The organism is Acinetobacter sp. AND/436 (assembly GCF_049546925.1).
GTDB classification, from domain to species: Bacteria; Pseudomonadota; Gammaproteobacteria; order Pseudomonadales; family Moraxellaceae; genus Acinetobacter; species Acinetobacter indicus.
The window spans coordinates 57,672-115,342 of sequence record NZ_JBMXBO010000005.1; the positions used below are offsets into that span (position 1 = coordinate 57,672).

Below are 57,671 nucleotides of genomic sequence, written 5' to 3' on the forward strand. Positions count from 1 at the left end.
GGGGGCAGCTGATTGCCACCTCACGCCATCTTGCCCGTGATTCCTATGTGTTGCCGCCCGCCGAACGTCAGGTGCTGATGTATCGGGTAATGCTGTTTAGCAATTTACTGAAAAACCGGCTGCGCACCCAGAATGAGCCGATTGATTTTTATCATAACAAGGTCAATTTAAGCCCGGCCGATTATCAGGCGCTGTTTGGGCATATTAATGCCGCCCAGTTTATTCTGGAACAGATTCAGAAAGATCTGGTCAAGGCCCTGCACAGCGGCGAACTGTCAGATATTGTCTATCACGGCCTGAACAAGCACATTATCAGCTTAGGGGATATTCAGGCCGGTTGTGACCGGATTCTGACCACGCCGTTACCTTTTTCGTATTCGGTATTGCTACACCGCACCGTGTACTGTTTCTGCTTTATTCTGCCTTTTAGTTTAGAGGCGAATTTAGGTATCTGGACCCCCATTCTGGTGGGATTGATTGCCTATCTGTTTTTGGGCTTGGATGCCTTAAGCGAACAGCTGGAAGAACCGTTTGGCCTGCAAGACAATGACCTGCCACTGAGTGCCATGGTCCGGCTAATCGAACGGGAAATGCTGAGTGCCTTGGGTGAAGAATTACCTCCGGCCATTCAGGCGATTAAAGGCAACCTGACTTAATCGCCGAGTTGGCCGATAGTCACCCGATCATTACCGCCATAATCCAGAATGGTGCGTACCGCAACAAAACCGGCATCGTTAAAGATATTTTGCACAGCTACTGCCTGATCATAACCATGCTCTACAGCAATCCAGCCTTGCGGTTTTAACCAGTGCTTGCCTTGCTGAATAATAATCTCAAGATCAGATAAGCCCTGCTTGGCCGCCACTAAGGCCCGTTCAGGTTCGGTGGCCAAATCTTTCATATGTACATCATCAGCCGCAATATACGGTGGATTCGACACAATCAGATCAAACCTCGGCTCGGCAGGAACGCCTAAAGCAGCAAACCAGGCGCCCAGCTTAAACTCTACCCGCTCCAAGTTATGCGTCTGCGCATTTTCTTTGGCAACCGCCAGAGTCGGCGGATAAATATCGGTTGCAGTCACCTGCCAATCCGGACGTTCCGATGCCAAGGCCAAGGCAATCGCACCGGTGCCGGTACCCAAGTCGATAATCGCCGCTTGTACCGGTAAATCCAGTTGCAAACAGCTTTCTACCAGTACTTCGGTATCTGGTCTTGGCACCAGGGTATCTGGTGTGACTTTTAAATTCAGTGTCCAGAATGGCTGTGAACCGGTGACATAGGCCAAGGGTTCACCTGCTTCAATCCGGGCAATACCCGCAAGATATTGCTGTTCCTGTTCTGGGCTTAGCTCACGATTGGCCTGATATTTCAGCGCCAAGGCAGATAAACCTAGAATATGCTCCAGTAGCCAGAGATTTTCCTGACGTTCGTAGCTGTCTGCTACGCCACGAATGGCCAGTGCATCGGCAATTTTCATTAGCCACCATTTTGCTGGGCAAGTAAAGCCAGCTGATCGGCCTGATATTCACGGTGCAGGCTGTCCAGCAATTCGGTTAAATCACCTTCCATCACTGCATCTAACTTATATAAAGTTAAGTTAATACGATGATCGGTCATCCGCCCTTGCGGATAGTTATAGGTGCGAATACGCTCGGAACGGTCACCGGAACCGACCAAGTCACGACGCATTTCCGAAGTGGCAGCATCTGCTGCAGCACGTTTGGCATTTTCCAGACGTGAGGCCAATAAGGCCATGGCTTTGGCTTTGTTCTTGTGCTGCGAACGTTCTTCCTGACATTCCACTACCGTTCCGGTTGGAATATGGGTAATACGCACCGCAGAGTCAGTTTTGTTGACGTGCTGACCACCGGCACCCGACGCGCGGTAGGTATCAATACGTAAATCTGCCGGGTTAATATCCACCGTGGTATCGACATCAATTTCAGGCAAAATAGCCACGGTACAGGCGGACGTATGTACACGGCCTTGCGATTCAGTTGCCGGAACACGCTGGACACGATGTGCGCCACTTTCAAATTTCAGGCGGCCATAGACCCCGTCACCATTAACCAGACAAATCACTTCTTTATAGCCGCCGTGTTCGCCTTCGTTTTCTGACAGCACTTCAATACGCCAGCCTTGAGATTCGGCATATTTGCTGTACATGCGGAATAAATCGCCGGAGAAAATTGCTGCTTCATCACCACCGGTGCCGGCACGAATTTCCAGATAGGCCGAGTTGGCATCATTCGGATCTTTAGGAATCATCAGGATGTTTAAATCCGCTTCCAGCTGTTCAATCAGTGCCTTGTTTTCCTTGATCTCTTCCTGCGCCATCTCTTTAAAGTCAGGATCGGACAGCATTGCTTCAGCCGTTTCAATATCGGCTTCGGCCTGGGTATATTTGCCCCAGACTTCGGTAATTTCGCTCAGGTCATTGTGTTCGCGCGACAGCTGGCGAAAGCGTTTGTTATCGGAAATGACTTCAGCATCGGCCAAGAGTGCTGTTAATTCTTCGTGACGGTCAGAAAGTTGATCTAATCGTAAACGTAACGATTCTTTCATTGTGCAAATTATCTCAATATACAGGCTGTCGCCCTAATTCAATAAGGCCAGCGAAATCAAAAAATTGCCATAGTTTAACGATTCTGGCCAGCAAATAACATCTTTATTCGTAGCAGAAACTGCGTGGTTGATGGCCAAATCCGGCAAATACGCTACAGCGTGCAAGAGATGCATCCTGCCTCTTTCAATTTAAAGTCTGGGCTGCCGATAAAATCGACAGTTTTAATACAACTTATACAAAGCCGAAACCAAAGCACTGAATTATGAAGGTGCCTCTCCATATTTGCAGGGAATCCTTTTGTTACATTTACTGCCATCAAATGACATTAAAAAGTCCGCTCTTGGACATGGAGTGAATATGAAACTCAATGCTGTTTTATTAAGTGCAACGCTTGCTGCCACTTCTTTCATGACGGTGAATGCACATGCTGACAATGCGACCCGTGTAGCTGCAGCCAGTGCCTTAGGTAGTGTCGCAGGTACAGCCTTAGGTAAAAACATGGGCGGTACCACGGGTGCAACCATTGGTGCGGCTTTAGGTGGTGCAGGTGGCGCAGCTGTAGCCAGTAACAAACGCCATCGTACTGAATCTGCCATTGGCGGTGCCTTAGGTGGCGGTGCGGGTTATACCGTGGGTCAGAACATGGGCGGTACGAATGGTGGTTATATTGGTGCAGCGCTCGGTGCAGCCGGTGGTGCAGCGCTGGGTAACAAGATTTCCAAAGATAAAGAATACGACCGTTACCAGGAACGTAAATGGAAGAAAAAACGTCGTCGTTAATTCTCCCCTTGTAAAAAAGCATCTTCAGGATGCTTTTTTTACGCCTGGGATTTCATTTTTTCAGTAGATGGATGAGGAGGCAATTATGAAGAGATTCGACAGAAAAATTACACAGCGTTGACCAAAATTAGCATTTTGACACCTGTGCCCTCCACGATCTTTTCTCAAAGTTTTTCTACATTAAAGTCAAGACAAATTGAATGTGCTCTTTGGAGTGTAACCATGAAGATCAACAAAATTTTATTGAGTACAGTACTGGCCAGCTCAGCGCTTATGATGGGTACAGCACACGCCGACAACAACACCCGTGTCGCAGTAGGTTCCGCTTTAGGTGGTGTGGTCGGTGCAGCCATTGGCCAGCAAATGGGCGGCTCAACCGGTGCGTTAATTGGTTCTGCCTTGGGTGGTGCCGGTGGTGCAGCAGTCTCTGCCGATAAACGTGACCGCAATGGTGCAGCCATTGGTGCCGCTTTAGGTAGCGCTGGTGGTTATAGTGTCGGTAAAAACATGGCCGGCAGCAATGGTGGTTATATTGGCGCAGCCTTAGGTGGTGGTGCCGGTGCAGTATTAGGCACCAAAGTCAGCGAAGATCGCCGTTATGATGACCGTTATGATCGTCGCTACGACAGCCGTGGCTACCGTTACAACGACTATCGTTATAATGACCGTTACCGCAGTGATAATGGCCTGCATCTGGGTCATTATAAAAACGGGAAACGCCGTTAATTTCAAAGTTCAAAATCTGAACCTATCACAAGCACCTTCGGGTGCTTGTGTTGTTTTACACGATGAAACCTTATATCGAAAAAAAACGATATACAAACATCGGGACACAACGTATGCTGTGAGCCATAGATATGTGAATAGAGAACGCCAATGCGCAGTTTAAAAGACACACAATTTTCCATTCTGGAACTGGCACCGGTTCGTGACGATAAAACCATTCAATTTTCCCTGCATCATGCGCTAGAGCTGGCGCAACGGGCAGAAAAACTGGGCTATGCCCGCTTCTGGCTGGCTGAACATCATAATATGGACGGCATTGCCAGCTCAGCCACAGCGGTGCTGCTCGGCTACATTCTGGCCAACACCCAGACTTTAAAAGTCGGCTCTGGCGGGATTATGTTGCCCAATCACGCCCCTTTAGTGGTGGCAGAACAGTTCGGTACACTGGCTACACTCTATCCGGACCGGATTGAGCTGGGTCTTGGTCGTGCGCCCGGCACTGATCAGACCACCATGCGTGCCTTGCGCCGTGGCCGTCAGGAAACTGAAGACCAGTTCCCGCAAGATGTGCTGGAAATTCTGCACTATTTCAAAGAACCTGAACCGCAGCAACGCATTGTAGCGACGCCGGGACAAGGCACCCATGTTCCGGTCTGGTTACTCGGTTCCAGCCTGTTTAGTGCCCAGCTGGCAGCTCGATTGGGTCTGCCCTACTCGTTTGCCTCACACTTTGCGCCGCGGATGCTCGGTCAGGCCATTCAGCTGTATCGGGATAACTTCCAGCCGTCTGAATATCTAGATCGGCCTTATGTCTCAATGGGCGTGCCAACGGTCGTGGCGGCCACCGATGAAGAAGCGCAGTTTTTGGCCACCAGTGCCTATCAGCGGGTTTTAGGTTTAATGCGTGGTCAGAGCCTGAAACTGAAAGCGCCAGTCGCCAGCATGGACGGTTTATGGTCACCGGCTGAAAAAATGTCGGTGGATAACTTCTATGCCATGGGTCAAATTGGCTCACCTTCGACTGTTAAAGCCGGCTTAGAACAGTTGTTGAGCCGTTATGAGGTCGATGAGTTTATCTTTACCTGTGATGTCTATGACACTGAAAAACGTCTGCAAAACTTTGACTACCTGATGCAGCTCAAATAAGTTTCATCGAGCTGTAATGGAGCCTGTAAACCGTGTGGATTTACAGGCTTTTTTTATTGTGACGGTGAATCTATTCTCGCCCCATCCTGCACTGATATTTTCGTCACCGTGACCGAAATGACTGGCCAGATAGTTAAAGCGCTTTACCTTCCAGCAAGAGCTGACTAAAAATAGAGTAAAACATCTAAACTGATAAAACCAAGAATGAAAGGATGCCCTCATGGTCGTTAAACAGCAGGATACCGGCAAAAGCGTTTTTGAAAATTGTGCAGCAGACTTTCATGCCTTTCAGGGGCTTTGCATCAGTGCCAAAGACAGCAAACAGCATGACTTCAGTCAACGCAGCGTGGCGATTATTGGTGCCAATCAGGACAGTGTCTCGCAGCTGGACAAAATTGCCCAGGTCGCCAGTCAGGTTAAAGTCTTTCAGATTGAACCGCATTTTGTATTACCGAGTACCGAACGCGGTATCCATCGTTTAATCAGCCATCCACTGGTATTTAAAAACCGCCGGCTGTTTAACAACCGGGTCAAGAATATTCTGGCCTTGCGCTTTTTAGATGCGCAGGTGGTAGATACCTGGCTAAAACGTCAGCTGACCCCGAATATTGCCGATACCCAGCACGCCTATTTTAAATCGGACAGTTATTATGCTGCGCTGCAACGTGACAACTGTCAGTTAATTACCTGGCCCATTGCCCGAATTGCAGAACACAGTATTTATACCATTGATGGCAGTGAATATAAGGTCGATGTGATTATTACGACTCACCGTAATCCGGAAAAGTAAATACAGGTACAAGTAAATTAAAAGAGCGGTAAATTAAGAGAAAAGTGTTATTAATTTTCAAGCCGATGAGAGCAATGGATGAAACAGGATTTTAGACCGTTTTTTTAGTTTTTTAATTTATTTTCAGTCTAATATCCACTGGAATACTGCAGCCTGCAGTATTCCAGCTTTAACAACAATTACTTAACCAATACGACGTTTTAGACCGGTCATTTGCAGGACACGGGTCGAAATTTCTTCAATCGACATTTCAGACACATTCAGGTATTTAATACCTTCAGAAATATAAATGCCTTCAATGGCACGTAATTCCATCTGGCACTGGTTAAAGCTGGCATAACGGCTATTGGCTTTACGTTCGGTACGAATTGCCACCAGACGCTCGGCATCAATCATCAACCCGAATAATTTATGTTTGTGTGGACGCAGCACAGCTGGCAAACGGTTATCATCCAGATCTTCTTCGGTCAGTGGATAGTTGGCCACACGTATACCAAACTGTAATGACAAATAAATCGAGGTTGGGGTTTTACCAGAACGGGATACGCCAATGAGAATCAGATCAGCTTTGTCATAGTGACGGGTACGTGCGCCATCATCATTGTCCAAAGCAAAATGCACCGCATCAATACGTGCCTTATATGACTCAGAATCTGTCACTGCGTGAGTTTGTCCAACCAAGGTGGTTGGTGGTGTACCCAATTCCTCTGAAAGCTTGCTAATTAAGCCTTCGAACACATCTAGGTTAATCGCTTTTGCAGTGTTAATAATGTCACGCACATATTGATCTACTAGCGTGTCAAAAACCAAAGGCAGTTGACCATCTTGCTGTGCACGCGCATTAATCTCAGTCACCACATTCATTGCCGCTTCTTCAGACGTAATATAAGGATGAATGTGAATATCAAAGTCTACATTTGGAAACTGCGCTAAAAGAGAGTGTCCCAAGGTTTCGGCTGTAATTGCGGTTCCATCGGAAATAAAGAACACACTCCGCTTAATTTGTTTACCTTCGGACATTAAAATTCTCCTTAAACATTTGTCTTAGTGCTATATAATCTTTATAGTAAACTGATCTTACATGACTGTCGCTTAGTTAAATCAAAAAGCTAAGCATATTCAATATAATTTCATGCCAAGATAGTGATTAATACTGCAAAAGTGGAGTAATAACTTTGGAAGCGCGCGTAATTGGTCTAGAAAAATTAGGGAAACACGACGTTGAGCTCGTAGGTGGGAAAAACTCATCTCTGGGCGAAATGATCAGCCATTTGTCTAATGCTGGCGTCTCTGTACCAGGTGGCTTTGCGACAACGGCTCAAGCTTATCGTGAATTTCTCGAGCAAAGTGGCCTAAACGCTAAAATTCAAGCCGAGCTTAAAACGTTAAATGTAGATGACGTCAATGCTCTTGCTGAGACAGGCGCAAAAATCCGTCAATGGATTGTCGACACTCCGCTTACGGCAGAACTTGAAAAAGAAATCCGCGATGCTTTCGCAGAACTTTCTAAGGGCAACCCTGACATCGCGGTTGCCGTTCGTTCATCTGCTACTGCAGAAGATTTGCCAGATGCTTCTTTCGCGGGTCAGCAGGAAACCTTCCTGAACATCCGTGGCATCGACAACGTCCTGATTGCCATTAAAGAAGTATTTGCCTCTTTGTACAACGACCGCGCAATTTCTTACCGTGTACACCAAAACTTTGACCATGATGTTGTTGCCCTGTCTGCTGGCGTACAACGCATGGTGCGCTCAGAAACAGGTGCCGCAGGTGTAATGTTCACCCTGGATACAGAATCTGGTTTCCGTGATGCAGTCTTTATTACGGCTTCTTACGGTCTGGGTGAAATGGTGGTACAAGGTGCGGTCAACCCGGACGAATTCTATATCTCTAAGCCACTGTTAAGAGCAGGTAAACACGCAGTTCTACGTCGTAACCTCGGTTCTAAACACCAGAAAATGATTTATGGTGAAGAAGGTGCGGCTGGTAAATCTGTGGTTGTGGTTGATGTTGAAAAAGCCGACCGTCAACAGTTCGCCTTAAACGATCACGAACTGCAAGAACTGGCAAAACAGGCGTTAATCATTGAAGAGCACTACGGTGCACCAATGGACATCGAATGGGCCAAAGATGGTGATGACGGTTTAATTTACATTGTTCAGGCGCGTCCGGAAACAGTGAAAAGTCGTCAAAACGTGGGCACCATGGAGCGTTACCTGCTGAAACAACGCGGCACGGTATTGTGTGAAGGCCGTTCAATTGGTCAGCGTATCGGGTCTGGTAAAGTTCGCATCGTAACCTCGATTAAAGAAATGGACAAAGTCCAAGACGGTGATGTACTGGTTTCTGACATGACCGACCCGGATTGGGAACCAGTGATGAAACGTGCCGCTGCCATTGTCACGAACCGTGGTGGTCGTACCTGTCACGCTGCGATTATTGCGCGTGAATTAGGTGTTCCTGCAATTGTGGGTTGTGGTAATGCCACTGAAGTCTTGACTGACGGTCAGGAAGTGACAGTATCTTGTGCTGAAGGTGATACCGGTTTCATTTACGAAGGTGCTTTAGATTTTGAAGTACAACGTAACTCAATCGAGTCGATGCCTGCGCTGCCGTTCAAGATCATGATGAACGTGGGTAACCCGGACCGTGCATTTGACTTCGCGCAAATTCCAAACGAAGGCATTGGCCTGGCACGTCTTGAGTTCATCATTAACCGTATGATTGGTGTGCATCCAAAAGCACTACTGAATATTGACAGCTTGCCACGTGAAACACGTGCAGCCGTAATGGCACGTACTGCGGGTTATACTTCTCCAGTTGAATTCTATGTGGAAAAACTGGTAGAAGGTATTTCAACGCTGGCAGCCGCGTTTGCAGACAAGCCAGTCATCGTGCGTATGTCTGACTTCAAATCAAACGAATATGCCAACCTGATTGGCGGTAAGTTATACGAGCCGGAAGAAGAAAACCCAATGCTGGGCTTCCGTGGTGCAAGCCGTTATGTATCAGACAACTTCCGTGACTGCTTCGAGCTTGAATGTCGCGCACTGAAAAAAGTCCGTGATGAAATGGGCTTAACCAACGTACAAATCATGATTCCATTTGTACGCACTGTGGCTGAAGCGAAACGTGTGATGGAACTGCTGGCACAAAATGGCCTGAAACGTGGTGAAAATGGTCTGAAAGTGATCATGATGTGTGAATTACCAACCAACGCCCTGTTGGCTGAGCAATTCCTTGAACACTTCGACGGTTTCTCAATCGGTTCAAACGACTTGACCCAGTTAACCCTTGGTTTAGACCGTGACTCAGGTATTGTTTCTCACCTGTTTGATGAACGTGATGCAGCGGTAAAAGCCCTGCTGTCGATGGCGATTCATGCTTGCCGTAAAGCGGGCAAATATGTCGGCATCTGTGGTCAAGGTCCATCTGACCACCCTGACCTGGCAAAATGGCTGATGGAACAAGGGATTGAATCTGTGTCGCTGAACCCAGACTCAGTATTAGACACCTGGTTCTTCCTTGCTGAAGAAAAAGCTCAACAAGCTTAATAAAACATGTTAAAAAAGACCCATTCATTGGGTCTTTTTTATTTATAGATTTGAGATTTAAACTTTATGCAGATTTACTTGGCACGAAATAATCAACAAGCCGGTCCATATACCCTGGAGCAAGTAAACCAGATGCTTGCCAGCCAGCAAGTGTTACTGACAGATCTTGCATGGCATCAAGGGATGACAGAATGGAAAGCTTTAGGTGAGCTCACCCAAGGTAAACTTGTATATCAACCTGAAGGCTACGAGCCTGCGCCGGCCGCACCGGAAGCATCACCGTTTCAGCAGCCGCAGAATACTGCCAGCTATAACAATTCAAGCCTGAACCAGCCGCAAGCAAAAGCCACTCAAACCGAACTGGCCTCTATCGGCACCCGTGCACTGGCGAAAATTATTGACCTGTTGCTGTGGTTACCGGCTGCCGCCATTCCATCTTTCTTTTTAACGCAGGACCAGTTTGGTCAACTGTCTGAACTGCAACAGAAAATGCAGTCAGCCACCAGCTCTGATCAGGCCGTGCAACTACAGTCAGAACTGTTTCGCCTGATTCCTGCCGATGCCTGGCAAATGATGGCTATTTACCTGCTGATTATGCTCGGGATTCAGGCGTTTCTGCTGGCCAAAAGTGGACAGAGTATTGGTAAACGTTTAACCAAAATCAAGATTGTTGATGCTGAAGACCATAGCAAAGTAGGCCTGACCCGCGTATTTGCCCTGCGTACCCTGGTTTTCATTATTTTGAATCTGTTATTCATGCCGTTTATTACAATTGCCGATTATATCTTCGCTTTGGGTGAAAAACGTCAGACTTTGCATGACAAACTGGCCAAAACCAAAGTCGTAAAGCAAGAAAAATAAAAGATCAAAAAAGGGATGAAATTTCATCCCTTTTTTATTCATTACATTGATATACAAATAAAAATATTTCGTAAAAAAGTTAATTCCGAGTGACAGAATCAGTTTTTATTACAGTCATTTAAAGCCGCTTTTTGAGTAGCTTAGTTTGTCGATATCAGGCATAATGCCCTACAACGTAGCGGTGTATCATGATTGACAAGGATTTTTGCGTCAAAAAAATACTTATCAATCATGCGACACTATAATCGCTATCCCATAATTAAATTAGGGAATGGGACTCTTCACCGAGGTTGTAAAATGAGACAAACGATTTTAGCTGTATTGTCTTTATCTACGATGGCTGCACTCTTAACCGGGTGTGGTGGTGATATGGTACTTCTAAACTCGCAAGGTCCAGTTGCTGAAGGTCAATCGAACCTGATGATGACTGCGATCTACTTGATGCTATTAGTGGTGATTCCTTCAATCATCATGGCATTATGGTTTGGTTGGAAATATCGCGCATCAAATAAAGATGCAGACTATAAACCAACATGGGCACACTCTACTGCGATTGAAATCGTGGTTTGGGGTATCCCGGTTATTATTATTGGTATTTTAGCTTGGTTAACTTGGTGGGGTTCCCACAAGTATGACCCATACCGTCCAATCGAGTCAGATAAGGCTCCATTAACTGTTCAGGTTATTGCTGAACAATTCAAATGGATCTTCATCTACCCAGAACAGAACATTGCGACTGTTAACGAAATCCGCTTCCCAGAGCAAACGCCGGTAAGCCTTCGTTTAACATCTAACTTTACAATGAACTCGTTCTTTATCCCTGCATTGTCTGGTCAGATTTATGCAATGGCGGGTATGCAGACTCACCTGAACCTATTAGCGAACAGCACTGGTCAATACCGCGGCTTCTCGTCTAACTACTCAGGTTACGGTTTCTCTCAAATGCGCTTCCTTGCTCACTCTGTAACTGAAGCTGATTTTGATCAATGGGTAACTGCGGTTAAAGCCGGACAAGGCACAACGATCAATCCTGAAGCTGTTCAAAAAACAGTTCTAGATCAAGCTGAATTTGCATCTTTACGTGACGGTAACCGTTCACAGAAACAAATTGATGCAATGGTTCGTAACGCGAAAACAGAACTAGAGAAAAAACTTGCTGCAACTGCTGAAGCAGAAGGTCCTTATAAGACTCAGCCACATCCTGTGACTTATTACTCTTCTGTAGAGCAAGGCTTGTTTGAATCTGTGATCAATAAATACATGAGTAACTATCATGGTGCAGACCATTCAGCTCAAGCTGAAACTGCGCTTGAAGCGCCTGCTTCAGAAGCTCATGTAAACGTTGAACATGCGACTGCTTCTGTAGAGGAATAAGACATGTTTGGTAAGTTAGGACTAGATGCAATTCCGTACGATCCAATCGTACAGGCTACAGTTGTAATGATGATCCTGGGCGGTCTCGTTCTTGTTGCGGGTATTACCTACTTCAAGAAATGGGGTTACCTGTGGAATGAATGGTTCACATCTGTAGACCATAAAAAAATTGGTATCATGTATATCATCGTGTCTGTGGTCATGCTGCTGCGTGGTTTCGCCGATGCGATCATGATGCGTCTTCAGCAATTCCTTGCACGAGGTGGTGGCGAAGGTTATTTACACCCTGAGCACTACGACCAGATCTTCACCGCACACGGTGTGATCATGATCTTCTTCGTGGCAATGGGTCTTGTAGTAGGCTTGATGAACATCTCTGTACCTTTACAGATTGGTGCTCGTGACGTTGCCTTCCCATTATTAAACTCTTTAAGCTTCTGGCTGTTCGCTGGTGCTGCGGGTCTAATCATGGTTTCACTTGCAATTGGTGAGTTCGCTGCAACAGGCTGGATGGCTTATCCTCCACTGTCAGGTATTGAATACTCTCCAGGCGTAGGTATGGACTACTACATCTGGGCATTACAGATCTCCGGTTTAGGTACGCTTCTAACGGGTGTTAACTTCTTCGTTACCATCATCAAGATGCGTGCGCCTGGCATGAAATTAATGGACATGCCGATCTTTACCTGGACATCTTTATGTACAGCGGTACTGATCATTGCTTCATTCCCAGTGTTAACTGCAACAATTGCAATGTTAACGCTTGACCGTTACTTCGGTTTCCACTTCTTTACAAACGACATGGGTGGTAGCCCAATGTTGTATGTAAACCTGATCTGGACTTGGGGTCACCCTGAAGTTTATATCTTGGTATTACCAGCATTTGGTATTTACTCAGAAGTTGTTGCGACGTTCTCTCGTAAAACGTTGTTCGGCTACAAATCAATGGTGTATGCAACTGTAGCAATTACTGTATTGTCTTTCGTTGTATGGGTTCACCACTTCTTTACCATGGGTGCAGGTGCCAACGTTAACGCGTTCTTCGGTATCATGACCATGATTATTGCGATCCCGACGGGTGTGAAAATCTTCTCTTGGTTATTCACCATGTACAAGGGCCGCATCACCTACACAACTCCAATGCTGTGGACACTTGGCTTCCTAGTGACTTTCGGTATCGGTGGTTTAACAGGTGTATTAATGGCAGTTCCACCAGCGGACTTCCTGGTACACAACTCTTTATTCCTGATCGCTCACTTCCATAACGTAATTATTGGTGGTGTAGTATTCGCGATGTTCGCAGGTATCATTTTCTACTGGCCAAAAATGTTTGGTTGGAGACTGAATGAAACTTGGGGTAAAGCTGCATTCTGGTTCTGGTTCTTAGGTTTCTACTTTGCGTTCATGCCGCTGTATATCCTTGGTTTCATGGGTATGACGCGTCGTCTGAACACATATGACAACCCAGATTGGGACCCATATGTCATGATCGCGATGGTGGGTTCGGTAATGATTGCCATTGGTATTGCATGCTTCTTGATGCAAATCATTGTTGGCTTCTTGCAACGTAACCAGCGTCTTGACCACACTGGCGACCCTTGGGATGGCCGTACCCTTGAATGGGCGACTTCATCTCCTGCTCCGTTCTATAACTTTGCGCATCTTCCAAAGATCAATGGTATTGATACTTTCTGGACTGACAAAGAGAATGGCGTAGCTTACGCGAAACCAGCGAAGTACGAAGACATCCACATGCCAACCAACCGTGCTGCGGGCTTTGTGATTGCTATGTTTATCACAGTAATGGGCTTTGCACTTATCTGGCACATCTGGTGGTTAGTAGTTGTAACGTTTATCGCGTCTATCATTTCGTTCATCGTGAGCTCGTTCACGAAGAAAGTGGACTACTATGTTCCTGCAGCAGAAGTAGAACGCATTGAAAACGAACGTTATGCCTTACTTGAAAAACACTTGAAGAAGGACTAAGACAATGGCTGAGGTACTTCATCACGACAACCACGGACACGATGAGCATCATCATCACGATGATACTGACATCACTGTCTTTGGTTTCTGGACTTACTTGATGAGTGACTTGATCATTTTCGGTACACTCTTCATTGCATTCGCTGTATTAAGCAGCCACGTTCCAGTTGGTACTCCAAGTGCAAAAGATCTTTTTGGCGAGTCTTTAGGTTTCGTTTTAACTGAAACCTTCGCCCTGCTGATCTCTTCAGTAACCTTTGGTTTTGCAGTTCTGGCTGCATACAAAAAAGATGTTGCTAAAGTTTTAACTTGGTTAGGCATCACATGGATCTTCGGTGCGATCTTTATTGGCATGGAACTATATGAGTTCAATCATTTAGTTCACGCTGGTCATGGCCCAAGCGTTAGTGCGTTCTTATCTGCGTTCTTTACTTTAGTTGGTACGCACGGTATTCACGTTACTTCTGGTCTGGTATGGATGATCGTGTTAATGATTCAAATCAAGAAATATGGTTTGACTCTACCTAACATGCGTCGTCTTGCTTGCCTAAGCTTGTTCTGGCACTTCCTTGACATCGTATGGATCTGTGTATTCAGCGTCGTTTACTTGATGGGAGTTCTATAATGGGTCACGATCACAACGCTGCTGGCGCATCACACGGTAACTTCAAGCAGTACTCTGTTGGCTTTATCCTGTCTGTTATTTTAACCGTTATTCCTTTTGGTATGGTTATGGCAGGTGGTTTTAGCCGCGGTCTGCTGGTCACAGTTATTGCGATTACTGCGGTTGCTCAGGTTCTTGTACAGTTAGTTTACTTCCTGCACATGAACTCGTCTTCAGAACAACGCTGGAACGTGATTGCGTTTATTTATACAATCCTCTGTATCGCTATTCTGTTAGTCGGTTCAGTATGGATTATGAACTACCTTCACTACAACATGATGATCTAAACTGGTTGTCATGCTGAAAAAGTATTTATTCCTGACTAAGCCAGGAATTCTCTTCGGTAACTTCGTTACCACTTTGGGTGGCTACTTTGTAGCCACTCAAGGTTCTGTAGATTTCCTTCTCCTGCTTCTTACCCTTCTGGGCACTACCCTGGTAGTGGCATCTGGATGTGTGGTTAATAACGTAATTGACCAAGACATCGACCAAAAAATGCAACGTACACAAAATCGTGCGATGGTAAAAAAAACCATTTCAGTTCCGGTTGCTTTAGCGTTTGCTTTAGTACTGGGTGTACTGGGTTTTAGTATTTTATGGTTTGGGGTAAATGCGTACGCTTTCCTTTTTGCCGTGATTGGTTTTGTAGTTTATGTCGGCTTTTATAGCTTATGGACCAAACGCACCACCATTCATCAGACCATTATTGGTAGTATTTCGGGCGCAAGTCCACCAGTCATTGGTTATACTGCGGTTGCAAACCAGTTTGACCTGGCTGCCCTGCTTATTTTTCTGGGCTATGCACTGTGGCAAATGCCGCATTCCTGGGCCATTGCCATTTACCGATTCGATGACTACAAAAATGCAGGTATTCCTATTTTACCTGTGGCGCGTTCTGTGTATCGCACCAAAGTAGAGTCGCTAATTTATGTGATTCTGTTTACGGTGGTCATGAATGCCTTATTTGTATTTGGATATGCCAACTGGTTATATTTGCTCATTTTAAATGCCCTGTGTATTTACTGGCTGTACATTGCCATCCTCGGCTTTAAAGCAGAAAATGATCAGCTGTGGGCAAAGCGCTTTTTCCTGTTCTCTGTAATTTTAATTACCGTGATCAGTTTAAGCTTCAGCATTACTGCGCAAGCTCCTGCAAATTCAATCATCCTCTTTTAAAAGATAGAGCCCTCTCTATCTTTTAAGATGGGACTCCCCTTCTGCTTCCGGTTTTCTTTTCTTCGATCTCTTTTTTCTGATTTATAGATACTTACTTTCTATGGGTAAGTTTATTTCTAAAATTTCCCATCTCACTCTTTTGTTGAAATAAGTGATCAAGCTCTTTGTTCAATGGCTTGTATTTCGTTAGCAAAAGCACTAAAATTCACGCTTCGCAATTTTGCGACACAACCCTGGTTGTGACTCCTTGCTTCTGGCTATTTGGTCAGGGGCTGCATAAACCGTAAGGAGCTGACAATGCGTCACTACGAAATCGTACTTTTGGTACACCCAGACCAAAGCGATCAAGTTGTGGGTATGGTAGAACGTTACCTGACTCACATCAAAGAAGCTGAAGGTCAAATTCACCGTTTAGAAGATTGGGGCCGTCGTCAATTGGCTTACCCAATTAACAAAATTCACAAAGCGCACTACATTTTAATGAACGTTGAATGTGGTCAAACGACTCTTGATGAGCTTGAAGAATTGTTCCGTTATAACGACGCGATCCTTCGTAGCTTAATCATCCGTCGTGAAAACGCTATCACTGAAGAGTCTTTACTGGCTAAGAGTGCTGAAGAAAAACGTGCGCGTAAAGCTCAACGTGAAGAAGCACAACAAGTTAACCAAGACTCTGCTGAAGCATAAGGAGAACATCAATGGCACGTTTTTACCGTCGTCGCAAGTTCTGCCGCTTTACAGCTGAGAACGTTACGTACATCGACTACAAAGATATCGATACTTTAAAACAGTACATCACTGAAAACGGCAAGATCGTTCCTAGCCGTATTACAGGTACTAAAGCTCGTTACCAACGTCAATTAGCGCTTGCGATCAAACAAGCTCGCTACTTAGCGTTGATCCCTTACACTGACAATCATAAGTGAGGTTGAGCTGTGGATATTATCTTATTACAACGCATTAAAAACCTTGGTAAATTAGGCGATAAAGTATCAGTTAAAGCTGGTTACGGCCGTAACTTCCTTATCCCTCAAGGTAAAGCAGTTGCTGCGACTGAAGCAAACACTGCTGCTTTTGAAGCTCGTCGTGCTGAACTTGAGAAGCAAGAAGCTGAAGTATTGGCTGCTGCTCAAGCACGTGCTGACCAACTGAACGAAGTAAATATCGTAATCACTGCGAAAGCGGGTGACGAAGGTAAATTATTCGGTTCAATCGGTACTCGTGACATCGCTGACGCGTTAACGAACGCTGGTTTAGAAGTAGACCGTTCAGAAGTTCGTTTACCAAACGGTGCGCTTCGTCACACTGGTGAATTCAACATCGCAATCCAATTGCACCATGATGTTGTTGCTGAAGTTCTCGTTACTATCGTATCTGAGTAATTTCTCGCAAGAAAAAAGGGCATGCCTTGGCATGCTCTTTTTTTATTTCTGTAAAAATCTCCTCACCTTTTTGTAAGCTATCCGTTCTTAAAATCTGCTCGCTTTTTTTGCCAGAGCGCGTATGATTTGTGGTTACACCGTTTATTGAATTCATGCTATAAGACCACCGGTTTTATTTGGTATTCATCGTATTAAAATCAGGGAATTATATGTCACAGGCGCTGGCCAACACCAAACCAACTCCAGTCAAAACAGAGAGTTCCAGCAACGATTCCGGTGCACTCAAAGAGTTTCGCACCCCGCCGCATAACCTGGCCATTGAGCAGGCCGTTCTGGCTGCCCTCATGACCGTGGCCGAATCACTGGAACAGGTCGGAGATGTATTACAGGAATCCGATTTCTACGCCACGCGACACAAATATATTTACCGTGCCATTGATACCCTGGCCAAAGAAAACTCCCCTTATGATGCCGTTCTGGTCAATGACTGGCTGATCAAGCACAATCTGCTTGATGCCATTGGTGGTGAAGAATATCTCATGCAGCTGATGGCCGATTCACCATCGAGTTTCTATAACCTGGAAACTTATGCGGCTAAAATTAAAGAGTTTTCGACCTTAAGAAACATGATTAAAGTCAGCTCGGAAATTCTGCAAAATGCCTATGACACCAAAGGCCGCACTGTCAGTGAAATTCTAGACCTCGCTGAAACCAATATTTTCCAGATTGCCGAGCAGCACAATAACAACAAGAAAAATGCCGGTCCGAAAGCCATTAATACCGTCGTGGCCGATGTCTTCGACAAGTTAAATGAGCTGTCGCAAATGGATGGCAACATTACCGGTCTGACCACCGGCTTTGTCGAGCTGGACAATAAAACTTCGGGGATGCAAGCTGGCGACCTGATTATTGTTGCGGCCCGTCCGTCAATGGGTAAAACCACCTTTGCCATGAACCTGGTTGAAAGTGTACTGTTCAATAACGACCTGCCGGCGCTGGTTTACTCCATGGAAATGCCAGCCGATTCAATTGCCATGCGTCTGATTTCCTCGTATGGCAAAGTGCATCAGGGGAATTTACGTTCCGGCAAACTCAGCGGCGATGAATGGTCCAAAGTCACCGGCACCATTTTACAGCTACAAGAAAAGCATTTATACATTGATGACTCATCAGCGCTCCCTCCAACCGAAGTACGTTCGCGTGCGCGCCGGATTGCCAAACAGCACGGCGGCAAACTCGGCTGTATCATGGTCGACTATTTGCAGCTGATGAAAGTACCCGGCATGGGCGATAACCGTGTCGGCGAGATTTCAGAAATTTCGCGTAGCTTGAAAGCCTTAGCCAAAGAAATGCAGTGTCCGGTCATTGCCCTCTCCCAGCTCAACCGCTCGCTGGAAAACCGTCCCAACAAACGCCCAGTAATGTCCGACCTTCGTGAATCGGGTGCGATTGAGCAGGATGCCGACTTAATCATGTTCATTTACCGTGATGAGGTCTATAACAAGGAATCTAAAGAAGCCGGTACTGCCGAAATTATTATTGGTAAACAGCGTAACGGCCCGATTGGCACCGTGCGTCTGGCGTTTGAAGGCCAATACACCCGCTTTAGTAACCTTTCCCCTGAGTTTTATGCTCAGTACGATGATGATGAATAATTCAGCCATCATTGCCTTTCCATGACCCTGTAGGAGTAAATAAGGGTGCGCCAAGCTACAGTTTATATTGATCGCGCTGCGCTTCAATATAATTTAAACCGTGTCAGACAACTTGCCCCAACTGCCAAAATTGTCAGTATGGTCAAAGCCAATGCTTATGGACATGGCGTTAAAGACTGCTTAGCAGCCTTACAAGACAGCGATGCCTTTGGTGTCGCCTGTTTACAAGAAGCACTGGAAATTCGTGAACTGGGGTTCCAGCAACCCATCACCCTGATTGAAGGCGTGTTCACTAAAGATGAAATGCCAATTGTCATTGAACGGAATATCGAGATTGTGGTGCATCAGCCTGAACAGGTTACATGGCTCATTGCGCACAAAGATGCCTATATCTCTAAAAATCTGAAAGTCTGGGTTAAGCTCAACAGCGGCATGAACCGTCTGGGCTTTAAACTTGAGGTGATTAAAGAGGTCATTCAGCAATTAAAATCGGCCGGCTTTACCTGTGTTCTGGCGATGCACTTCGCCAATGCAGATGCCGATCATCCACTGAATGATGAACAGATCCGTCAGTTTCTGGAAGTAAAAAACGACTGCGCACCGATTTTAGCTTCGTGCTGTAATTCTGCTGCCATCTATAAATATCCGGAACTGCATTTTGATTTTGTCCGTCCCGGTATCATGCTTTATGGCGCAACTCCGTTTGCAGACCGAGATATTTATGCACTAGATTTAAAACCGGTGATGACCTTTAGCGCAGAAATTATTGCCTTAAATGAGATTCAGGCCGGTGAACAGGTTGGTTATGGCTCGACCTTTACTGCCGATAAAGCTATGCAACTGGCTATTGTGTCCATTGGCTACGGTGATGGCTATCCACGTGCCTTCTTTGCGCAGAATTTTGTCGCCATTAAAGGCCAAAAAGCAGCTGTAGTCGGTCGTGTTGCCATGGATATGATTGCTATTGATGTAACTGGATTGGATGTTCAGTTAGGCACGGAAGTCGAGCTTTGGGGCAAGCAACGATTAGTGGATGATGTCGCAGCAGCCAATGGCACCATTGGTTATGAGCTGTTGTGCCGCTTAACCCAGCGTCCGGACCGTAAAGTTATTTAATCTGCTCGATTAACAAAAGAATCTCAATGGAGGTTCTTTTTTTATTCTTTTTATAACGCAGGCAGCAGATTTAAGCCACCTCATCTACCACCGAATGATTTAGCGCCTCATATAGCACCTGAAGCAATCCATCAACCTGTGTGGCATTTAATTGATGCGGTAAAAATTGCGCATGACCGAGTTGCTGAAAATAGGCTTTGATCTCGCTATTACGCATCACATATTTCATGGCCCAATCCTGAAAACGCTGCTGGGCAACATGATTCTCGGTAAAAATTTGGATATTCTGATGACGCGGATCACCAACAATCCCGGCAAAAATTTCCTGAACGGCCTGTTCATCACCTTGCAGACATTGAAAAAAATAACCCTCTGCATAGCACAGCACACCCGATACCTGATGCTGGGTATTAGCATTGCGCGCTTCGATCAGAATATTGCGTAAATCTTGCAGTAAATTTTCAGCCGTCGAGGTACTCTGGCTGGCATAGCAAAGCTGAAACATATTCAAGTCCTTATCATGATCTGTACGAATATTTTTTGATTTTCTTAAGGATTTATCATTCAAGGAAAACTTGATTAAAATAAAGGGACTGAGCTTTTAAGTCAAATAATCTTCGGTTGGCACCGGCAATTCCTGCAACCCGCGTCTTAAGGTATCGGACCACTGCTTGCTGATATATTCAAAGTACGGGTCTTCTTCGTAAATACGTTTGCCCAAAGGAATATGCAGGCTGTCTTTATGATAAATCATACAGTCCAGCGGCATACCCACGGACACATTGGAACGTAAAGTGGAATCAAAAGAAATCAGGCCGCAGCGTAAGGCATCTTCCAGCGACATATCATAGCGTAAGGCCCGGTCAAGAATTGGTTTGCCATATTTGCTTTCTCCAATCTGGAAAAACGGCGTATCACGCGTGGCGCAAATAAAATTGCCTTGCGGATAAATATGATACAGCTGCATCGGCTCGCCTTTAATCTGCCCGCCCACCAGCAAATTGCAATAATAATTATGCTGCTCGTCTTTATCGTCGGTAACATCCTGAATGACTTTTTTCAGCAAACAACCCACCAATTCTGCCACTTCAAACATGGTTTTGACACTATATAAATGCGGTTCCTGGTTTAAAGTCAGATGATTTTTTAAATGACCGATGACTGCCTGTGTGGTCGCTAGGTTGCCCGAGGTCTGAATGGTAATCAGGCGCTCGCCTTCCACGCCAAAGGTATACAGCTTGCGAAATACCGAAATGTGATCGACCCCGGCATTGGTACGCGAATCACTAATAAACACCAGACCATCTTTTAAACGCAGCGCACAGCAATACGTCATAGCATTATCCTTTTAATTGTCATCCATTACTTAGCAGGCCAGAACCTGCACCATGGTCTGCATGTGCTCGATGCCGCCTTTTTCTCTTACGCCACGGACCGGCGCCACATCCCAATAATCCCGCCCGACGGCCAGATAGACATGCGAGTCTGGCTGAAAAGCCAGATTGCTGACATCAAAACAGTACCAGTGCTGTTCTAAAAATACCTCTACCCAGGCATGGCTGGCAAGATGTGAACTGTTGCTGCTATATAAATAACCGGAAACATAACGTGCCGGGATGCCTAAAGATTTACACATGGCAATCAGCACATGGGCATGGTCCTGACAGACGCCCTGTTTGGCCTGAAAGGCTTCAATGGCGGTGGTCTGCACCGAAGTTTGGGCCGGACGGTATGGCATATGGCTTAAAATCGCTTCTGACAAACGGATCAGGTTGTCACGATTCACCTGCAACACATACTGCCGTGCAAAACACTGCATTTCAGGGCTGCACAGCGTGCTGGCTGTTGGTTGTAAAAATAGATAGGGATTCAGCTGATCTTGCAGGCCCCATCGCATCTGCGGACGCAACTCGACAATGCCCTGCGCCATAATACTCAGACTTTGATAGCTAAAGCGCTGGGTGCTGGTCATCCAGATATTCTGAAAAGCATCCTGTTTAATCTCGGATTCCCCTGGCACACTAATCGCCCAATGATGAACCTGTTGATGAGCATTGTTCGGTGGGGTCATTTTAATATATTGAATGCTGTTACAGGCCGGTGCCGAATAATGATAATGGGTCTGGTGATTAATCATGAGCCTCATGCATCGGCCTCGAACAGTTGCTGAATATGGTCACTAAACTGGTAAAAATGCATGCTGTCGGGTTGCTGCTTCAGCTTCATCCAGATTTCGGATAAAGAATCCCAGCCGGCTTGGGTCAATAACCCTACCACCACTTCAATATAATAGACCGTGCCCTGAATATCCTGCTTTAAGCGCAATTGCCGGTCCAGTTGCTCGAGATGCTGCCCCAGTTTAAAGAACAGGAAAATATCAGATGCTTCAGCTTCTAAGACTTCATGACAATCTCCAACTACATCACAGATATAAGCTGGATTTTCTTTGGCATTTTTAATGTACTGGTTTAATTCGGCATAGGCATGTGCCGACAAGACCCCGCGTAAATCCTGAATATTATCTTTGGCATACTGAAACTGCTGATGAAAAGAGGCGGGCTGTTCCGGATTTAGAATCAGCTCATTTAAAGATGCCGCATCAAAGGCTGGCAAACAGAAGGCGTGTGCATACTGCAAGGCATCATCATTATATTTAAATGGAAACTGACTGCATAAATACTGGATGCGGGTCAAATAACGACCCAACCAGAAAATCTGCTGTGCATTACGACTCAGTAAAATCACATGATTCTCCTTGGGAGTTGTTATGAATGTAAGGGATCAACCACCCAGGTATCTTTAATGCCACCACCTTGAGATGAATTGACCACCAGCGAACCGGCCTGCATGGCCACACGGGTTAAGCCACCGGGAACAATTTCAGTACGATAAGGCGAGCTGAGCACAAAAGGACGTAAATCAATATGCCGTTCGGCAATGCCCTGTTCGGTTAAGGTCGGACTCACCGACAGATTCAGGGTCGGCTGGGCAATGTAGGCTTGCGGTGCGGCCAGAATTTTCATTTTAAACTCGGCCAGTTGCTCCTCGGAGGCTTGAGGACCAATCAGCATGCCATATCCACCTGAACCTTGTGCTTCTTTCACTACCAACTGTTCCAGATGTTCCAGCACATAGGCCAGATCATCTGCTTCGCGGCATTGATAGGTCGGGACATTATTTAAGATTGGTTGTTCACCCAAATAGAAATGAATCATTTTATCGACATAAGGATAAATGGATTTGTCATCGGCCACCCCGGTACCCGGCGCATTGGCGATGACGACGTGATGCTGTAAATAGGCCGACATCAGGCCCGGTACACCCAAGGTGCTGTCCGGTCTGAAACAGAGCGGGTCTAAAAATGCATCATCTACCCTGCGATAAATTACATCAACCTGCTGTTTGCCCCGCACCGTTTTCACATAAACCTTATCATTTAATACAAACAGGTCACTCGATGTTACCAAAGGTACACCCATCTCACGGGCTAAAAATGCATGTTCATAATAGGCACTGTTATAGCGCCCCGGGGTCAGCACCACAATAAAAGGCTAATCGACATAGGCATTTTCGGCCAGAATTTCTTTTAAAAGCTGCGGATAATGCTCGATGCCCTGAATATTATTCTGCTGATACAGCCGGGGAATCAGTTTCTGGCTAATCTTACGGCTTTCCAGCATATAAGACACACCCGATGGCGTTCTTAAATTGTCTTCCAGCACAAAAAATTCACCGTGCTGATCACGAATAATGTCAATGCCACTAATCTGACTATAGACCTTACCCTTCAGACCATGACCAAGCATATGTGGCTGATAGGCTTCGTGGGTCAGCACCTGCAGTTCCGGTACGATACCGGCTTTTAGAATATCCTGTTGATGATAAATATCATGTAAAAACAGATTTAGCGCCCGGGTACGCTGGGCACAGCCCAAGGCCACTGTATTCCATTGCTGCCGGGCCATAACCCGCGGAATAATATCAAAAGGAATGGTGCGCTCGATGCCTTCCTGATCGCCATACACGGTAAAGGTAATTCCCTGATACAGAAAATGTGCTTTGGCGGCATCATTCAGTGCTGTCAGTTCTTCTAAACTGTGCTGGGTCAGCCATTGTTCGATTTTCTGCGCGGCACTATCGGCAAGGCTCTGTTCGCCCGACAATTCATTAAAAAATTCAGATTTCAATTGTTCGAATAATACAGATGATTTTTGCTGCGGCAGCGAAATATCGGTCACCGAGACCTGCACCCGCTCTAAAAGATGGTCTGATGTTATTGTATCTATTGAATTTGTATCTTGATTTTCTTTCAGCATACAAACCTCATCATTGTTATCCTTTCTAATTTTATATAAGCAATTCCAGTGCCAATAATTGTGACTTAGCATTCACTCTTTCTTTATCGCCGATCTGTACAGATAAAACAAATCTTATTTTGCTTCATCTTGTATCAATTTATCGCCAGACCTCGTGCCTGCCACTTGCCAAAAAGCATGACATTTCTTATTGTGTGGACTATAGCCATGTACTCTCCAATATTTATCTCAGCGCTGATTCCAATATGTCGACACAAGAAAAAGAAACGTCCAATAGCCTCTATCGCCAGTGGCAAATCCTGTCCCGCCTTTCTACCGGAAAATGGATGGGCACCCGTGAATTACAGGAAATTCTGCAACGTGAAGGCATTGATATCAGCCTACGTACCATCCAGCGTGATTTAAACCAGATTTCGCAGCGCTTCCCGATTGAAAATAATGGCACCGTCCCGCAAGGCTGGCGCTGGCGCTCCGATGCACCGCTACAAAGCCTGCCGCACATGACCAGCTCACAGGCAGTCACCTTTATGATGGTGGAAGAACATCTCAAACATCTGTTACCACCTAGCCTGATTGAGGAAATGACTCCGTGGTTTGATCTGGCACGGCGCAGCCTGTCGACCCAGAACAATGTCCGCCAGTGGATTAACCGGGTGCGGATTGTGCCGGCCATTCAGCCGCTGATTCCGCCAGTGGTCGATAAAAGCGCACAACAGGCCATTTATGAAGGCTTATTGCAGGATAAACAGCTGGAATGTGTTTACCATCCACGTACCACCGCTTCGGAAGAAAAGACCTATATTCTGAATCCGCTGGCGCTGGTACAAAAAGGTGCAGTGATTTATCTGATTTGCACCCGACACGACAAAACCGATATTCAGACCTTTGCCCTGCATCGCTTTAAATCGGCGGAGGTATTAAATTCCCGCGCCCTGCATCCGGTTAATTTTGATATTGATGCCTATATTGAATCCGGCGCGCTGGGCTTTAGAGTCGATTACAGCAAGCCGACTGAAAATATCGAGTTGAAACTGACCATGTCAGAAGCCGATGCACATTATTTTGAAGAAACCCGTTTAAGCAAAGACCAGCAGATTATCCAGCTGGACAATGGCTTGTATCAGGTCATTTCCAATGTGCCGTTTACCTCGCAACTGGTGTGGTGGCTGCGCAGTTTTGGCAAAAAACTGGTACAGATTGAGCCGGCAGAAGTGTCTGACGCTGTGCATCAAATCAATGAATAAAAAAGGTCCCAAGTTCGGGACCTAACATTTACTTATTTTCTTTTCAATTTTTTTGTTATCGCTGCTGATTTTTAGGGAAGTTGAACAGGATGCGATTACTGTTAGCATGCCAATTCAGCCGTATTATAACGAATGGTTTTTTAAGGTCATCGTGCACTCCTCTCTGTTTGGATAAGATGACTGTAACGCTTCCAACATCATCTGTGAAATCATAAGATCTGCAGCTTAAATCTGTTTTTTTCTTAAACTCAATTTCCACTTTATTTATTCAGCACATAAAAAAGCCCGCGATCTCAACCGCGGGCTTTTTCACAAATTAGGATCTTTTAAGCAGATTTACGGGCTTGGGCATTTTTACGAATGGTGATCATCACCAATTGAACTGCCGCAGGAGTCACGCCTGGAATACGGCTGGCCTGCGCCAGAGTTTCCGGCAATACCTGTTTCAGCTTCATGGTGATTTCACGCGACAGACCGGATACGCCGTCATAATCAAAATCAGCCGGGATTTTGGTTTCTTCCAGACGTTTCATCTGCGCCACATCTTCATGCTGACGGTTGATATACCCTTCGTATTTTACCGCAATTTCAATCTGGTCACCGACTTGCTGCGACACTTCCGAGCCAGTCAGTTCGGCAATTTGCGCAAAAGTGATGTTTGGACGTTTCAGCAGGTCAATTGCAGAACATTCTTTGGACAGATCAGCACCGGTCATTTCAACGAATTTTTTACCCATCGGGTTATTTGGCGCAGCCCACAAGTGCTGTAAACGGCCTTTTTCACGCTCAACTGCATCCATTTTTTCACAGTAAGCATTCCAGCGCGCATCATCGACCAGACCCAGTTCACGGCCAATCGCGGTTAAACGCTGATCTGCGTTATCTTCACGCAGCATTAAACGGTATTCGGCACGTGAAGTGAACATCCGGTACGGTTCTTTGGTTCCCAAGGTAATCAGGTCGTCAACCAGTACGCCCATATACGCTTCATCACGTTTTGGCGTCCACTGTTCCTGATCCCAGGCACGGCGTGCAGCGTTCAAACCTGCAAGCAGACCTTGCGCACCAGCTTCTTCATAACCGGTGGTACCGTTGATTTGACCGGCAAAGTACAGGTTATTAATCGCTTTGGTTTCCAAAGTGAATTTCAACGCTTGTGGGTTAAAGTAATCATATTCAATCGCATAACCCGGACGCAGAATATGGGCATTTTCCATACCACGGATTGAGCGTACCAATTCAAACTGCACATCAAAAGGCAGTGAAGTTGAAATACCGTTTGGATACAGCTCGTGGGTATCTAAGCCTTCAGGCTCCAAGAACACTTGGTGCGAATCTTTGTCGGCAAAACGGTGAATTTTATCTTCAATCGAAGGACAGTAACGTGGACCTACCCCTTCAATCACGCCGGTATACATTGGCGAACGATCCAAACCACCACGAATAATGTCATGGGTTTTTTCATTGGTATGGGTGATATAGCAGTTAACCTGTTCAGGATGCATCGACGCATCGCCCATAAATGACATCACTGGAGACGGGAAATCACCCGGCTGCGGCGTCATCACCGAAAAATCAACTGAACGTGCATCAATACGCGGTGGAGTCCCGGTTTTTAAACGGCCCACCGGCAGCTGCAATTCACGTAAACGGTGTGCCAGAGAAATAGAGGGCGGATCACCGGCACGACCACCGCTGGATTTTTCCAGACCGACGTGAATCACACCACCCAGGAAGGTCCCGGCAGTCAATACTACCGTTTTGGCATCAAAGCGAATGCCCATTTGGGTGACCACACCTTTTACAGTATCGCCTTCAACAATCAGGTCATCTGCTGCTTGCTGGAAAATATCCAAGTTTGCTTGGTTCTCAAGCGTTTCACGAATCGCGGCTTTATAACGAACCCGATCAGCCTGCGCACGTGTGGCACGCACTGCAGCACCTTTACGCGAGTTCAGAATACGGAATTGAATCCCGCCTTTATCGGCAGCCAGCGCCATCGCACCGCCCAAGGCATCAATTTCACGCACCAGATGCGATTTACCAATACCACCAATGGCCGGGTTACAGCTCATCTGCCCCAAAGTCTCAATGTTATGAGTTAAGAGCAAGGTTTGTCGGCCCATACGCGCCGCAGCCAAAGCCGCTTCCGTACCCGCGTGACCGCCGCCGATAACAATGACATCGTAAACTTTAGGATAATGCATAGTGGTAAATTGAGAGATAAAAAGAAATGACAGAATATTATAGCAAAAGCCGGCGTATAAGTTGACAGATTAAGTCAATTTTATTTGGATTTTCTCGTGGTTTTTCACCTGATTGATTGGCTGGCAATGTAAATGAACGTTGCAGATATACTGCAAATAAAAACATTTCATATTAAAAATTAACCAGATATAGGTTGTTTTATTTTGATTATTTTTTATCCTAAATCATGTACTCATTACAAACAAGCACAGGTACGAATTATGAATAAGAAGATACTCCTCTCATCCATCCTCTGCGGTTTATGTTTATCTCCATTTGCAGCTGTACAGGCAAATGACAAAGTTGAAAAAGTGTACGATTCACAGCGCTATCAGAATGTCTGTAAAGGCAAATCTCAAGGTGCTGCGGTCAGCTTTGCCTATCGTGGCATTATCTGGAACGGTACCTGCCAGCCACAGTTCTTCCCGGCAGACAGAAAACTCGATATTCAGGGTGATGAAGCTGCACTGTATACCACCTGTGGCCAAGACATGAATGCAACCACGGCAACCATTTCCGGTGCAGAAGTTCGTGGTAAATGTGCCCTTGGATTTACCCCGCCGCGTCCTGCTCAAATGTAAACTCCAACCCGATTCACATCTAGCCAAAATATGTGAACTCAATCAAGAAAACAGCCATTTATTACCAAGTAAATGGCTGTTTTTATTATTTTTATGGTTGATTTAAAACTCAACTCAATTACACTGAAACTGGGGAAAATAAGAATTAAATAGGATGATGCCATGCAAAGCGGCATTTTTACCTTCTTTCTACCGCTAACCTTGGCGGTATTAATGATGGGTTTGGGCTTGCTACTCAGCCCTAAAGATTTTATTCGGGTCAATCAGCAACCGAAAGTCATTTTTATTGCCTTGTTTACCCGGCAGGTCTTGCTGGTTGGACTGGCATTTATTCTCTGCCTGTTTTTAGAACTGCCTCCTTTGCTGGCAGTGGGGTTAATGCTGCTGTCGGCCACCCCTAGCGGCTCTACCTCTGCCCTGTTCAGCTATGTCTATAAAGGCGATGTGGCTTTAAATATTGTTGTGGTCGCCATCAATTCGGTGATGGCCATTTTAACCCTGCCTTTTGTGATTAGTATTGCCATGCGCTATTTCATGGCCGATCAGACCGAAATCAGCATGCCGATTGAGCGGATTGCCTATACCTTCCTGCTAATTTTAGTACCAGTCTGTTTAGGGATGGCCATTCGCTCGTCTTTTCCAGAGCTGGCCAAACGGCTGAGTAAACCGATTCGGCGCATGTCGGTATATTTTATTTTTGCCCTGTTCTTTTTCGCGCTCTTTCAGGAGCGCTATCAGCTGGCGCAGTATATGGAACAGGTTGGACTGGCCACCGCCCTGTATGCTTTTGTCAGTCTGGTGGCCGGTTATGTGCTGCCACAGCTGATGGACATTTCCGAACAGCAGGCGCGCTCCTGCGGTTTCTTTATGAGTATTCATAACACCGCGCTGTCTTTAACCCTGGCACTGTCGGTACTACAAAGCACCCAGATTGCCATTCCTGCCGCCATTTACACCATCTTCATGTATATGTTTGCCTTGATCTTTGGACATTTACTGGCTAGACGAATGCCGTTAAATTCGGTAAAACAGAAAGTCATAGAGTAATTTGAATAAACAGTAAAAGATATTTTGCATGATGCAACTGTCTTTTCTCACAAGGATAAATTTGACAGGAAGGTCATATGGATTCAGGCATTATTACCGTTATGCTGCCCTTGGCGCTGGCCATTATTATGGTTGGGCTGGGGCTGGAACTCACGCCCAAAGATTTCGCACGCGTTACCAAACACCCCAAAGCAGTCCTGGTCGCACTATTTTGCCAGCTGGTATTGCTGGTCGGGACTGCCTTTTTATTATGTAAAATTCTGGCACTACCGCCGTTACTGGCCGTCGGCATGATGCTGCTGGCTGCTTCGCCGGGTGGCAGTACCGCCAACCTGTTCAGTTATTTATTTAAGGGCGATCTGGCGCTCAACATTACCTTAACCGCAATTAACTCGGTGATTGCAGCACTGACCTTACCCATTATCGTCAATTTCGCAATTGCCCACTTTTTACAGGCTGACCAAAGCATTGGCCTGCAATTCAGTAAAATCTTGCAGGTATTCGGGATTATTATTGTGCCGGTGATTATTGGCATGTTAATTCGTCATTATGCCCCGCGACTGACCGAGAAACTGAACAAGCCCTTACGGATTTTTGCAGTGATCTTTCTGATTTTAATTATCATTGGGGCCATTGTGCAGGAGCGACACAATATCCTGAATTATATTGGTGATATTGGCCTGGCTACCGCACTGTTCTGTATTTCCAGTCTGGTGATTGGTTACTTCGTCCCACGCCTGTTTGGGATTAATAGCGCCCAGGCCCGCGCCAGTGCCTTTGAAATCGGGATTCATAACAGCACGCTTGCCATGACCATTGCCTTAACCGTTATGGCCAGTTCAACCGTGGCCATGCCGGCGGCAGTCTATTCTATTTTCATGTATATCTTCGCTGCCATCTTCGGCATGTTATTAAACCGCTTTGTGCCGATTGCCGAACCCAAGCCTGTGGTGGCAAACAGTTAAGCACTTTTTCACCCAAGGATGTCGCACTGACATCCTTTTTATTTTGTACATTGGTAGGCGAAACCGATTGCCTTCCGCTACAATATCCTTTTGAAAAAACAAATTAGGTTATTCCTGTGAAGTGGTTACAAATACATATTACTGTTGATCAAGCTCAAGTCGACTTTACTGAAACATTACTCAGCTCACTTGGCGCCGTGAGTGTAACGCTGGATGATGCTGAAAATCAGGACTTGCTTGAACCACTTCCAGGCGAAACACCGCTGTGGAACAAGGTGATTGTGACCGGTATTTATGCACAGGACGAAAACGAAGAAATTGATGTGGCTGCGCTGGAAACTTTCATTCGCACTCAACTGCCAGATGCACCAATGCGTAGCGAATTCCTGGAAGATCAGGTCTGGGAACGCTCATGGATGGATTATTACGAGCCAATCCAGATTGCTGAAAAATTCTGGATTGTACCGGAATGGCTAGAGCCCCCTGAAGCAGATGCGGTGAATATTAAACTGGATCCGGGTCTGGCCTTTGGTACCGGTAACCATGCCTCAACGTTCCTGTGCCTGCAATGGTTAGGTAAAACCGATGTTAAAGATAAAATCGTCATCGACTATGGTTGCGGTTCTGGCATTTTAGGTGTTGCTGCCCTACTTTTAGGTGCGAAAAAAGTCTATGCCACTGATATTGACCCGCAGGCGGTTTTAGCCACCCAGCAAAATGCTGAATTGAATGGCGTACTGGATCGTCTGTTTGTCGGTCTGCCTGAAGAGTTTAATGAAACCTTAAAAGATCAGAAAGCCGATGTACTGGTTGCCAACATCCTGGCTGGCCCGTTAATGATGCTTGCGCCTGAATTCGCAACTTTAACCAAATCTGAGGGAGAGTTCGCACTTGCAGGTGTAATCGAAGAGCAAGTTGCTGAAGTTTCTAGTGTTTATTCTGAATTTTTTGATATATTAGAGGTCGAAAAACGTGAAGAAAACTGGTGCCGAATTTCCGGGAAGCGCCAGCCGCATTAATCAACCTCTATAGATCTTATGAGTGAAAAGCAGACCAAGTGCCCCGAGTGTTTAACCACCTATAAAGTTTCTGTTGCACAGCTTACAGTGGCTCAGGGCATGGTTTGCTGTCCCAAATGTGCCTCTACCTTTAATGCACTCTCGCATCTGGTGCAGCCAAAGCCTGCGCCAACCCAACTCGAATACAACGGTTTTACTGATGGACAGGTCAGTTCGCCGGTTCTGGCCGATCATGGTCTGGCTTTTGACGACACACATGAAACCCATCTGCTGGATATTTTTGACCGTAAGGTTGAACATTCCAATATTGATTTAAAGACCTACTTAAACAATCTGAATTATTTCAGTACCGAACCGATTGCCAGTATTCCTTCGATGAATCTGTCTGAAAATGAACTGCAGCAAGAACGCAAGAAACATGGTGCGGGCTATTACACGCTGTGGGGTATTGTCAATTTTAGTCTGGTCGGTTTGCTGATTTTCCAGATTCTATGGTTTAACCCGAAATTCATGAACAACAGCCCTGCCCTGACTGTGGCTTTTAACGGGGTCTGCCAGCTGTTTAACTGTGAAACCTTTGAAAAGCAGTACAGCCTGATTTCAATTAACCGTGTGCGGGTGAAACGCTATGACCATGAACATACCTTGTTCTCCGGCGAGCTGATCAATTTTCATGACAAGAGTTTGGTATTGCCAAAACTGAAAATCACCTTAAAAGATGATAATGAAGAAGTGGCGTCCTATGTACTCGAACCGAAAGAGTATTTAATTAAAAGTCTGGCCAGCATTGAGCGGATTCCAAAAAATACCCCATTCAAGTTTGAAATTCAGCTGCCAGTGACCCGAAAAAGCTTTGATACCTATAATTTAGAAATTATCAAGCCTTAAAAATTAAAAAAAAATGTAAAAAAAGTGCAGTTTTCTTGCTCACTTTTTCTAAGACAATGGTATGATACGCGCCACGTAAGCTTAGTGCTGCATACTCCTCAGTAATTCAAAACAAATAGAAACTCGCAGAATGCGCCTTATTTTCAATAACGCGTATTGAGCAGGTTTTTTCGTTTCGATTTTTGGTCTGTAACAATTATTAATCTATTGTTACGCTTATTTTTCGACCAGCGCTGTGAGTTGTGGCAAGCTAAATGTTCCAGTTTTAGAACTCTCGTTTTAGGATCTAAAACGGGGTTCATTTATTTATAGACCACATTTATATATCACTTTACCCAAGTGATATCTGATTTTTCGGATTAATTCGCATGAATAGCAAATCTCCTATTTTTACTGCACAATCTGATGTCGCTCTTCGTATCCACGTTGATCGCGCAGTTCGCCATTACTTTGCTCAATTGCAAGGCGAGCAACCTTCTCAGGTGTATGACATGGTGCTAGCAGAAATGGAGAAACCTCTTTTATCTGTAGTTCTAGAATATACACGTGGTAACCAGACACGTGCTGCCGAGATTCTAGGCTTAAACCGTGGTACTTTACGTAAAAAGTTAAAAGCTCACGGTTTAATGAGTGAATAAATGATAAAATGCTCGCGGCTTTCGTGGGCATTTTTTTTAACCGCATTTTGCTAATGTTTTAATCTGTTTTTTGATAACTGTGACGAAAATCATGACTATTAAACGCGCTTTAATCTCTGTTTCTGACAAAACTGGAATTGTTGAATTTGCACAAAATCTAGTGGCTCTTGGGGTAGAAATTTTATCTACAGGCGGTACATATAAGTTGCTTAAAGACAACAATATCGCTGTAGTTGAAGTTTCAGAGCACACCGGTTTTCCAGAAATGATGGATGGTCGTGTAAAAACTTTACATCCTAAAATTCATGGCGGCATTCTGGCTCGTCGCGGTCTAGACGAAGCTGTAATGGCAGAACACAACATCGATGCAATCGATTTGGTGGTAGTGAACCTTTATCCATTTGCAGCAACGGTTGCAAAACCTGACTGCACCCTGCCAGATGCGATTGAAAACATCGACATCGGTGGTCCAACCATGGTTCGTGCTGCGGCGAAAAACCATGCGTCTGTCGGTATCGTCGTCAACGCATCTGACTATGCGACTGTTATTGCCGAGCTTAAAGCTGAAGGTGGCCTGTCATACGCAACCCGTTTTGACCTGGCAGTGAAAGCATTTGAACATACTGCACAATACGACGGCATGATCGCATCTTACTTAGGCGCTCGCGTAGGTAAAGAACAAGGCGAAGCAGACAAATTTGCGCGTACGTTCAATACACAATTGAACAAAGCACAAGATTTACGTTACGGTGAAAACCCGCATCAATCGGCTGCATTCTATGTAGACCCAGCGGCAACTGAAGCATCTGTTTCAACAGCTAAACAGCTGCAAGGTAAAGAACTTTCTTATAACAACATCGCCGACACTGATGCTGCGCTTGAATGCGTGAAATCATTCGCGAAACCTGCTTGTGTGATCGTAAAACACGCCAACCCATGTGGTGTTGCGGTATCTTTAGACGGCATTCAAGCGGCTTACGACTTGGCTTATGCAACCGATCCTGAATCTGCATTCGGTGGCATCATTGCATTCAACCGTGAATTAGACGTTGCAACTGCACAAGCCATTGTTGACCGTCAATTCGTTGAAGTGATTATTGCACCAAGCGTTGCTGAAGGTGTTTTGGACGTGACTGGCGCGAAGAAAAACGTACGTGTACTGGTCTGTGGCGAATTACCAGCAATTGACGAACGTGCGCCACAAATGGACTACAAACGTGTCAACGGTGGTTTGCTGGTGCAAGACCAAGACTTGGGCATGATCACCAAAGATGATCTTAAAGTGGTGACCAAACGTGCTCCAACCGAGCAAGAAATTGACGACATGATCTTTGCCTGGAAAGTGGCGAAATACGTGAAGTCTAACGCGATTGTGTATGCGAAAAACCGTCAAACCATCGGTGTGGGCGCAGGCCAAATGAGCCGTGTAAACTCTGCGCGTATTGCAGCAATTAAAGCTGAACATGCAGGCCTCGTGGTTGAAGGTGCAGTGATGGCATCTGACGCATTCTTCCCGTTCCGTGATGGTATTGATAACGCTGCGAAAGCAGGGATCAAATGCATTATCCAGCCGGGTGGTTCTATGCGTGATGAAGAAACCATTGCAGCAGCTGACGAAGCTGGTATTGCCATGGTGTTCACTGGCATGCGTCACTTCCGTCACTAATTAACTAAATTAATTAGAAGTCGTATTTAATCATCCCCCTAAATCCCCCTTTGTAAAAAGGGGGACTTTTCGCGTAAGAGAACAGTGTTTTTCGCGATTCCCCTCCCTTTCTTAAAGGGAGGTTGGGAGGGATTCAATTTTGAGGGATTTTTTAAATGAACATTTTAGTTTTGGGTAATGGCGGTCGTGAACATGCATTGGCATGGAAAATCGCACAAGATGAAAAAGTTGCTAAAGTTTTTGTTGCACCAGGCAACGCAGGTACAGCAACCGAAGCTAAATGTGAAAACATCAATTTAAGCATTTTAGACAATGCGGCGATTATCGACTTTGCAAAAAACAATGCGGTAGATTTAATCGTGGTTGGTCCTGAAGCACCGCTGGTCAATGGTGTGGTGGATGCTTGCCGTGAAGCAGGTTTAAAAATCTGGGGTCCAACCCAGTTTGCAGCGCAGCTTGAAGGCTCTAAAGCATTTGCCAAGCATTTCTTAAAACGCCACAACATTCCAACTGCATTCTATGACGTATTCACTGAAGTTGATGCAGCCAAAGCCTTTGTTGAAAAAAATGGTGCGCCGATTGTGATCAAGGCGGATGGTCTTGCTGCAGGTAAAGGCGTAATCGTGGCGATGACCAACGAAGAAGCATTTGCAGCCATTGATGACATGCTGGCAGGCAACAAATTTGGTGATGCCGGTTCTCGCGTAGTCATCGAAGAATTCCTTGCAGGTGAAGAAGCATCATTCATTTGTATGATTGATGGCGACAACATCTTGCCAATGGCCACTTCTCAAGACCATAAACGTATTTTTGAAGGCGACCAAGGTCCAAACACAGGCGGTATGGGTGCCTACTCTCCTGCGCCTGTGGTGACTGCAGACGTATTTGAGCGCGTGATGAAAGAAGTAATGCGCCCAACCGTTGACGGTATGAAAGCAGATGGTCACGTATACACCGGTTTCTTGTACGCTGGCTTGATGATTGATGAACAAGGTCAACCAAAGGTAATCGAGTTTAACTGTCGTTTCGGTGATCCTGAAACTCAACCGATCATGATGCGTTTAAAATCATCTTTGGTTGATCTGGTTGAGGCTGGTATTGCAGGTAACTTGCCAGCAGAAGCTGAATGGGATGAGCGTAAGACTGTCGGTATTGTTTTAGCATCTAAAGGCTACCCAGAAACGTCTAGCAATGGCGATGTGATTTCTGGTTTAAACACCGAAATGACCGATGCCAAAGTGTTCCATGCCGGTACTAAAGCCAATGAAAATGGTGAGATTGTCACTGCTGGTGGTCGTGTACTTTGCGTAACTGCACTAGGCAACACCATTGGTGAAGCACAAGCAAAAGCTTTAGAACTTTGCCAAAAAGTAACCTTCGACGGCGTTCAATATCGTAAAGATATTGGTTACCGTGCGATTGCGCGTGAAAATGCTTAATTCTCTCTTAGATTGATTAAGTAAAAAAACCCCGCTGAGTGCGGGGTTTTTTATGCTTCGAAGGTTTCCCTCTCCTCTCAGGAGAGGGTCAGGGAGAGGTGAAAACCCTCACCCTAAAGGCAGAAGGGATTTCATGTCTTATCTCATTACGGAAATTATCATTCTTTTCTTGATAAATGCATTTATGATGCATCAAGAGCTTATTAATCGTTTTAACATGAAAATCCACCTGCAAACCCCTCGCCTGATCCTCCGCCAATGGCAAGACAGCGACGCTGCCCCATTTATCCAAATGTGTGCCGACCCTGAAGTCATGCGTTATTTCCTCAATCCCTTGACCGAGCAGCAAAGTCTGGCTTTTATGCAACGCATCCAGAATTTTATTGCCACACACGGCTGGGGCCTGTTTGCTGTCGAACTAAAAAGTAGCGGTGAATTTATCGGGTTTATTGGTTTACATCAGCATCTAGAACACTATGATTTTGCCCCATGTATTGAAATTGGCTGGCGACTAGCCAAGCAATACTGGCACAACGGTTATGCCACCGAAGGCTCAAAAGCCGTACTGGATTATGCTTTTCGTGAGCTACAGCTGGACAACGTAGTTTCCTTTACTACCGTGCTCAACACGCCCTCGGAAAAAGTCATGCAAAAAATTGGCTTAAGCAAAGTCAAAACCTTTGCGCATCCGCTGGTGCCGGCAGATCATCCTTTACTTATGCATGTGCTCTATCAAATTGATCGCCAAAGCTATCTGCAAGCGCATTAAAAATCTCAAGTTTGGATGAAAACTGTCATAGGATTGAAGGAAATAATCATTATAAAGATCTATCATCCTACCCCATCTGTGCTATATCTATTTTTACGATTTAGATTGGATAATTTTTTATATAAACATCTATAAGATTTTTTCATAGATTTAGCCCTTTCAATTCAAAATAGTAAATTGATTTATTTATTCTTTTCTTATTTTATGAACTTTACTTATGAAAGAATACGGCTAAAGGTCTAGTTTCTATACACTATTTTGTATATCAATTTATTGTTATGATGTAGACCATTTTTTCGCTATCTTCTAAAAATAAAGTTTTCAATTACATGGCTTTAAGCACTTTTAAAGTCAATTGAAAAATACAGCAGATAGCTGAAAGCCTAAACGAATTCGCGCACTGGATGGACTTGAATCTCGCCTCTTTCGGCTCAAGTGAAATCCCGGCGCTTAAAATTATCAATAAAGTAACAGCTTGGCTGCTTCACTTTATTTGGGATGGACACATGAAAAAGTTCCTTGGCCTGGTTCTAGGTCTTTCTGTTGGTTTAGCTGGCTGTGCAAAACAGGAAACGCCGGCAACTGACGCCGCACAAACTGATGCTGCAACTGTACAAACCGTCACCATGGCATCTACCGGTTCCGATGCTGACATCTGGCGCTATATTGCGACTTTGCCTGAAACTGAAGCGGCGGGTATCAAGCTGGAAGTGAAGAACTTCACCGATTACGTTTCAATGAACACCGCTGTGGCAAACAATGAAATTGATGTGAACGCATTCCAGTCTTATGCTTATCTGGTGGCTTACAATGCCAACAATGAGCAGAAGATTGCGCCGGTTTCGACCACCTATCTTGAGCCAATGGGTATTTACTCAAGCAAAGTGAAAAAAGTGGAAGAGTTCCAGAACGGCGCGACCATTGCTATTCCGAATGATGCAGCCAATGAAGCGCGTGCCCTGCTGTTATTGCAATCTGCAGGTCTGATCAAGCTGAAAGCAGGCTTCTCACCTGCAACGGGCACTCCAAATGACATTACTGAAAATGCCAAAGCAATTGTCATCAAGCCAATTCAAATGGCGACTGCAGTTCGTGTTAAAGATGAAGTGGATGCCATTGTGCTAGGCAATACCCTAGCGATGGAAGGCGGTTTAAACGTACTGAAAGATTCAATCTTCTACGAACCAATCGACCAGAGCACCAAGCTGAACGTCAACGTATTGGCAGTTGCAGAAGCACGTAAAGATGATCCGATCCTGAAAAAAGTCGGTGAGCTTTATCACACTGAAGCGGTGAAACAGTATGTAGATCAAAACTTCGGTGGCACAAAAGTTGCGGTAAATAAACCAGTCAGCTATTTAACTGAAACCAATTAAGCATATAATGCTGAGTTAACAAACAGGCAAAGTGTACTTTGCCTGTTTTTCATTTTTGTACAGTTTCTTGACGCTATGATCGAATTTAAGAATATTTCCAAACATTATCAGCTTAAAGGCCAGACCATTCGCGCGCTGGATCAGGTCAATCTGCAAATTCCAGATGGCAGTATCTTTGGAATTATTGGTTATAGTGGTGCAGGAAAAAGTACCCTCATTCGTCTGATTAATTTGCTGGAGCGCCCGAATGAAGGTCAGGTAATCATCAATAACACTGACTTTACCGCTTTAAGTGCCAAGGCGCTGCGTCAGGAACGTGCCAATATCGGCATGATTTTCCAGCACTTTAACCTGCTGCAAACCAAAACCGTAGCGGCCAATATTGAAATGCCGATGAAACTGCTCGGCTGGTCGGCGGCAGAGCGTGAAAAACGCCTGAATGAACTGCTCGAATTTATTGATCTGAAACATAAAAAAGATGCCTATCCAGATGAGCTGTCTGGCGGTCAAAAACAGCGGGTCGGGATTGCCCGTGCCCTGGCCAATCATCCTAAAATCTTACTTTGTGATGAAGCCACCAGTGCGCTGGATCCGCAAACCACGCAATCGGTGCTGGAACTGCTAAAAAAAATTAATCGTGAACAAGGCATTACCATTGTCATGGTCACCCATGAAATGGATGTAATTGAATCAGTCTGTGATTATGTGGCCGTTATGGAACATGGTCAGGTGATTGAAACCGGTTCTACCCTGGACATTTTTAGCCAGCCGCAGCATCCAACCACCAAGAATTTTATTCAAACCGTGCTGCAACAGCAATTACCGGTGAATATTTTAAACAATCTGGAAAACCAGAATCAGCACAGTATTTACTGCCTGAAATTTTTAGGGAAATCGGCGCAGGAAACCGTGATTCAGGCAGTAATTAAACAGTTTGATTTAAGCCTGAATATTTTATTTGCCAACATGACTGAAATTAATGGCGCGGTGATTGGGCAGATGTTTATTCAGTTGCTAGGGGACCCGGCCATTATTCAGCAAGCACTTCAGTTCCTCGAACAAAATGGGGTTCAGGTTGAACAAGCAGGAGTACAAGGATGAGAGATTTAATTGTCCAGTGGCTCACCAGCCTGACCGCGCCGTTCTGGAAAAGCGCCCTGTCGATGGACCAGTTTGTCACAGCCTTACAAGAAACTTTCCACATGGTGTTTTTTGCCATGCTGTTTGGCTGTATCTGGGGCTTTATTCAGGGGATTACCCTGGTCGCCACCCGTCCGGGCGGTATTTTACCAAACCGCACGATTTATCATGGCCTGAACCCGATTGTAAATGCGCTACGTTCCCTGCCATTTATTATCCTGTTAATTGCCGTTATTCCTTTAACCAAGTTTCTGGTCGGTACCTCAATTGGCACCTGGGCTGCCATTGTCCCGCTGACCATTTATGTCGGTCCATATATTGGCCGTCTGGTGGAAACCTCATTGCTGGAAGTGAATGAAGGGATTATTGAGTCAGCACAAGCCATGGGTGCGACACCGCTGCAGATTATTTTCAAGTTTATTTTGCCGGAAGCACGTAGCTCGCTGATTCTAAACCTGACCACCGCCACCATCAGCCTGATTGGTGCAACTGCAATGGCCGGTGCCGTCGGTGCCGGTGGTATTGGTGATCTGGCCATTTCTTACGGTTACCAGCGTTTTGATACCAGCGTGGTGATTCTGACCGTCATTGTACTGCTGATTCTGGTGCAAATTGTGCAGATGCTGGGTGAATGGCTGGCTAAACTCAGATAAGGATTCACCTCTCTATCCAGAACGAGACAGATTACTCATTCTCAAATTAATCACCCTCTACGGAGGGTTTTATTTTGGCTGTTAATCACCCTCATAGCAGCCCGAAAACGCTGGTTTTCAGCCCATGCAGATTACTGTTCAAGTGATGAGAAACCAATCCGCTACGTTGGTTTACATATCTAAAACTTCGCCATTTCCCCTTAATTTCAAACTGAAAGCCAAAATCCCGTGCTAAAATGTGCAGTGGTTTTTGCAGGGACTGATTTATGCACTTTGTTCATCTTGGTATTCATACTGAATTTTCGATTACAGAATCTATCGTACGTATACCTGATTTAGTCAAAGCCGCAGCCAGTGAAGAAATGCCTGCCCTGGCCATCACCGACCTGTCCAACCTGCATGCCGCCGTCAAATTCTATGGCAAATGTCTGGGCAAAGGCATCAAGCCGATCATGGGTTCGGAAATCCGCCTGAATGATGCCGAACATCGCATGACCTTACTGGCCATGAACAATCATGGCTGGCGTAATCTGACCGAAATCGTGTCGCGCGGTTTTATTGAAGGCCAGCAGCTGGATATTCCCTGCGTACAGAAAGACTGGGTCTTGGAGCAGCATGACGATTTAATCGCCCTGCTCGGCATTCACTCCGATGTCGGTAAAATGCTCTGTACCTCTAACCCGCAAAAAGCCGAACCTTTACTTGAAGAATGGATTGCCAAGTTTGGAAACCGGGTTTATCTGGCCCTGACCCGCACCAATCGCCCGAATGAAGAAGACTTCATTTATGAAGCGGTACAGCTGGCGAAAAAATATAATATTGGCGTGGTGGCACATAATGATGTGCACTTCATCAGCCGTGAAGATTTTGAAGCGCATGAAGCGCGCGTCTGTATTGCCGATGGTTATGTTTTGAGCGATAGCCGCCGACCAAAAAACTACAGCCCGGAGCAGTATTTTAAAACCGCTGCAGAAATGACCGAGCTGTTTGCCGACATTCCGTCTGCCATTGAAAACACCTATCACATTGCCAAGCGCTGTAATGTGACGCTGCAACTGGGCAAATACTTCCTGCCGGATTACCCGATTCCGGAAGGCCATACCATTGAAACCTTCTTTGCGCATTTATCCAAGGAAGGTCTGGAAGAGCGCCTGAACCATCTTTATCCGGTAGCGCAGCGCGATGAAGACTGGCCTGAAATCCGCAAACCGTATGATGAGCGGATTGAATACGAAATTAATATTATTAACTCGATGGGATTCCCGGGTTACTTTCTGATCGTGATGGACTTCATTCAGTGGTCGAAGAATAACGGCGTGCCGGTCGGTCCGGGTCGTGGTTCGGGTGCCGGCTCGCTGGTGGCGTACAGTTTAAAAATTACCGATCTGGATCCGCTGCGCTATGAACTGCTGTTCGAACGTTTCCTGAACCCGGAACGTGTCTCGATGCCCGACTTTGACGTCGACTTCTGTATTGCCGGCCGTGACCGCGTGATTGACTACGTGGCCCGTACCTATGGCCGTGATGCGGTATCACAGATTGCCACCTTCGGTACCATGGCCGCTAAAGGTGCGATTCGTGACGTGGCCCGGGTTTTGGGTAAATCTTATGGTCTGGCCGACCGTATTTCCAAAATGATTCCGACCAAACCTTTGGGTCTGAGTCTGGAAGAGTCGCTGGCGGCTGAACCGCAGTTAAAAGATATTGTCACCAATCCGGGTAACCCGGACTATGACGATGCTTCTGAAATCTGGGAAATGGCATTAAAGCTCGAAGGCATTACCCGAAATACCGGTAAACACGCCGGTGGTGTGGTCATTGCACCGACCAAAATTACCGACTTCTCTGCGGTACTGTGCGATGCCGATGGCACCGGCCGGGTGGCCCAATACGATAAAGATGACGTTGAAGCCGCTGGTCTGGTCAAGTTCGACTTCCTGGGGCTGCGTAACCTGACTGTAATTGAAGATGCGGTGCAGAATATTAATAAACGGGTTAAACCCGAGATCCCGCTGGATATTGCCCATATTCCGCTGGATGACAAAGATGCCTATTTGGTCTTTGCCAATGCCAATACCACCGCGGTGTTCCAGTTTGAATCCGTGGGCATGAAAAAGATGCTGAAAGAAGCACGCCCAAGCAAGTTTGAAGAAATTATTGCCTTCGTATCTTTGTATCGTCCGGGTCCAATGGACCTGATTCCGGACTTTATTCATCGTATGCATGGCGGTGAATTTGAATACCTGCATCCGCTGCTCGAAGGCGTACTGGAGCCAACTTACGGGATTATGGTGTATCAGGAGCAGGTGATGCAGGCCGCACAGTACTGTGCCGGCTATACGCTTGGTGGTGCAGACTTGCTGCGCCGTGCCATGGGTAAGAAAAAACCCGAAGAAATGGTCAAGCAGCGTAAAATCTTTATTGAAGGTGCGGCCCAAAAAGATATTGATGAAGCCACCGCCAACCATATTTTCGACTATATGGAAAAGTTCGCCGGCTATGGTTTTAACAAATCACACGCGGCTGCCTATGCGTTAGTGGCCTACCAGACCGCCTGGCTCAAAGCCCATTACCCGGCTGAGTTCCTGGCTGCCGTCATGTCCTCGGAAATGCAGAACACCGATAACGTGGTGTTCCTGATTGATGACTGCCGCCACAATGGTCTGGAAGTATTACCACCGTCGGTGAATATGTCGCTGTATCATTTCCATGCCACCGATGACAAAACCATTGTGTATGGTTTAGGCGCAATTAAAGGCGTGGGTGAACAGGCCATGCAATCGGTGATTGATTCGCGTATCCAGCAAGGACCATATAAAGACCTATTTGATTTCTGTCACCGGATTGACCTGAAAAAAATTAATAAACGGACCTTAGAGGCCCTGATTCGTGCCGGTGCGCTAGACTGCTTAGGCATTGAACGTTCCAGCCTGATGGCGCAGTTACCAGAAGCGGTGCAAGCCGCAGAACAGGCCCGTTCTAACCGTGAAACCGGGATTATGGACCTGTTTGGTGAAGTCGAAGAAGTACAGCGCAAACCGGCCAAACCGGTCAAACCGTGGTCCGATGAAGTCCGCTTAAAAGGTGAAAAAGATACCTTAGGTCTGTACCTGACCGGCCACCCGATTGATGTGTACCGGGCTGAGCTGAAATCCTTTATTCCGGCTCGCATTAATGAACTGAGTCCAACCCGCCGTGGGGTCACCACAGTCTTTGCCGGACTGGTGCTGGATGTGGCCAACTTCCCGAACCGGGTGGTGGTGACCTTAGATGATGGCACCGCACGAATTGAAGTATCAGCCAATCACGAGCGTTTCCAGCGCTTTAAAGACATCATCCAGGTTGAAAAAGTGGTGGTGATTGAAGGCGAAATTTATGAGCGCGAAGGTTTTGACCGTCCAATGGGGCGTCTGACCAAAGCCTTTAGCCTGAATGAAATCCGTCAGAAACGGGCTAACAGTATCAAGATTACGCTATCTGCCGAACATGACAGTAAAACGCTGAGTCGTGATGTACAGCAGATTTTGATGCCGTATACCAATATTGATATGAGCACGCATATTCCTGTGATTCTGTATGTAGATTATGGTTATGCCACTGCTGAACTGCATTTAGGCGTGCAATGGAAAGTCGCGCCAATGGATGAACTGCTGATCAAGCTACGTGATTATTTTGGTAAAGATGCTCTGCATATCGAATATCAGGTGAAATCTAAAGCCGCCCAAGCGGTGGCGCATGAGCCCAAGCCTGCCCACGTTCCGGCACCTCCAGCGGACATGAGCATGGATGATGCGCTCGATTTATATCAGGCCGAAATGGGTCAATATTCTTAATTTAAAATTTTCTTTATTCTGGACCTTGTATGAGTCAAGTCGACAATGCTGCCTTGTCAGCACATCTCTCCCATGTGCGTATTGTCATGGTCAATACCACTCTGCCCGCCAATATCGGCAGCGCCTTACGCGCCATGAAAACCATGGGCCTGTCCAAACTGGTGCTGGTCGCACCGAAGACCTATCCGCATCCGGATATTGACGCACTGGCGGCCGGTGCCACCGATCTGATTGAACAGATTGAAATTGTCGACACCCTGGAACAGGCCATTCAGGACTGTCATCTGGTGTTTGGTACCAGTGCGCGCAGCCGCACCATTCCCTGGCCGCTGCTGGATGTCCGCCCGGCTGCGGAAAAAGCCATGCAGGCCGTCACGGCATCGCATCAGGAAATTGCGGTGATTTTTGGCCGTGAAGATCGTGGTCTGACCAATGAAGAACTGGCCCTGGCCAATTACCATGTCACCATTCCGGTGAATAGCGATTACGGCGTGTTAAACGTGGCCCAGGCCATTCAGATTATCTGTTATGAAATGCGGATGGCAGCCATGGCCCGGGTAGAACAGCAGCCAGACCCTAAAGCCACCATGCAAGTTCTTGATGGTATCGAAATGGAATGGGATGAACCTTTAGTGACCCATGCCCAGATGGAACAGTTCTATCCGCATATTGAAAAAATGCTGGCCGAGATTGAATTTATGGATCCGAAAAATCCAAGATTATTACCTTTGCGCTTGCGTCGGCTTTTTGGACGTATACAATTAGATCGTATGGAATATCACTTATTACGTGGCATTTTTAGTCGCGTACAGGCATTGAATAACGGTTCATGGAAAAAATCATCAACAACATCGACACAGGACGAGGATCAAGATAATGCTTAAACAGCTCAAAGAAGATATACAAGCTGTCTTTGCGCGCGATCCTGCTGCACGCAATACCTTGGAAGTCTTAACTACCTATCCCGGCATTCATGCCCTGATCATGCATCGGGTTGCACATGAACTCTGGAACAAAGACTGCAAGGGTTCGGCGCGCCTGCTGTCTTCATTTAGCCGCTTTGCCACCGGTATTGAAATTCATCCGGGCGCGAAAATTGGTCGCCGTTTTTTTATTGACCACGGTATGGGTGTGGTGATTGGTGAAACAGCCGAAATTGGCGATGACGTAACCCTGTATCATGGCGTGACCCTTGGGGGGACCACCTGGAACAAAGGCAAACGTCACCCGACTTTAGAAGATGGGGTAATTGTCGGTGCTGGCGCGAAAATTCTCGGGCCATTTACCGTGGGTAAAAATGCCAAAGTCGGTTCCAATGCAGTGGTAACCAAAGCGGTACCGGCCAATACCACTGCGGTCGGCAATCCGGCACGTTTTATTACCAAAGATCAGCCAAAAGATGAAGCCGAAGCACGCCGCCGTGACTATGCCGAAAGCATCGGTTTCCAGCCGTATGCGGCTACCCAGGATCAGTCTGATCCGATTCTAGACGGTATGCGGGTCTTGCTCGACCGTATTCAGCACAATGAAAAACGCATGAATACCTTATGTCAGCGTCTGTCTTTACTCGACCCAAGCTTTAAAAAGCAGCAGCAAAACGAACAGCCGTTTAGTGCTGAAGAATTAAAAATTATTGAAGATGTGCGCCGTGAATGTGAAGCACAAAGCAGCCAGTCCAAAGCTTAACAACACGGTAACAGCAAACTTCTTGCCTTCTCTTGCATGTTCGTCACAGATTTTTTAGACTGACGAACATGCTCAGCCATTTTAAAATAAATTAACGGATGAATATTATGACGCTTAAGCCTTTGGCATTTGCTCTGATTGCGACCACTTTAGTTTCAGCCTGTTCCACTGCACCAAAACAACAAAACCCAGCCAATGCACCAATTGTGTTTACCGAGCCTGATCTGACCCCTCCATTTTATGCTTTAAATCCGTTTAATTATGATGCACCTCCTCCATTTGAACTGAACCTGCAACAGGCTGCGGCCCAGCCAGTGACTAAAATGGAAGTAACTGCCCCGGATAATCCATCGAAAAAAATTACTTTAGACACCAACCGTCTGATTATTCCGACCATCAACAACAACCAGCGCAGCTTGAAGTTTGCGGTGCTGGCCGGTGAAAATGAAATTGACATCACCGAAATTGATGACTTTTTACAGATGGTCGAAGGTAAAGCACGTCACTATCCACCACGTTTTACTGACCGTCAGGAACGCCGCGGTTTTGAAGCTAAACTCAAAGAAGTCACCCAACAACTGGACAGCCTGGCGGTACAGGAAAATGCCTCTTTTGATGTGCTGATTCGTGCCTTTAAAGCCAGCGTAATGGCACGTAACCTGGACTTAGGTTCAATTTATACCACCCGTTCTCTGGCTTATGCGCAGCGCATCCTGAAAATTAACAAGGAAGATGCCGAAGCCAATTTCTGGTTTGGTTTTGCCCTGTCTGAAGGTGGCGGTCATCGTGAAGCAATTTCTTATTTAGATAAAGCAATGAAAGCCGGCGTACAGGAAGCCTATCTGGCTGCTGCCAACAACTACATTGCTTTAGAGCAAAAGAAAAATGCGGTACAGACCTTGAAAAACTACAAGATCAAGTATCCGCAAGAAGCAGCTGTGGCAGACCGTTTAATTACTGAAATTGAAAAACAGGGCCGCTGGAATGTCTGGCAAATCATGACACCGAAGGCTTAAGCCCGGTGCAAGAAAAAATAGGTCATGTTATATGGCCTATTTTTTTGTCAATTGAAAAAACCAAGAAATTCAGTATGATTAAAAAAAACTTATAAAATACGATGCGAATTCACATGACCACTATGACGTATAAGATGATGCTGGCCACCGCGCTCAGCAGTTCCATTCTCGTTGGCTGCCAAACGGTCAGTGTTAAACAGCAAGCATTAAATGTCAGCATTGCCAACGAACGGGAAAGTATTTTATCTCGTGACCGCTTGAGCGAGGCCAGCCTCAATGTCTTGTCCATGACTGGCCGTGAAGCGCAAATCTGTACCGAAAACCCGAAACAGTGTATTGATGAACTGAAGCAGATTCCGGAAATTCTGGATGAACAGCTGCTGTCCACTGCCAGCGAAGTTTATCTGGCCAAAGCCATGCAACTGGCCGATTCTTCCAATTGTAAAATCGGAATTTTAAGCAAACACCAGTCTGAAGAAAAACAGCAATTACAGCAGCAGAACTATCAAAAATGCCTCGACCAGCAGCTGTTTATGCTGGATAAAAGTATCCGTTATAGCTATGCCTATATGTTCAAAACCGAACGGGCACCACAAGACCGGATTTTTGACAACCGTCAGGTACAAATCCGCGACTTTTATAATCAGGCCATTGCCAAACTGGTGTCCAGCTATACCCTGCGCCATCAGCCGGATGTGGTGGCCAGCCAGATTCAGGTCGGTGAAAACACCTATCATATTGACTTCAATTATTTTCCGACCTTAAAACAGCAAAAAATCGAGCAGTTAAGAGCCACCTATGACCTGAACTTTTCAGGTTTACGTTCCATTACCCGTCGTGATGGTTTTGGCTCGGAATTTCTGGTCATTCTGCCGGAGCAGCGCGCAGATCAGCCAGAGAAAGCCCGTTATATTATTGATCCTTTAAGCCATCGTTATCCAAACAATCAGAATCCGAATATCCATCAGGCCCGTTATCTGGCGGCAACCCTGGTGGCTGAACCGCAGCAGTTTGGCAATGTAGAGGATATCCTGAACAAGGATTTTCGCCTGCGCGCCTATGATCCCTATAAATATGAACAGGCCCGCATTGCCAATAAAAACTATCCGCTGGCGGCTAATTTTTCTGCGCCTTATGGACTGTGGCTGGCGGAAAATAATCTGCTGAAATCGGCTTATCTGTCACTGATTGACCGTGATGACAAGCTGACCATGCCGCATTTATATTTTCTGGAACCATATAATCCGAATAAAAAAGTGCTGGTTTTGGTGCATGGTCTGGCCAGTAGTCCGGAAGCCTGGATTCGCTTAACCAACGATATTATGGGTGATCCAGTGTTACGCGAGCATTATCAGGTCTGGCAGGTGTTTTATTCGACCAATATGCCAATTATTGAAAGCCGTTTCCAGATTCATGCCCTGCTGACCCAAGCCTTCCAGCAGGTCAACCCTAAAGCCGCAGCAAAAAAAGATGCGGTGCTGGTCGGCCACAGTATGGGCGGGATTATTGCCCGACTCCTGGTCAGTGATGCCGATGTATCCAAAGAAGCCCTGTCGATGATGAGTGGCCGGCAACTGGCCAAATACCGCCGCATTCCCGTGATTCAGCAGCGCCTGATTATGCAGGATATTCCTAACTTTAACCGGGCGATTTTCTTGGCCGCTCCGCACCGCGGTACCGAATATGCCGACCGCTGGTTTACCAAAGTGGCGCGTAAAATTATCCGTTTACCGGGGGCATTTTTAAATGCGGCCACCGATTCATTGTTAAATGAAGATCCGAGCCTGAAAGATCTGGTCAATGAGCTGGATAAAGGCCTGATTCAAAATGGCCCGAGCGATTTAAGCCATCAGTCCAAATTTATTGCCTTAACTCAAGATATTCAGCCACGTAAAGGACTGAAATATCATAGTATTATGGGCAATACCAGTCAGAGTAACGACCCTGCTCTCATCACCGATGATATTGTGGCCTATGAAAGTGCGCATCTGAAACAGGCCCAGTCTGAAAAAATTATTACCGGCGGCCACTCGATTCAGGAAACTCCAGAAGCAGTGTTGGAACTGCGCCGGATTTTACGCTTACACTTGCAGGAGCTGGGTTTATATAAACCTTAACCTGCCAATAAAAAACCGAAGCCTTCAACCGCTTCGGTTTTTTTATCTCTGGAAGATGGCTACATATTGCTATGTATTAAAGTGTGGCAGGAGGCAAACCGGCATAAGCCTGCAGCAACAGCTGCTTTAATTCATCATCGTCATATTCACGCGGATTATAATACGGCGAATCACAAATCATCCGGGCAATGTCCGCCGGGGCGTGTTCCGGTAACCCTAAGTCTTTTAAAGCCAGAGGAATCTGCAGGCGCTGGTTTAATTGATAGATAAAACGGCCCAGCTCCTCCCGACTGTCAACACCCAGTGCAGCGGCCAGTTGATCCATCGCCTGTACATCGGCATGGCGGTTATAGTGCACCGAATAGGCCAGCATAATCGCGTGGGTTTGCGCATGAGGCAGGTTAAAGGTGCCCCCTAGGCTATGACAGATTTTATGGTGAATCGCCATACCGACCGAACCCAGACAAATCCCAGCCAGCCACGCGCCATAGCGGACCTGTTCACGCAGTTGAATATCGTTCGGATGCTGTACCAGTTCCGGTAAAGCGGTGGCTAGACAGCGAATCGCCTCCAGCGCCATCAGGCTAATCACCGGATTTTTATTTTCTGCATACAAAGCCTCCACCGCATGCGCCATGGCATTCATGCCCGAACAGGCAGAAATCTCTGCCGGCAGATTCAGGTTAAGCGCTGGATCATAAATCACGATTTTCGGTAACACCTGTGCAGCTTTGCCGGTGGTTTTCAGCTGATTTTCCGTAATACCATATACCGGGGTCATTTCACTGCCCGCATAGGTGGTCGGAATTGCCACAATCGGCAAATGGGTGTCCAGTGCAATGGCTTTGGCTAAACCAATAGCCGAACCACCGCCAAACGCCAGACAGCAATCCACCTGTAACTCTTGGGCTGCCTGAACCGCCTGCCGCGCCACCTCTGCCGGCACGTGCATTACCGCATGAGCATAAACCGTAACGGTCAAATCACCAAGTTGCCGGGCCAGCTGCTCAGCGGCCTTCTGCTGGCCGGGCGTAGCAATCAGCAGAATCTTGTGATAACCGGCCTGCTTGAGAATGTGCTGCGTGCGCTTGGCTTCCCCCGCACCAAAATACACCTGTACCGGCAAAGCCTGATAATAGAACTTGGGCATCATGGGCTCATCTTCATGTTGTTATTTACCCCAGTATAGAGCGCCTCTCCTGCTGCTTCGAGCGCATTGCTGCAACGCTGCTTTCCATATTTCCTGGTCTTCTCTGCTGCAATCTTCATCAGCTGTATTGCTCGCTTAATTTTCTCCGCCATAAGCTGCTCAGTTTCAGCACAGATTTTCCAGAATCGGTTTTTTCCGCCTAGCTAAATTTGTTAAGATGAAGCGCTTGTTGGGTCGTCAACAGCATCGACGTGCAGGATTTAAACACGATGTTTTATCTGCTCCAGCTGACCCAAATGACATCCACGCGGTGAAAGCTATTCCAACACCCATGCGTTAATTGAAGGAACTGAATGTACATGAACATGCAAGAAATTGTGGCTGACTTATCTTCGCATACCCCGATGATGCAACAATATTTAAAAGTGAAGATGCAACATCCACATTCTTTAATGTTTTATCGAATGGGTGATTTCTACGAATTATTTTTTGATGATGCGCACAAGGCGGCCAAACTGTTAGGCATTACCCTGACCCATCGCGGTAAGGCCAATGGCCAGCCAATTCCGATGGCCGGCGTGCCCTATCATTCTGCCGAAGGTTATCTGGCGCGACTAGTCAAAAAAGGCGAAACCGTGGTGATCTGCGAGCAAATTGGCGAGGTAACTGGCAAAGGCCCGGTGGAACGTGGCGTAGTACGGATTATTACCCCCGGCACACTCACCGACGATGCCCTGCTCAACAGCTATCAATCTTCCAATCTGGTCGCGCTCTGTTTACAGCAGAACCAGATCGGGATTGCACTGCTAGATTTAAGTGCCGGTATTTTCAAGGTCCAGCAGCAGGAGTATCAACCGGAACAGCTGGCGATTGAACTGTCGCGTCTCATGCCAAGCGAAATTGTGGTCGATGAAGATATTGTCGATCCGAATATCATCGAGTCTGTTAAAAAACAGCTGGATTGCCCGGTTACCAAACGTCCAAATGTCGATTTTAACCTGAATAATGCCCAGAAAACCCTGTGTGACCAGCTAGGCGTAGCTACCCTATCTGGCTTTGGGATTGATCATTTGCCTTTGGCCAAAGCCGCCGCCGCCGCCTTGATTCACTATGCCAAAGAAACCCAAAGAACGGCGTTGCCGCATATCCGCTCGATTCAGCTGGAACAAAGTAGCGATTTTATTGCGCTAGACCCGGTGACCCGGCGTAATCTGGAACTGATTGAACCTTTATTTGAACACGGCACCTCACTGTTTCAGCTGATTAATGACTGCCAGACCGCGATGGGTGGTCGTCTACTTAGCCGCACCTTAATGCAACCGCTACGTGATACCGCACTGCTGGATGCAAGGCTGGATGCGACCGAAGCGATTTTAACCGGTTATCACGATGCACCAATTCGTCTGGTACTGAAAGAAATTAGTGATATTGAACGTGTGCTGAGCCGGGTCGCTTTAGGCAGTGCGCGCCCACGTGATCTGGTGCAGCTGCGTCAGGCCTGTGCCCAGATTCCGTATTTACGTCATGCCGTGCAGCCGATTGTCAGTGCCGGCCAATCCAAATATTTACAACAGCTGAATGAAGAACTGGGCGATTTTCAGGGCCTTTACCAGCGTTTAATGGCGGCCATTGTGGAACAGCCACCGGTGTTGCTGCGTGATGGTAATGTCATTGCCGAAGGCTTTGACAGCGAGCTGGATGAGTTACGTCAAATCCGTGATCATGCCGGTCAGTTCCTGATTGATCTGGAAATTCAGGAGCGTGAACGTACTGGCATCAACACGCTTAAAATTGGCTATAACCGCGTTAGTGGCTACTATATTGAACTGTCCCGTGCTCAGGCCGAACAGGCACCGGAGCATTATATTCGCCGTCAGACCTTAAAAAATGCCGAGCGTTATATCACCCCAGAACTGAAAAGTTTTGAAGACAAAGTATTATCGAGTGAATCACGCGCGCTGGCACGGGAGAAAATGCTGTTTGAAATGCTGCTGGATGAGCTGCGTCAGGACATTGGCAATTTGCAGATGATGAGCAGCGCCATTGCCCAGATTGATGTGCTGGCCAACTTTGCCCATCAGGCCCGCCTGAAAAACTGGACCCGTCCGGAATTCTCACCGGAAATTGGAGTCAAGATTGTCGCCGGCCGTCATCCAGTGGTGGAAGCCTTGAGCAAAACCGCATTTACCCCAAATGACACCACACTGGATTTTAACCATCGTATGGCAATTATTACCGGGCCGAATATGGGCGGTAAATCGACCTTTATGCGCCAGACCGCACTAATTGCCCTGCTTGGCTATTGTGGCAGTTATGTGCCGGCTCAAGCTGCGGTGCTAGGTCCGATTGACCGGATTTTCACCCGGATTGGTTCGGCCGATGACCTGTCTACCGGTAAATCAACCTTTATGGTGGAAATGACCGAAACCTCGCAAATTCTGCATCATGCCACCAATCAGTCACTGGTGCTGATGGATGAAGTCGGCCGTGGCACCAGTACCTATGATGGCCTGTCCCTGGCCTGGGCCTGTGTGCTGGATTTAACCAAACGGATCAAATGCTTATGCCTGTTCGCTACGCATTATTTCGAGCTGACCGAGCTGGGCAAAGAATCAGGTATTGATAATTATCATGTTACGGCCAAAGAACTCAATGGCAACCTGATTTTACTGCATAAAGTCCAGCAGGGTCCGGCCAGCCAGAGTCATGGTTTGCAGGTGGCCAAACTGGCTGGTATTCCTGCCAATGTGATTAAAGAAGCACAAAATCGCCTGAAGATTCTGGAAAAGCAGTCACATCAGTCGGTACAAAAATCGGTCCAGCATGATTTATTCAGTGAACCGGTGGTAGAAACTGAAGTGATTGAACGGATTGTCGAAGTTGAAAAACCATCACCGGCCCTCGAAGCCTTACGCCAACTGGATGTCGATAATCTCACCCCACGTCAGGCTCTAGAGCAATTGTATGCCCTGAAAGAGCAGCTAAACGCCTGATTCAAGACTTGAATTTCATATATGGAAAGGCTCTCATTTGAGAGTCTTTTTCATTTATAAGTTTTTTTGATGGTTTTATAGCACTTTTATCAAATTTAGTAGCACTGTCTATATCAAATATCAGTAAAAGCAATTGTTAGTTCACATCATTTTTGCCTAAAATACAGCTTAGTTATTAGAACCATATTTTTAGGTAGCTGTCGCCATGACATTTGTTGTCACTGAAAACTGTATTAAATGTAAATATCAAGACTGTGTAGAAGTATGCCCTGTAGATTGTTTCTATGAAGGTCCAAACTTCCTGGTGATTAACCCGGATGAATGTATCGACTGCGCACTGTGTGAACCTGAGTGTCCAGCCAATGCGATTTTCTCGGAAGATGAGCTACCAGAAGGTCAGGAAGTATTTATCGAGCTGAATGCTGAACTGGCAGAAAAATGGCCAAATATCACGCAAATTGGTGAACAGCCTGCTGACCGTGAAGAATGGAATGGCAAGCCGGACAAATTACAATACTTAGAAAAGTAATTTTAAAAAGATCAGCAAAAGCTGATCTTTTTTTATACCTAAAACACACATTTGATTGCAATATTTTCAATTTTTACCGAAGCTTTTAGATTAGAATGCTTAGGATTTTAGTAAACGTTTGATTTGCATAATGACGCAATTTCTCAAGGCGGTGCTCTCGCTCAGCATCGTGCCCCTGATCATGCTCGGATGTACAACCACACCGCAGAAAGGGAAAACGATTCATTCGCCTGATGGAAAACGGATTTATATCCCACAAGAAAAAATCAGCTATGAACGCAAGGTCGCACCAAAAGTGGTGCCCTATGCCTATAACAGCTGGATTGCCGTGACCGATAACCTGCGCCAGGTCCGCGAATATGAAAAATTCCTGAATGCTGAAGGCGTCGGCAATATTATTCCAAGTTTTGAATTACTGCGCACCGCACGTGACTGGCAAAAATGTGGCCGCTCGCAATACATGGTGCCCAACCGCGAATTATGGCGCAATCAGATTCCAACCTTAAAAGTCTTTAAATATCTGGTTGCCTCCAAAGTCCTGACCGATTTTGAAGTCACTTCAGTCTATCGCGATTTACCGCTGAACCAGTGCGCCGGTGGTGCCAGTTCCTCACGGCATTTATATAATTCCGCTATTGATTTCCGGATTGGGCCGGAATTTCCACAGCCGCAAGATTATGCCTTTATTGAAAATACCAAGTTCAGACTGTGCCAGTTCTGGACCCAGTATGGTCAAAGCCTGAATATGGGCTTGGGACTGTATGCTTCAGGGCAAATCCATATTGATACGCAGGGCTATCGTACCTGGGGACCGGATTTAAGCCGCTATTCGTCAATGTGCTATTACGAATAAATCCGGATCTGAATACAGAGGTGCTGCGGCGCCTCTTTTTATGTCTATTAATTCTGCAACTCTCCCGATAAAAATTGCACTCTAGGGGGAAAAGTTTAAAATGCATGCATTGCAACAAAGGTGCCCCCGACTATGAAACAAATGTGGACCGACCTCGACCACTACATCGAAACACATTTAATTCCTGAAGATCCGATTCTGACCCAAACCTTAAAACATACCGATGATCGGGGTTATCCGGATCACCTTGCTGTTGCGCCCAACCAGGGCATGTTGTTACAGATGTTAATTCAGATGAACGGCTGTAAACGTATTCTGGAACTTGGTACCTTTGCTGCCTATAGCACCATGTGGCTGGCGCGTGCCTTGCCGGAAGATGGCTATATTCTGACTATTGAAGGTCGTGATGCACACGCCGCCGTGGCACAGGAAAATATTGATCAGGCCAAGCTGAAACAGACTATTGATTTGCGTGTGGGCCGCGCCGCCGATATTTTAAAAAGCCTGCCAGCTGATACTGCCCCGTTTGACTTTATTTTTATTGATGCGGATAAACAGAGCTATCCGGAATATCTGGAACTGAGCCTGAATCTGTCACGCTCCGGCACCTTAATTTTCCTGGACAATGTAATTCGCGCCGGTGACATCATCAATCCGGACAATCACAAGCCTAGCATTGAAGGCATTCGCGAGATGTTTAAGCTGATGCAGGAGCATCCACGTTTATTGTCCTCAACTGCCTTGCAAACGGTAGGCAGCAAAGGGCATGATGGCTTTGCCTTGGCCATCGTTAAATAAGGCCCAAACAGAACAAAAAACACACAAAATAATATTTATTTTATTTTTTATAAACTTACATATACTGTCCATATAGTTATCCACAATAAATGCGGATAACCTTGGACAGTAATTCATCAGATGCGTGTAAGATATTTGGGCGTTATTTCACTACCAGTAACGGCACATTCGAATTCCGGAAAATGGTGGTGGTAATACTGCCCAGGAAAAACTGATGGATTTTGCTATGACTAAAGGCCCCAAGCAAAATTAGCTGAATACCATGTTCACGCTGATAATCCAGAATATTCTCCGCCACATCGCCATAACGATATTCCACCACCACATCTAAACCAGCGGCTTTTAAATACTGGGTCGGCTCATTCAATATTTCCGGATGATCACCCACATACAGCAAATGACATTGCAGCAGACGCAGCAAATCACTTTGGGTGATGCGCTTCATGATTTTTAAGCAGGTTGGTGAATATTCATAAGCGAAAATAAAACGGGTTGGCGGTTTAAACTGCTCGCCCACGGTCATAACGGCACAATTGGCTCCGCGGATAAAGTTTTCGACATTACTGCCCAGGGCTTTATTGCGTTCGGCGGAACGCTCCCCGACCCGGCCAATAACCGCAATATCATCTTCTTGTAAGACATTAAAACTTTGTTCAAGAAAATCGCCTTTTTCCTGAATCTGGGTCGGCACAATATTATATTTTTGCTGCACCATCTCGGAAATATGACGCAGCAGATTATTGCTATATTCCAGCGCAATGTCGCTCTGTTTCTGTTCCAGCTCGGCCAGTTCCTTCAATAACATGGCATTGCTTTCAAAACCAATGACCCCGCTAATTTCACCTAAGTGATAACTGGCCGGATAATAGTCCAGCACCTGTAACAGCACCAGTTCCCGCTGGGTCTGCTTGGCTATCCACGCTGCGGCTTCCGCGAGTGCATTGATACAGGGTGAAGAATCAATACAGGCAATTACTCGTTTCATTGTCGCCTCTCTTGTTGCCTGTCTGCCAGGCTTTCGTTTTAATTGTTATCTAAAACTTAGCATAAGTCCTCAGCGGATGACATGACAAAATGTAAATAAAACACAGACATTTGCAGATAGAGAACTATGTCTGAAATTAATCACGATAACGAATCAAACGTGCCGGATTCCCCGCGACAATGGCCCGGCTTTCAATATCTTTGGTGACCATGCTGTGCATGCCGACAACCGCATGGGCGCCAATTTTAATACCATCCTTAACGCCGACATGAGCACCCAGCCAGACATCGCGTTCAATTTCAATGCCCTGCGAACGCACCGGCTGCTGGTAAATCGGCTGAGCCAAATCCATGCCATGATCAAAGGCATATAAATGGCAATAGGCGGCAATACGCACCTGATCGTGAATCTTAATGCCGACCCGACCACCATCTAGAATACTATGATGATTAATCGCCACTTCACTGCCAATATGCAGCGGACCATGCAAGGTACAATCTGCAGCAATAAAAGTATTATCCCCGATGCTAATTTTACGTCCCGGTTCGGCAAAAATATGCGCCAGCGGTGAAATAAAGCAGTTCTCGCCAATTTCTACCGTTTCCATCTCCATCAAATAGGCCTGATAGTCTTTTTGCCAGGCTTCGGCCCAAACCCGGTTTTTCGGTTTCAGCGACCAGTACAGCCATGGCATATAATTCAGCCGATGTTTATGCTGTTCCCGATATTTCAGCAAAGGATCATGTTCAGTCATCTGCTGGCTCCTCCATGACTTTGAGCTGTTCCCGGCCGCGGGTAACGTCCTGAATTTTTAAGGCCAAAGGCTCAATCTGATGCACTTGTAATAAGGCATTGACCTGCACGCCATCTGCCCCGTACTGTTCCTGAAACTCGATATTCTGGCTATTCAGTTCATATTGAAAAATGGCCCATTCATTAAACTGGCACTGAAACTCGACTTTTTTCTTTTCAATCAGTTCAATTTTTTCTGCCAGCAGCAGGCATTGCCCGGCACAACCGCCATAGGCACGCACTAGGCCACCGGTGCCAAGTTTAATCCCGCCATACCAGCGATTGACCAGCACCAGCACATTGGTCAGCTCATTGCCCTCAATGGTGGCCAGAATAGGTCGGCCGGCAGTGCCAGAAGGTTCACCATCATCATTAAAACGCACCTGATGGCCAATTTTCCATGCCCAGCATTGATGGGTAGTGGTCAGGTCTTTGTTGGCTTCCAGAAAATCTTTAACCGCCTGTTCGTTTTCTACCGGTACGGCAATGGCCTCAAAACGGCTCTTTTTAATGTCTTCTTCAAAGCGAACAAGGGAGGCAATGGTAAATGGCATAACACAGCTAAAATGCAATAATCTCTGAAATTATAACGTGTTTTCAGGCAAGTTTTAGCAATAAAAAACCTCCCAAACTGGGAGGTCTAAGTTGAATTGACAATTAACGCTCGCGTAACGCTTCCTGGGCCTTGTTAAACGGTTTAATCAGATAATCCAGTACGGTTTTGGAACCGGTTTTAATATCAACCGTGGCCACCATTCCGGGGGTAATACTGAACTGCTGGCCAGATTTATTGGTCAGCTTATCGGTATCAGTCCGGATATAGACCCGGTAATAAAACTGGTCCTGCTTGACTTCATCGCGGATGGTATCCGGTGAAATCACCGTGACCTTACCCTTTAAACCGCCATAAATCGAATAATCATAGGCGGTAATTTTGACCAGTGCCTCCTAATCTGGGCGAATAAATGCAATATCTCGCGGCGAGATCCGCGCTTCAATTAACAGCTGTTCATCTAAAGGCACAATGGTCATTAACTTGCCATTTTGCGGTACGACCCCGCCAATGGTCATCACATCAATTTCCTTGACCACACCCCGTACCGGCGACTTAAATACCGTGCGGTTCAAAGTGTCGGACTTGCCACGTACCAC

At 46.1% G+C, this 57,671-nt stretch carries 52 protein-coding genes and 2 pseudogenes (2 of these 54 cut by a window edge); 39 read left to right on the forward strand and 15 right to left on the reverse strand.

The features are described from left to right. Positions 1-656 carry the 3' portion of a bestrophin family protein gene (locus tag ACPEPR_RS05765; protein ID WP_423562061.1) on the forward strand. It extends 256 nt beyond the left edge of the window, so only the last 656 of its 912 coding nucleotides appear in the window; its start codon lies beyond the left edge, outside the window; its stop codon occupies positions 654-656. Here the strand turns inward: ACPEPR_RS05765 and prmC are convergent. Both prmC and prfA read right to left on the reverse strand, forming a co-directional pair. Beyond that, positions 653-1,480, reverse strand: coding sequence for a peptide chain release factor N(5)-glutamine methyltransferase (gene prmC / locus ACPEPR_RS05770; RefSeq protein WP_423562063.1), 828 nt, complete (start codon positions 1,478-1,480; stop codon positions 653-655). The genes ACPEPR_RS05765 and prmC overlap by 4 nt on opposite strands. After that, entirely contained in the window at positions 1,480-2,568 is a 1,089-nt protein-coding gene (gene prfA / locus ACPEPR_RS05775; protein ID WP_005178710.1) for a peptide chain release factor 1, read from the reverse strand. The genes prmC and prfA overlap by 1 nt, the downstream gene beginning before the upstream one ends. A 358-nt stretch (positions 2,569-2,926) precedes the next feature. Here prfA and ACPEPR_RS05780 point away from each other — a divergent pair, with 358 nt between their 5' ends. The 4 genes from ACPEPR_RS05780 (at position 2,927) to ACPEPR_RS05795 (ending at position 6,011) form a co-directional block, all read left to right on the forward strand. After that, entirely contained in the window at positions 2,927-3,349 is a 423-nt protein-coding gene (locus ACPEPR_RS05780) for a glycine zipper domain-containing protein (RefSeq protein ID WP_005178713.1), read from the forward strand. A gap of 222 nt (positions 3,350-3,571) precedes the next feature. Next, complete coding sequence (locus tag ACPEPR_RS05785) at positions 3,572-4,075, forward strand: glycine zipper domain-containing protein (protein ID WP_005178715.1); 504 nt, start codon at positions 3,572-3,574, stop codon at positions 4,073-4,075. A gap of 150 nt (positions 4,076-4,225) precedes the next feature. After that, complete coding sequence (locus ACPEPR_RS05790) at positions 4,226-5,221, forward strand: LLM class flavin-dependent oxidoreductase (protein WP_005178716.1); 996 nt, start codon at positions 4,226-4,228, stop codon at positions 5,219-5,221. 220 nt (positions 5,222-5,441) lie between these two features. Continuing rightward, positions 5,442-6,011: a hypothetical protein gene (locus ACPEPR_RS05795; RefSeq protein WP_005178717.1), complete on the forward strand. Its 570-nt coding sequence runs from the start codon at positions 5,442-5,444 to the stop codon at positions 6,009-6,011. Between the two features lie 183 nt (positions 6,012-6,194). Here the strand turns inward: ACPEPR_RS05795 and ppsR are convergent, their stop codons facing one another. Further along, positions 6,195-7,031 (reverse strand): posphoenolpyruvate synthetase regulatory kinase/phosphorylase PpsR, encoded by an 837-nt coding sequence (gene ppsR / locus ACPEPR_RS05800; protein ID WP_104488923.1) that lies wholly within the window; start codon positions 7,029-7,031, stop codon positions 6,195-6,197. Positions 7,032-7,186: 155 nt separating this feature from the next. On the opposite strand from ppsR, the gene ppsA reads away from it, so the two are divergent. The 12 genes from ppsA (at position 7,187) to alr (ending at position 19,779) form a co-directional block, all read left to right on the forward strand. After that, entirely contained in the window at positions 7,187-9,565 is a 2,379-nt protein-coding gene (gene ppsA / locus ACPEPR_RS05805; RefSeq protein ID WP_423562067.1) for a phosphoenolpyruvate synthase, read from the forward strand. A gap of 66 nt (positions 9,566-9,631) precedes the next feature. Beyond that, a complete protein-coding gene (locus ACPEPR_RS05810; protein ID WP_075166879.1) occupies positions 9,632-10,426 on the forward strand; it encodes an RDD family protein in 795 nt (264 codons plus the stop codon). 297 nt (positions 10,427-10,723) lie between these two features. Next, complete coding sequence (cyoA, locus tag ACPEPR_RS05815) at positions 10,724-11,800, forward strand: ubiquinol oxidase subunit II (RefSeq protein ID WP_005178724.1); 1,077 nt, start codon at positions 10,724-10,726, stop codon at positions 11,798-11,800. Between the two features lie 3 nt (positions 11,801-11,803). Next, positions 11,804-13,786 carry a cytochrome o ubiquinol oxidase subunit I gene (gene cyoB / locus ACPEPR_RS05820; protein WP_104491607.1) on the forward strand — a complete coding sequence of 661 codons (1,983 nt, stop codon included), beginning with the start codon at positions 11,804-11,806 and terminating at the stop codon, positions 13,784-13,786. Positions 13,787-13,790: 4 nt separating this feature from the next. Continuing rightward, positions 13,791-14,411 carry a cytochrome o ubiquinol oxidase subunit III gene (gene cyoC, locus ACPEPR_RS05825; RefSeq protein ID WP_005178726.1) on the forward strand — a complete coding sequence of 207 codons (621 nt, stop codon included), beginning with the start codon at positions 13,791-13,793 and terminating at the stop codon, positions 14,409-14,411. After that, a complete protein-coding gene (locus ACPEPR_RS05830; protein WP_171065104.1) occupies positions 14,408-14,737 on the forward strand; it encodes a cytochrome o ubiquinol oxidase subunit IV in 330 nt (109 codons plus the stop codon). The genes cyoC and ACPEPR_RS05830 overlap by 4 nt, the downstream gene beginning before the upstream one ends. Before the next feature lie 10 nt (positions 14,738-14,747). Beyond that, complete coding sequence (gene cyoE, locus ACPEPR_RS05835; RefSeq protein WP_005178733.1) at positions 14,748-15,626, forward strand: heme o synthase; 879 nt, start codon at positions 14,748-14,750, stop codon at positions 15,624-15,626. A 297-nt stretch (positions 15,627-15,923) separates the two neighbouring features. Next, positions 15,924-16,313 (forward strand): 30S ribosomal protein S6, encoded by a 390-nt coding sequence (gene rpsF / locus ACPEPR_RS05840; RefSeq protein ID WP_005178734.1) that lies wholly within the window; start codon positions 15,924-15,926, stop codon positions 16,311-16,313. An 11-nt stretch (positions 16,314-16,324) separates the two neighbouring features. After that, complete coding sequence (rpsR, locus tag ACPEPR_RS05845) at positions 16,325-16,552, forward strand: 30S ribosomal protein S18 (RefSeq protein WP_004719336.1); 228 nt, start codon at positions 16,325-16,327, stop codon at positions 16,550-16,552. Between the two features lie 9 nt (positions 16,553-16,561). Further along, complete coding sequence (gene rplI, locus ACPEPR_RS05850; protein WP_005178742.1) at positions 16,562-17,008, forward strand: 50S ribosomal protein L9; 447 nt, start codon at positions 16,562-16,564, stop codon at positions 17,006-17,008. A gap of 209 nt (positions 17,009-17,217) precedes the next feature. Beyond that, positions 17,218-18,663, forward strand: coding sequence for a replicative DNA helicase (gene dnaB / locus ACPEPR_RS05855; protein WP_005178744.1), 1,446 nt, complete (start codon positions 17,218-17,220; stop codon positions 18,661-18,663). 45 nt (positions 18,664-18,708) lie between these two features. Next, on the forward strand, positions 18,709-19,779 hold the full coding sequence (alr, locus tag ACPEPR_RS05860) for an alanine racemase (protein WP_104491610.1): 1,071 nt from the start codon (positions 18,709-18,711) through the stop codon (positions 19,777-19,779). A 70-nt stretch (positions 19,780-19,849) separates the two neighbouring features. On the opposite strand, the gene ACPEPR_RS05865 is transcribed toward alr, so the two are convergent. From ACPEPR_RS05865 to ACPEPR_RS05885, 5 genes and pseudogenes are all read right to left on the reverse strand, one after another. Next, the gene (locus ACPEPR_RS05865) at positions 19,850-20,284 is read right to left on the reverse strand and encodes a BLUF domain-containing protein (protein ID WP_016659098.1); all 435 of its coding nucleotides are present in this window, start codon (positions 20,282-20,284) and stop codon (positions 19,850-19,852) included. A 96-nt stretch (positions 20,285-20,380) separates the two neighbouring features. After that, complete coding sequence (locus ACPEPR_RS05870; protein WP_168398725.1) at positions 20,381-21,115, reverse strand: proteasome-type protease; 735 nt, start codon at positions 21,113-21,115, stop codon at positions 20,381-20,383. 30 nt (positions 21,116-21,145) lie between these two features. Then, a complete protein-coding gene (locus ACPEPR_RS05875; protein ID WP_005178754.1) occupies positions 21,146-21,925 on the reverse strand; it encodes a transglutaminase family protein in 780 nt (259 codons plus the stop codon). Next, positions 21,922-22,524 carry an alpha-E domain-containing protein gene (locus ACPEPR_RS05880; protein WP_045794921.1) on the reverse strand — a complete coding sequence of 201 codons (603 nt, stop codon included), beginning with the start codon at positions 22,522-22,524 and terminating at the stop codon, positions 21,922-21,924. Before ACPEPR_RS05880 ends, ACPEPR_RS05875 begins: the two co-directional genes overlap by 4 nt. Before the next feature lie 20 nt (positions 22,525-22,544). Beyond that, positions 22,545-24,095, reverse strand: a pseudogene (locus ACPEPR_RS05885) (circularly permuted type 2 ATP-grasp protein). Positions 24,096-24,340: 245 nt separating this feature from the next. Between ACPEPR_RS05885 and ACPEPR_RS05890 the strand changes: the two are divergent. Next, positions 24,341-25,339 carry a helix-turn-helix transcriptional regulator gene (locus ACPEPR_RS05890; RefSeq protein WP_005178762.1) on the forward strand — a complete coding sequence of 333 codons (999 nt, stop codon included), beginning with the start codon at positions 24,341-24,343 and terminating at the stop codon, positions 25,337-25,339. A 326-nt stretch (positions 25,340-25,665) separates the two neighbouring features. On the opposite strand, the gene mnmG is transcribed toward ACPEPR_RS05890, so the two are convergent. Continuing rightward, on the reverse strand, positions 25,666-27,546 hold the full coding sequence (mnmG, locus tag ACPEPR_RS05895; RefSeq protein ID WP_016659103.1) for a tRNA uridine-5-carboxymethylaminomethyl(34) synthesis enzyme MnmG: 1,881 nt from the start codon (positions 27,544-27,546) through the stop codon (positions 25,666-25,668). 261 nt (positions 27,547-27,807) lie between these two features. Between mnmG and ACPEPR_RS05900 the strand changes: the two genes are divergently transcribed. From ACPEPR_RS05900 to ACPEPR_RS05980, 17 genes are all read left to right on the forward strand, one after another. Beyond that, positions 27,808-28,167, forward strand: a complete 360-nt coding sequence (locus ACPEPR_RS05900) for a hypothetical protein (RefSeq protein WP_045794918.1) — start codon at positions 27,808-27,810, stop codon at positions 28,165-28,167. A 162-nt stretch (positions 28,168-28,329) separates the two neighbouring features. After that, a complete protein-coding gene (locus tag ACPEPR_RS05905) occupies positions 28,330-29,214 on the forward strand; it encodes a bile acid:sodium symporter family protein (protein ID WP_104471037.1) in 885 nt (294 codons plus the stop codon). 77 nt (positions 29,215-29,291) lie between these two features. Continuing rightward, the gene (locus tag ACPEPR_RS05910; RefSeq protein WP_423562076.1) at positions 29,292-30,179 is read left to right on the forward strand and encodes a bile acid:sodium symporter family protein; all 888 of its coding nucleotides are present in this window, start codon (positions 29,292-29,294) and stop codon (positions 30,177-30,179) included. Between the two features lie 116 nt (positions 30,180-30,295). Beyond that, positions 30,296-31,198: a 50S ribosomal protein L11 methyltransferase gene (gene prmA, locus ACPEPR_RS05915; protein WP_005178769.1), complete on the forward strand. Its 903-nt coding sequence runs from the start codon at positions 30,296-30,298 to the stop codon at positions 31,196-31,198. Positions 31,199-31,216: 18 nt separating this feature from the next. Further along, the gene (locus ACPEPR_RS05920; RefSeq protein ID WP_163170224.1) at positions 31,217-32,086 is read left to right on the forward strand and encodes a DUF3426 domain-containing protein; all 870 of its coding nucleotides are present in this window, start codon (positions 31,217-31,219) and stop codon (positions 32,084-32,086) included. A gap of 368 nt (positions 32,087-32,454) precedes the next feature. Next, the gene (gene fis / locus ACPEPR_RS05925) at positions 32,455-32,724 is read left to right on the forward strand and encodes a DNA-binding transcriptional regulator Fis (RefSeq protein WP_001086304.1); all 270 of its coding nucleotides are present in this window, start codon (positions 32,455-32,457) and stop codon (positions 32,722-32,724) included. A 91-nt stretch (positions 32,725-32,815) separates the two neighbouring features. Further along, positions 32,816-34,390 (forward strand): bifunctional phosphoribosylaminoimidazolecarboxamide formyltransferase/IMP cyclohydrolase, encoded by a 1,575-nt coding sequence (gene purH / locus ACPEPR_RS05930; protein ID WP_104505392.1) that lies wholly within the window; start codon positions 32,816-32,818, stop codon positions 34,388-34,390. A gap of 155 nt (positions 34,391-34,545) precedes the next feature. Further along, a complete protein-coding gene (purD, locus tag ACPEPR_RS05935; RefSeq protein ID WP_016659107.1) occupies positions 34,546-35,829 on the forward strand; it encodes a phosphoribosylamine--glycine ligase in 1,284 nt (427 codons plus the stop codon). 217 nt (positions 35,830-36,046) lie between these two features. Next, the gene (locus ACPEPR_RS05940; RefSeq protein WP_075174398.1) at positions 36,047-36,598 is read left to right on the forward strand and encodes a GNAT family N-acetyltransferase; all 552 of its coding nucleotides are present in this window, start codon (positions 36,047-36,049) and stop codon (positions 36,596-36,598) included. A gap of 506 nt (positions 36,599-37,104) precedes the next feature. Continuing rightward, on the forward strand, positions 37,105-37,974 hold the full coding sequence (locus ACPEPR_RS05945; protein ID WP_075166892.1) for a MetQ/NlpA family ABC transporter substrate-binding protein: 870 nt from the start codon (positions 37,105-37,107) through the stop codon (positions 37,972-37,974). Positions 37,975-38,049: 75 nt separating this feature from the next. Next, positions 38,050-39,075, forward strand: coding sequence for a methionine ABC transporter ATP-binding protein (locus ACPEPR_RS05950; RefSeq protein WP_075174374.1), 1,026 nt, complete (start codon positions 38,050-38,052; stop codon positions 39,073-39,075). Continuing rightward, the gene (locus ACPEPR_RS05955; protein ID WP_160241206.1) at positions 39,072-39,767 is read left to right on the forward strand and encodes a methionine ABC transporter permease; all 696 of its coding nucleotides are present in this window, start codon (positions 39,072-39,074) and stop codon (positions 39,765-39,767) included. Before ACPEPR_RS05950 ends, ACPEPR_RS05955 begins: the two co-directional genes overlap by 4 nt. Positions 39,768-40,033: 266 nt before the next feature. Beyond that, positions 40,034-43,600 (forward strand): DNA polymerase III subunit alpha, encoded by a 3,567-nt coding sequence (gene dnaE / locus ACPEPR_RS05960; RefSeq protein ID WP_168398738.1) that lies wholly within the window; start codon positions 40,034-40,036, stop codon positions 43,598-43,600. 29 nt (positions 43,601-43,629) lie between these two features. After that, the gene (locus ACPEPR_RS05965) at positions 43,630-44,484 is read left to right on the forward strand and encodes an RNA methyltransferase (RefSeq protein ID WP_005178798.1); all 855 of its coding nucleotides are present in this window, start codon (positions 43,630-43,632) and stop codon (positions 44,482-44,484) included. Beyond that, positions 44,477-45,286: a serine O-acetyltransferase gene (cysE, locus tag ACPEPR_RS05970; protein ID WP_005178800.1), complete on the forward strand. Its 810-nt coding sequence runs from the start codon at positions 44,477-44,479 to the stop codon at positions 45,284-45,286. The genes ACPEPR_RS05965 and cysE overlap by 8 nt, the downstream gene beginning before the upstream one ends. A gap of 107 nt (positions 45,287-45,393) precedes the next feature. Beyond that, a complete protein-coding gene (locus ACPEPR_RS05975) occupies positions 45,394-46,302 on the forward strand; it encodes an ABUW_2363 family tetratricopeptide repeat lipoprotein (RefSeq protein ID WP_005178801.1) in 909 nt (302 codons plus the stop codon). A 113-nt stretch (positions 46,303-46,415) separates the two neighbouring features. Continuing rightward, complete coding sequence (locus ACPEPR_RS05980; protein WP_160243026.1) at positions 46,416-48,419, forward strand: esterase/lipase family protein; 2,004 nt, start codon at positions 46,416-46,418, stop codon at positions 48,417-48,419. Positions 48,420-48,495: 76 nt separating this feature from the next. Here ACPEPR_RS05980 and ACPEPR_RS05985 read toward each other — a convergent pair whose 3' ends face one another. After that, positions 48,496-49,569: a maleylacetate reductase gene (locus ACPEPR_RS05985; RefSeq protein WP_423562082.1), complete on the reverse strand. Its 1,074-nt coding sequence runs from the start codon at positions 49,567-49,569 to the stop codon at positions 48,496-48,498. Continuing rightward, a complete protein-coding gene (locus tag ACPEPR_RS05990; protein WP_168397746.1) occupies positions 49,569-49,721 on the reverse strand; it encodes a hypothetical protein in 153 nt (50 codons plus the stop codon). Before ACPEPR_RS05990 ends, ACPEPR_RS05985 begins: the two co-directional genes overlap by 1 nt. A gap of 207 nt (positions 49,722-49,928) precedes the next feature. Between ACPEPR_RS05990 and mutS the strand changes: the two genes are divergently transcribed. The 4 genes from mutS (at position 49,929) to ACPEPR_RS06010 (ending at position 54,742) form a co-directional block, all read left to right on the forward strand. Beyond that, the gene (gene mutS / locus ACPEPR_RS05995; RefSeq protein ID WP_104471029.1) at positions 49,929-52,562 is read left to right on the forward strand and encodes a DNA mismatch repair protein MutS; all 2,634 of its coding nucleotides are present in this window, start codon (positions 49,929-49,931) and stop codon (positions 52,560-52,562) included. 205 nt (positions 52,563-52,767) lie between these two features. Next, the gene (gene fdxA, locus ACPEPR_RS06000) at positions 52,768-53,091 is read left to right on the forward strand and encodes a ferredoxin FdxA (RefSeq protein WP_005178805.1); all 324 of its coding nucleotides are present in this window, start codon (positions 52,768-52,770) and stop codon (positions 53,089-53,091) included. A 130-nt stretch (positions 53,092-53,221) separates the two neighbouring features. Then, positions 53,222-53,944, forward strand: coding sequence for a D-Ala-D-Ala carboxypeptidase family metallohydrolase (locus ACPEPR_RS06005; RefSeq protein ID WP_005178806.1), 723 nt, complete (start codon positions 53,222-53,224; stop codon positions 53,942-53,944). Between the two features lie 132 nt (positions 53,945-54,076). Continuing rightward, positions 54,077-54,742 carry an O-methyltransferase gene (locus ACPEPR_RS06010; protein WP_005178807.1) on the forward strand — a complete coding sequence of 222 codons (666 nt, stop codon included), beginning with the start codon at positions 54,077-54,079 and terminating at the stop codon, positions 54,740-54,742. A gap of 142 nt (positions 54,743-54,884) precedes the next feature. Here ACPEPR_RS06010 and ACPEPR_RS06015 read toward each other — a convergent pair whose 3' ends face one another. From ACPEPR_RS06015 to ACPEPR_RS06030, 4 genes and pseudogenes are all read right to left on the reverse strand, one after another. Continuing rightward, positions 54,885-55,727 carry a universal stress protein gene (locus ACPEPR_RS06015; protein WP_005178808.1) on the reverse strand — a complete coding sequence of 281 codons (843 nt, stop codon included), beginning with the start codon at positions 55,725-55,727 and terminating at the stop codon, positions 54,885-54,887. Between the two features lie 136 nt (positions 55,728-55,863). After that, a complete protein-coding gene (locus tag ACPEPR_RS06020) occupies positions 55,864-56,481 on the reverse strand; it encodes an acyltransferase (RefSeq protein WP_104473705.1) in 618 nt (205 codons plus the stop codon). Then, positions 56,474-57,073: an IMPACT family protein gene (locus tag ACPEPR_RS06025; protein ID WP_005178810.1), complete on the reverse strand. Its 600-nt coding sequence runs from the start codon at positions 57,071-57,073 to the stop codon at positions 56,474-56,476. Before ACPEPR_RS06025 ends, ACPEPR_RS06020 begins: the two co-directional genes overlap by 8 nt. 103 nt (positions 57,074-57,176) lie before the next feature. Next, positions 57,177-57,671: pseudogene (locus tag ACPEPR_RS06030) on the reverse strand (HlyD family efflux transporter periplasmic adaptor subunit); it runs 690 nt beyond the window's last position.

Bases quoted from the DNA above. Each gene is read 5' to 3' on its own strand.
- dnaB (WP_005178744.1), top strand. From the start codon at position 17,218: ATGTCACAGGCGCTGGCCAACACCAAACCAACTCCAGTCAAAACAGAG.
- prfA (WP_005178710.1), bottom strand. From the start codon at position 2,568: ATGAAAGAATCGTTACGTTTACGATTAGATCAACTTTCTGACCGTCAC.
- ACPEPR_RS05940 (WP_075174398.1), top strand. From the start codon at position 36,047: ATGAAAATCCACCTGCAAACCCCTCGCCTGATCCTCCGCCAATGGCAA.
- ACPEPR_RS05920 (WP_163170224.1), top strand. From the start codon at position 31,217: ATGAGTGAAAAGCAGACCAAGTGCCCCGAGTGTTTAACCACCTATAAA.
- ACPEPR_RS06005 (WP_005178806.1), top strand. From the start codon at position 53,222: ATGACGCAATTTCTCAAGGCGGTGCTCTCGCTCAGCATCGTGCCCCTG.
- ACPEPR_RS06025 (WP_005178810.1), bottom strand. From the start codon at position 57,073: ATGCCATTTACCATTGCCTCCCTTGTTCGCTTTGAAGAAGACATTAAA.
- ACPEPR_RS05910 (WP_423562076.1), top strand. From the start codon at position 29,292: ATGGATTCAGGCATTATTACCGTTATGCTGCCCTTGGCGCTGGCCATT.
- ACPEPR_RS05975 (WP_005178801.1), top strand. From the start codon at position 45,394: ATGACGCTTAAGCCTTTGGCATTTGCTCTGATTGCGACCACTTTAGTT.
- fdxA (WP_005178805.1), top strand. From the start codon at position 52,768: ATGACATTTGTTGTCACTGAAAACTGTATTAAATGTAAATATCAAGAC.
- cyoC (WP_005178726.1), top strand. From the start codon at position 13,791: ATGGCTGAGGTACTTCATCACGACAACCACGGACACGATGAGCATCAT.
- dnaE (WP_168398738.1), top strand. From the start codon at position 40,034: ATGCACTTTGTTCATCTTGGTATTCATACTGAATTTTCGATTACAGAA.
- cysE (WP_005178800.1), top strand. From the start codon at position 44,477: ATGCTTAAACAGCTCAAAGAAGATATACAAGCTGTCTTTGCGCGCGAT.
- ACPEPR_RS05980 (WP_160243026.1), top strand. From the start codon at position 46,416: ATGACCACTATGACGTATAAGATGATGCTGGCCACCGCGCTCAGCAGT.
- cyoA (WP_005178724.1), top strand. From the start codon at position 10,724: ATGAGACAAACGATTTTAGCTGTATTGTCTTTATCTACGATGGCTGCA.
- mutS (WP_104471029.1), top strand. From the start codon at position 49,929: ATGAACATGCAAGAAATTGTGGCTGACTTATCTTCGCATACCCCGATG.
- purD (WP_016659107.1), top strand. From the start codon at position 34,546: ATGAACATTTTAGTTTTGGGTAATGGCGGTCGTGAACATGCATTGGCA.
- ACPEPR_RS05810 (WP_075166879.1), top strand. From the start codon at position 9,632: ATGCAGATTTACTTGGCACGAAATAATCAACAAGCCGGTCCATATACC.
- ACPEPR_RS05890 (WP_005178762.1), top strand. From the start codon at position 24,341: ATGTCGACACAAGAAAAAGAAACGTCCAATAGCCTCTATCGCCAGTGG.
- ACPEPR_RS05905 (WP_104471037.1), top strand. From the start codon at position 28,330: ATGCAAAGCGGCATTTTTACCTTCTTTCTACCGCTAACCTTGGCGGTA.
- ACPEPR_RS05945 (WP_075166892.1), top strand. From the start codon at position 37,105: ATGAAAAAGTTCCTTGGCCTGGTTCTAGGTCTTTCTGTTGGTTTAGCT.
- ACPEPR_RS05875 (WP_005178754.1), bottom strand. From the start codon at position 21,925: ATGAGGCTCATGATTAATCACCAGACCCATTATCATTATTCGGCACCG.
- mnmG (WP_016659103.1), bottom strand. From the start codon at position 27,546: ATGCATTATCCTAAAGTTTACGATGTCATTGTTATCGGCGGCGGTCAC.
- fis (WP_001086304.1), top strand. From the start codon at position 32,455: ATGAATAGCAAATCTCCTATTTTTACTGCACAATCTGATGTCGCTCTT.
- ACPEPR_RS05950 (WP_075174374.1), top strand. From the start codon at position 38,050: ATGATCGAATTTAAGAATATTTCCAAACATTATCAGCTTAAAGGCCAG.
- purH (WP_104505392.1), top strand. From the start codon at position 32,816: ATGACTATTAAACGCGCTTTAATCTCTGTTTCTGACAAAACTGGAATT.
- ACPEPR_RS05865 (WP_016659098.1), bottom strand. From the start codon at position 20,284: ATGTTTCAGCTTTGCTATGCCAGCCAGAGTACCTCGACGGCTGAAAAT.
- rpsF (WP_005178734.1), top strand. From the start codon at position 15,924: ATGCGTCACTACGAAATCGTACTTTTGGTACACCCAGACCAAAGCGAT.
- ACPEPR_RS05990 (WP_168397746.1), bottom strand. From the start codon at position 49,721: ATGGCGGAGAAAATTAAGCGAGCAATACAGCTGATGAAGATTGCAGCA.
- prmC (WP_423562063.1), bottom strand. From the start codon at position 1,480: ATGAAAATTGCCGATGCACTGGCCATTCGTGGCGTAGCAGACAGCTAC.
- ACPEPR_RS05780 (WP_005178713.1), top strand. From the start codon at position 2,927: ATGAAACTCAATGCTGTTTTATTAAGTGCAACGCTTGCTGCCACTTCT.
- ACPEPR_RS05955 (WP_160241206.1), top strand. From the start codon at position 39,072: ATGAGAGATTTAATTGTCCAGTGGCTCACCAGCCTGACCGCGCCGTTC.
- ACPEPR_RS05785 (WP_005178715.1), top strand. From the start codon at position 3,572: ATGAAGATCAACAAAATTTTATTGAGTACAGTACTGGCCAGCTCAGCG.
- ACPEPR_RS05965 (WP_005178798.1), top strand. From the start codon at position 43,630: ATGAGTCAAGTCGACAATGCTGCCTTGTCAGCACATCTCTCCCATGTG.
- ACPEPR_RS05900 (WP_045794918.1), top strand. From the start codon at position 27,808: ATGAATAAGAAGATACTCCTCTCATCCATCCTCTGCGGTTTATGTTTA.
- ACPEPR_RS06010 (WP_005178807.1), top strand. From the start codon at position 54,077: ATGAAACAAATGTGGACCGACCTCGACCACTACATCGAAACACATTTA.
- rpsR (WP_004719336.1), top strand. From the start codon at position 16,325: ATGGCACGTTTTTACCGTCGTCGCAAGTTCTGCCGCTTTACAGCTGAG.
- cyoE (WP_005178733.1), top strand. From the start codon at position 14,748: ATGCTGAAAAAGTATTTATTCCTGACTAAGCCAGGAATTCTCTTCGGT.
- ACPEPR_RS05870 (WP_168398725.1), bottom strand. From the start codon at position 21,115: ATGACGTATTGCTGTGCGCTGCGTTTAAAAGATGGTCTGGTGTTTATT.
- ACPEPR_RS05790 (WP_005178716.1), top strand. From the start codon at position 4,226: ATGCGCAGTTTAAAAGACACACAATTTTCCATTCTGGAACTGGCACCG.
- ACPEPR_RS06015 (WP_005178808.1), bottom strand. From the start codon at position 55,727: ATGAAACGAGTAATTGCCTGTATTGATTCTTCACCCTGTATCAATGCA.
- ppsR (WP_104488923.1), bottom strand. From the start codon at position 7,031: ATGTCCGAAGGTAAACAAATTAAGCGGAGTGTGTTCTTTATTTCCGAT.
- ACPEPR_RS06020 (WP_104473705.1), bottom strand. From the start codon at position 56,481: ATGACTGAACATGATCCTTTGCTGAAATATCGGGAACAGCATAAACAT.
- ACPEPR_RS05795 (WP_005178717.1), top strand. From the start codon at position 5,442: ATGGTCGTTAAACAGCAGGATACCGGCAAAAGCGTTTTTGAAAATTGT.
- cyoB (WP_104491607.1), top strand. From the start codon at position 11,804: ATGTTTGGTAAGTTAGGACTAGATGCAATTCCGTACGATCCAATCGTA.
- ACPEPR_RS05985 (WP_423562082.1), bottom strand. From the start codon at position 49,569: ATGCCCAAGTTCTATTATCAGGCTTTGCCGGTACAGGTGTATTTTGGT.